The 54589-nt window shown below is 66.0% G+C and carries 58 protein-coding genes (1 of these 58 cut by a window edge); 34 read left to right on the forward strand and 24 right to left on the reverse strand.

Annotated elements, in window-relative coordinates:
• The 8 genes from ACT53T_RS23840 to ACT53T_RS23875 all read left to right on the forward strand — a co-directional run.
• Positions 1-372 (forward strand): hypothetical protein (locus tag ACT53T_RS23840; protein ID WP_476163158.1); only part of this gene is annotated, 372 nt, incomplete at its 5' end.
• Positions 373-507: 135 nt separating this feature from the next.
• Entirely contained in the window at positions 508-1530 is a 1023-nt protein-coding gene (locus ACT53T_RS23845) for a glycoside hydrolase family 19 protein (RefSeq protein ID WP_476163159.1), read from the forward strand.
• Position 1531: 1 nt separating this feature from the next.
• Complete coding sequence (locus ACT53T_RS23850; RefSeq protein WP_476163160.1) at positions 1532-2071, forward strand: P-loop NTPase family protein; 540 nt, start codon at positions 1532-1534, stop codon at positions 2069-2071.
• A gap of 9 nt (positions 2072-2080) precedes the next feature.
• Positions 2081-2209, forward strand: coding sequence for a hypothetical protein (locus ACT53T_RS23855; protein WP_476163161.1), 129 nt, complete (start codon positions 2081-2083; stop codon positions 2207-2209).
• A 10-nt stretch (positions 2210-2219) separates the two neighbouring features.
• A complete protein-coding gene (locus ACT53T_RS23860) occupies positions 2220-2606 on the forward strand; it encodes a hypothetical protein (RefSeq protein WP_476163162.1) in 387 nt (128 codons plus the stop codon).
• Positions 2596-2835, forward strand: coding sequence for a hypothetical protein (locus ACT53T_RS23865; RefSeq protein ID WP_476163163.1), 240 nt, complete (start codon positions 2596-2598; stop codon positions 2833-2835). The genes ACT53T_RS23860 and ACT53T_RS23865 overlap by 11 nt, the downstream gene beginning before the upstream one ends.
• Positions 2832-3152: a hypothetical protein gene (locus ACT53T_RS23870; protein WP_476163164.1), complete on the forward strand. Its 321-nt coding sequence runs from the start codon at positions 2832-2834 to the stop codon at positions 3150-3152. The genes ACT53T_RS23865 and ACT53T_RS23870 overlap by 4 nt, the downstream gene beginning before the upstream one ends.
• Positions 3149-3364: a hypothetical protein gene (locus tag ACT53T_RS23875; protein ID WP_476163165.1), complete on the forward strand. Its 216-nt coding sequence runs from the start codon at positions 3149-3151 to the stop codon at positions 3362-3364. The genes ACT53T_RS23870 and ACT53T_RS23875 overlap by 4 nt, the downstream gene beginning before the upstream one ends.
• A 484-nt stretch (positions 3365-3848) precedes the next feature.
• Here ACT53T_RS23875 and ACT53T_RS23880 read toward each other — a convergent pair whose 3' ends face one another.
• Positions 3849-4058: a hypothetical protein gene (locus ACT53T_RS23880; RefSeq protein ID WP_036297023.1), complete on the reverse strand. Its 210-nt coding sequence runs from the start codon at positions 4056-4058 to the stop codon at positions 3849-3851.
• Between the two features lie 265 nt (positions 4059-4323).
• On the opposite strand from ACT53T_RS23880, the gene ACT53T_RS23885 reads away from it, so the two are divergent.
• Positions 4324-4650: a polyhydroxyalkanoic acid system family protein gene (locus ACT53T_RS23885; protein WP_476163166.1), complete on the forward strand. Its 327-nt coding sequence runs from the start codon at positions 4324-4326 to the stop codon at positions 4648-4650.
• A 4-nt stretch (positions 4651-4654) separates the two neighbouring features.
• On the opposite strand, the gene sciP is transcribed toward ACT53T_RS23885, so the two are convergent.
• The gene (sciP, locus tag ACT53T_RS23890; RefSeq protein WP_476163167.1) at positions 4655-4954 is read right to left on the reverse strand and encodes a CtrA inhibitor SciP; all 300 of its coding nucleotides are present in this window, start codon (positions 4952-4954) and stop codon (positions 4655-4657) included.
• 214 nt (positions 4955-5168) lie between these two features.
• Between sciP and ACT53T_RS23895 the strand changes: the two genes are divergently transcribed.
• Positions 5169-5558: a hypothetical protein gene (locus tag ACT53T_RS23895; protein WP_400767502.1), complete on the forward strand. Its 390-nt coding sequence runs from the start codon at positions 5169-5171 to the stop codon at positions 5556-5558.
• On the opposite strand, the gene ACT53T_RS23900 is transcribed toward ACT53T_RS23895, so the two are convergent.
• A complete protein-coding gene (locus ACT53T_RS23900) occupies positions 5552-6013 on the reverse strand; it encodes a response regulator (protein ID WP_018265133.1) in 462 nt (153 codons plus the stop codon). The genes ACT53T_RS23895 and ACT53T_RS23900 overlap by 7 nt on opposite strands.
• A gap of 121 nt (positions 6014-6134) precedes the next feature.
• Between ACT53T_RS23900 and ACT53T_RS23905 the strand changes: the two genes are divergently transcribed.
• Both ACT53T_RS23905 and ACT53T_RS23910 read left to right on the forward strand, forming a co-directional pair.
• Entirely contained in the window at positions 6135-7259 is a 1125-nt protein-coding gene (locus ACT53T_RS23905) for a sensor histidine kinase (protein WP_476163168.1), read from the forward strand.
• 36 nt (positions 7260-7295) lie between these two features.
• A complete protein-coding gene (locus ACT53T_RS23910) occupies positions 7296-8003 on the forward strand; it encodes a glutathione binding-like protein (RefSeq protein WP_476163169.1) in 708 nt (235 codons plus the stop codon).
• 6 nt (positions 8004-8009) lie between these two features.
• Here ACT53T_RS23910 and ACT53T_RS23915 read toward each other — a convergent pair whose 3' ends face one another.
• From ACT53T_RS23915 to ACT53T_RS23925, 3 genes are all read right to left on the reverse strand, one after another.
• Entirely contained in the window at positions 8010-8144 is a 135-nt protein-coding gene (locus tag ACT53T_RS23915; RefSeq protein ID WP_400767498.1) for a hypothetical protein, read from the reverse strand.
• Positions 8145-8254: 110 nt separating this feature from the next.
• Positions 8255-10357 carry an ATP-dependent DNA helicase RecG gene (recG, locus tag ACT53T_RS23920; protein ID WP_476163170.1) on the reverse strand — a complete coding sequence of 701 codons (2103 nt, stop codon included), beginning with the start codon at positions 10355-10357 and terminating at the stop codon, positions 8255-8257.
• A gap of 65 nt (positions 10358-10422) precedes the next feature.
• The gene (locus tag ACT53T_RS23925; RefSeq protein ID WP_476163171.1) at positions 10423-11196 is read right to left on the reverse strand and encodes an SDR family oxidoreductase; all 774 of its coding nucleotides are present in this window, start codon (positions 11194-11196) and stop codon (positions 10423-10425) included.
• Positions 11197-11587: 391 nt separating this feature from the next.
• Here ACT53T_RS23925 and ACT53T_RS23930 point away from each other — a divergent pair, with 391 nt between their 5' ends.
• Positions 11588-12271, forward strand: a complete 684-nt coding sequence (locus ACT53T_RS23930) for an outer membrane protein (RefSeq protein ID WP_476163172.1) — start codon at positions 11588-11590, stop codon at positions 12269-12271.
• Between the two features lie 58 nt (positions 12272-12329).
• On the opposite strand, the gene ACT53T_RS23935 is transcribed toward ACT53T_RS23930, so the two are convergent.
• On the reverse strand, positions 12330-12473 hold the full coding sequence (locus tag ACT53T_RS23935; RefSeq protein ID WP_018265126.1) for a hypothetical protein: 144 nt from the start codon (positions 12471-12473) through the stop codon (positions 12330-12332).
• A 267-nt stretch (positions 12474-12740) separates the two neighbouring features.
• Here ACT53T_RS23935 and ACT53T_RS23940 point away from each other — a divergent pair, with 267 nt between their 5' ends.
• Together ACT53T_RS23940 and ACT53T_RS23945 are read left to right on the forward strand one after the other, a co-directional pair.
• Positions 12741-13097, forward strand: coding sequence for a hypothetical protein (locus ACT53T_RS23940; RefSeq protein WP_476163173.1), 357 nt, complete (start codon positions 12741-12743; stop codon positions 13095-13097).
• Positions 13098-13149: 52 nt separating this feature from the next.
• Complete coding sequence (locus ACT53T_RS23945; protein ID WP_476163174.1) at positions 13150-13671, forward strand: hypothetical protein; 522 nt, start codon at positions 13150-13152, stop codon at positions 13669-13671.
• A gap of 18 nt (positions 13672-13689) precedes the next feature.
• On the opposite strand, the gene ACT53T_RS23950 is transcribed toward ACT53T_RS23945, so the two are convergent.
• The 3 genes from ACT53T_RS23950 to ACT53T_RS23960 are packed head-to-tail and all read right to left on the reverse strand — an operon-like array spanning position 13690 to position 18207.
• Positions 13690-15501 carry a serine/threonine-protein kinase gene (locus ACT53T_RS23950; RefSeq protein WP_476163175.1) on the reverse strand — a complete coding sequence of 604 codons (1812 nt, stop codon included), beginning with the start codon at positions 15499-15501 and terminating at the stop codon, positions 13690-13692.
• A gap of 12 nt (positions 15502-15513) precedes the next feature.
• Positions 15514-16383: a protein phosphatase 2C domain-containing protein gene (locus ACT53T_RS23955; protein WP_476163176.1), complete on the reverse strand. Its 870-nt coding sequence runs from the start codon at positions 16381-16383 to the stop codon at positions 15514-15516.
• A gap of 15 nt (positions 16384-16398) precedes the next feature.
• A complete protein-coding gene (locus ACT53T_RS23960; RefSeq protein ID WP_476163177.1) occupies positions 16399-18207 on the reverse strand; it encodes a trypsin-like peptidase domain-containing protein in 1809 nt (602 codons plus the stop codon).
• Positions 18208-18414: 207 nt separating this feature from the next.
• Here ACT53T_RS23960 and ACT53T_RS23965 point away from each other — a divergent pair, with 207 nt between their 5' ends.
• Both ACT53T_RS23965 and ACT53T_RS23970 read left to right on the forward strand, forming a co-directional pair.
• Positions 18415-18645 (forward strand): hypothetical protein, encoded by a 231-nt coding sequence (locus ACT53T_RS23965; protein WP_018265121.1) that lies wholly within the window; start codon positions 18415-18417, stop codon positions 18643-18645.
• A 54-nt stretch (positions 18646-18699) separates the two neighbouring features.
• Positions 18700-20280 (forward strand): OpgD/OpgG family glucan biosynthesis protein, encoded by a 1581-nt coding sequence (locus ACT53T_RS23970; RefSeq protein WP_400767482.1) that lies wholly within the window; start codon positions 18700-18702, stop codon positions 20278-20280.
• 6 nt (positions 20281-20286) lie between these two features.
• Here the strand turns inward: ACT53T_RS23970 and ACT53T_RS23975 are convergent, their stop codons facing one another.
• The 3 genes from ACT53T_RS23975 to ACT53T_RS23985 form a co-directional block, all read right to left on the reverse strand.
• Entirely contained in the window at positions 20287-21669 is a 1383-nt protein-coding gene (locus ACT53T_RS23975; RefSeq protein ID WP_476163178.1) for a glycosyltransferase family 4 protein, read from the reverse strand.
• A 414-nt stretch (positions 21670-22083) separates the two neighbouring features.
• Positions 22084-22692: a copper chaperone PCu(A)C gene (locus tag ACT53T_RS23980; protein ID WP_476163179.1), complete on the reverse strand. Its 609-nt coding sequence runs from the start codon at positions 22690-22692 to the stop codon at positions 22084-22086.
• Between the two features lie 70 nt (positions 22693-22762).
• Positions 22763-23326, reverse strand: a complete 564-nt coding sequence (locus tag ACT53T_RS23985; protein WP_476163180.1) for a hypothetical protein — start codon at positions 23324-23326, stop codon at positions 22763-22765.
• Positions 23327-23555: 229 nt separating this feature from the next.
• On the opposite strand from ACT53T_RS23985, the gene ACT53T_RS23990 reads away from it, so the two are divergent.
• Positions 23556-24032, forward strand: coding sequence for a MarR family winged helix-turn-helix transcriptional regulator (locus ACT53T_RS23990; protein WP_476163181.1), 477 nt, complete (start codon positions 23556-23558; stop codon positions 24030-24032).
• A 78-nt stretch (positions 24033-24110) separates the two neighbouring features.
• On the opposite strand, the gene ACT53T_RS23995 is transcribed toward ACT53T_RS23990, so the two are convergent.
• Entirely contained in the window at positions 24111-24809 is a 699-nt protein-coding gene (locus ACT53T_RS23995; RefSeq protein WP_400767476.1) for a hypothetical protein, read from the reverse strand.
• A 217-nt stretch (positions 24810-25026) separates the two neighbouring features.
• On the opposite strand from ACT53T_RS23995, the gene ACT53T_RS24000 reads away from it, so the two are divergent.
• A complete protein-coding gene (locus ACT53T_RS24000) occupies positions 25027-25473 on the forward strand; it encodes a hypothetical protein (protein ID WP_245278158.1) in 447 nt (148 codons plus the stop codon).
• Between the two features lie 31 nt (positions 25474-25504).
• Here the strand turns inward: ACT53T_RS24000 and ACT53T_RS24005 are convergent, their stop codons facing one another.
• Complete coding sequence (locus tag ACT53T_RS24005; protein WP_476163182.1) at positions 25505-26542, reverse strand: polysaccharide deacetylase family protein; 1038 nt, start codon at positions 26540-26542, stop codon at positions 25505-25507.
• Between the two features lie 172 nt (positions 26543-26714).
• Here ACT53T_RS24005 and ACT53T_RS24010 point away from each other — a divergent pair, with 172 nt between their 5' ends.
• A complete protein-coding gene (locus tag ACT53T_RS24010) occupies positions 26715-27839 on the forward strand; it encodes a GNAT family N-acetyltransferase (protein ID WP_476163183.1) in 1125 nt (374 codons plus the stop codon).
• 2 nt (positions 27840-27841) lie between these two features.
• Here the strand turns inward: ACT53T_RS24010 and ACT53T_RS24015 are convergent, their stop codons facing one another.
• Positions 27842-30097: a Wzz/FepE/Etk N-terminal domain-containing protein gene (locus ACT53T_RS24015; protein ID WP_476163184.1), complete on the reverse strand. Its 2256-nt coding sequence runs from the start codon at positions 30095-30097 to the stop codon at positions 27842-27844.
• Positions 30098-30286: 189 nt separating this feature from the next.
• On the opposite strand from ACT53T_RS24015, the gene ACT53T_RS24020 reads away from it, so the two are divergent.
• The 8 genes from ACT53T_RS24020 (at position 30287) to ACT53T_RS24055 (ending at position 37807) form a co-directional block, all read left to right on the forward strand.
• Positions 30287-30853: a polysaccharide biosynthesis/export family protein gene (locus tag ACT53T_RS24020; RefSeq protein WP_018265108.1), complete on the forward strand. Its 567-nt coding sequence runs from the start codon at positions 30287-30289 to the stop codon at positions 30851-30853.
• A gap of 8 nt (positions 30854-30861) precedes the next feature.
• Positions 30862-32091 (forward strand): glycosyltransferase family 4 protein, encoded by a 1230-nt coding sequence (locus ACT53T_RS24025; RefSeq protein ID WP_476163185.1) that lies wholly within the window; start codon positions 30862-30864, stop codon positions 32089-32091.
• A 16-nt stretch (positions 32092-32107) separates the two neighbouring features.
• Positions 32108-33625: an undecaprenyl-phosphate glucose phosphotransferase gene (locus ACT53T_RS24030; RefSeq protein ID WP_018265106.1), complete on the forward strand. Its 1518-nt coding sequence runs from the start codon at positions 32108-32110 to the stop codon at positions 33623-33625.
• Positions 33626-33825: 200 nt separating this feature from the next.
• Positions 33826-34200, forward strand: coding sequence for a DUF423 domain-containing protein (locus ACT53T_RS24035; RefSeq protein WP_018265105.1), 375 nt, complete (start codon positions 33826-33828; stop codon positions 34198-34200).
• A 69-nt stretch (positions 34201-34269) separates the two neighbouring features.
• The gene (locus ACT53T_RS24040) at positions 34270-34668 is read left to right on the forward strand and encodes a response regulator (RefSeq protein WP_476163186.1); all 399 of its coding nucleotides are present in this window, start codon (positions 34270-34272) and stop codon (positions 34666-34668) included.
• A 93-nt stretch (positions 34669-34761) separates the two neighbouring features.
• A complete protein-coding gene (locus tag ACT53T_RS24045; protein WP_476163187.1) occupies positions 34762-35670 on the forward strand; it encodes a DUF2865 domain-containing protein in 909 nt (302 codons plus the stop codon).
• A 210-nt stretch (positions 35671-35880) separates the two neighbouring features.
• The gene (locus ACT53T_RS24050) at positions 35881-36927 is read left to right on the forward strand and encodes a GSCFA domain-containing protein (protein ID WP_476163188.1); all 1047 of its coding nucleotides are present in this window, start codon (positions 35881-35883) and stop codon (positions 36925-36927) included.
• 1 nt (position 36928) lies between these two features.
• Positions 36929-37807 carry a WcbI family polysaccharide biosynthesis putative acetyltransferase gene (locus ACT53T_RS24055; RefSeq protein ID WP_476163189.1) on the forward strand — a complete coding sequence of 293 codons (879 nt, stop codon included), beginning with the start codon at positions 36929-36931 and terminating at the stop codon, positions 37805-37807.
• Between the two features lies 1 nt (position 37808).
• Here the strand turns inward: ACT53T_RS24055 and ACT53T_RS24060 are convergent, their stop codons facing one another.
• The 4 genes from ACT53T_RS24060 to ACT53T_RS24075 form a co-directional block, all read right to left on the reverse strand.
• A complete protein-coding gene (locus ACT53T_RS24060; protein ID WP_476163190.1) occupies positions 37809-40055 on the reverse strand; it encodes a ComEC/Rec2 family competence protein in 2247 nt (748 codons plus the stop codon).
• Between the two features lie 80 nt (positions 40056-40135).
• A complete protein-coding gene (locus tag ACT53T_RS24065; RefSeq protein WP_476163191.1) occupies positions 40136-40864 on the reverse strand; it encodes a cytochrome c biogenesis CcdA family protein in 729 nt (242 codons plus the stop codon).
• Positions 40864-41247 carry a thioredoxin family protein gene (locus tag ACT53T_RS24070; RefSeq protein WP_018265098.1) on the reverse strand — a complete coding sequence of 128 codons (384 nt, stop codon included), beginning with the start codon at positions 41245-41247 and terminating at the stop codon, positions 40864-40866. Before ACT53T_RS24070 ends, ACT53T_RS24065 begins: the two co-directional genes overlap by 1 nt.
• Positions 41248-41350: 103 nt before the next feature.
• Complete coding sequence (locus ACT53T_RS24075; protein ID WP_476163192.1) at positions 41351-43348, reverse strand: SPFH domain-containing protein; 1998 nt, start codon at positions 43346-43348, stop codon at positions 41351-41353.
• A gap of 70 nt (positions 43349-43418) precedes the next feature.
• On the opposite strand from ACT53T_RS24075, the gene ACT53T_RS24080 reads away from it, so the two are divergent.
• From ACT53T_RS24080 to ACT53T_RS24105, 6 genes are all read left to right on the forward strand, one after another.
• The gene (locus ACT53T_RS24080; protein WP_400767451.1) at positions 43419-45365 is read left to right on the forward strand and encodes a hypothetical protein; all 1947 of its coding nucleotides are present in this window, start codon (positions 43419-43421) and stop codon (positions 45363-45365) included.
• A 346-nt stretch (positions 45366-45711) separates the two neighbouring features.
• Positions 45712-47139 (forward strand): glutamate--tRNA ligase, encoded by a 1428-nt coding sequence (gltX, locus tag ACT53T_RS24085; protein ID WP_476163193.1) that lies wholly within the window; start codon positions 45712-45714, stop codon positions 47137-47139.
• 332 nt (positions 47140-47471) lie between these two features.
• The gene (locus ACT53T_RS24090) at positions 47472-48758 is read left to right on the forward strand and encodes a citrate synthase (RefSeq protein WP_018265095.1); all 1287 of its coding nucleotides are present in this window, start codon (positions 47472-47474) and stop codon (positions 48756-48758) included.
• Between the two features lie 137 nt (positions 48759-48895).
• Positions 48896-49543: a hypothetical protein gene (locus tag ACT53T_RS24095; protein WP_476163194.1), complete on the forward strand. Its 648-nt coding sequence runs from the start codon at positions 48896-48898 to the stop codon at positions 49541-49543.
• Positions 49544-49610: 67 nt separating this feature from the next.
• Positions 49611-49754 carry a hypothetical protein gene (locus ACT53T_RS24100; RefSeq protein ID WP_476163195.1) on the forward strand — a complete coding sequence of 48 codons (144 nt, stop codon included), beginning with the start codon at positions 49611-49613 and terminating at the stop codon, positions 49752-49754.
• A 199-nt stretch (positions 49755-49953) separates the two neighbouring features.
• Positions 49954-51378 carry a PAN domain-containing protein gene (locus tag ACT53T_RS24105; protein WP_476163196.1) on the forward strand — a complete coding sequence of 475 codons (1425 nt, stop codon included), beginning with the start codon at positions 49954-49956 and terminating at the stop codon, positions 51376-51378.
• A 170-nt stretch (positions 51379-51548) separates the two neighbouring features.
• On the opposite strand, the gene lpxB is transcribed toward ACT53T_RS24105, so the two are convergent.
• The 4 genes from lpxB to lpxD form a co-directional block, all read right to left on the reverse strand.
• Entirely contained in the window at positions 51549-52706 is a 1158-nt protein-coding gene (gene lpxB / locus ACT53T_RS24110; protein ID WP_476163197.1) for a lipid-A-disaccharide synthase, read from the reverse strand.
• 4 nt (positions 52707-52710) lie between these two features.
• On the reverse strand, positions 52711-53526 hold the full coding sequence (gene lpxA, locus ACT53T_RS24115) for an acyl-ACP--UDP-N-acetylglucosamine O-acyltransferase (protein WP_476163198.1): 816 nt from the start codon (positions 53524-53526) through the stop codon (positions 52711-52713).
• A gap of 28 nt (positions 53527-53554) precedes the next feature.
• Positions 53555-54016 carry a 3-hydroxyacyl-ACP dehydratase FabZ gene (gene fabZ, locus ACT53T_RS24120; RefSeq protein ID WP_476163199.1) on the reverse strand — a complete coding sequence of 154 codons (462 nt, stop codon included), beginning with the start codon at positions 54014-54016 and terminating at the stop codon, positions 53555-53557.
• 81 nt (positions 54017-54097) lie between these two features.
• Positions 54098-54589, reverse strand: the 3' end of a protein-coding gene (gene lpxD / locus ACT53T_RS24125; RefSeq protein WP_476163200.1) for a UDP-3-O-(3-hydroxymyristoyl)glucosamine N-acyltransferase. Its footprint extends 552 nt past the window's final position; the window shows 492 of its 1044 coding nt (coding positions 553-1044); the start codon falls outside the window, past its right edge — the gene reads right to left on this strand; the stop codon is at positions 54098-54100.

A 54589-nucleotide genomic window follows, 5' to 3' on the forward strand; every position in this document is an offset into this window, starting at 1 on the left:
GACGCCCAATGGATCTTCGACATGGGCTCGGACGGCAAGTCGCCGCGCGGCTCGGTCGCAACGACGACGGGCGGCGCTGGCGCCATCACCGTGACCGGCTCCTCCGGCGTGATGCTCGGCGCCGTCACACAGTTGGGGCTCGCTTGGACGCCGGGCACGATATCGATGTTCGTGAATGGCGTGCTGATCGGCTCCGCCTCGAGCGCGCAGATCAACACGGTCAAATCGGGCGGCGCCGCCACGCCATACATCAATGGCGCGTTCAAGGGGACGATCTACCGCGTTTATGAAGAAGACTTGACTGTTTCCGGCAATGCAGCGGCCGCAGTGGCGGCAAGCAGCTATGCGCTCAACAGCGGACGCTTCGTCTAGCGCTCGTCATTCCAAAGGCGCGCGGCTGAAATAGCGCGCGCTCCAACATTCATCAAAGCACATCGAAGCCCCATTCGCTCGCCGATCGCGCGAGCGCTTTCGCGCGCCTATGCGCGCCATCCTCAAAGGTGAGAAATGACCGATTGGAACGCAGTAATTCGCGCGACCGCAGACTCGCGCGGCAAGACGCCCGACCCGAAGATCATCGCCATGATCGCGGATCATGCGGACGATCAATTCCCGACGTGGGACGTCACGACGATCCGTCGGCAGGCCGCGCTGCTCGCGCATATTTGCGTCGAGACCGCGAATTTCACGGCGCTCGAGGAAAATCTGAATTACTCGGCCGAGCGGCTGCATGAGGTCTGGCGGAAGCGCTTTCCGACCGTCGAAAGCGCGACGCCTTTCGCGCACAATCCGAGAGCGCTTGCGAACAAGGTCTACGGCGGCAGGATGGGCAATCGTGCCGGCACGGATGATGGATGGCTCAATCGCGGAAAGGGCCTGTTGCAGTCGACGGGCCACGACAACGCCGCCGAGCTGGGAAATAAGCTCGGCGTCTCGCCCGAAGTCGCGAGCGCCTGGCTGATCCATCCAGATCACGCGCTCGAATGCGCGTGCGCTCTCTTTGTGCTGCTCGGCGCCATGCCGGCGGCGGATAGCGGAGATGTCGTCGTGCAAACGAAGCGCATCAATGGCGGCAAGAACGGCCTCGCGGAGCGTCACGCGGCTTATGCGCGGGCGATGCGCGCGCTCTCCCGAGAAGCGGCGAAGGCGCGCGTCGAGGCGTCGCAGGATAGCGTTGAGCCAACGGAACCACCGGCTTCGGTGCGCGAACTCCGCGCCGCCGGCTCGCGCACGATCAAGGGCGCCGATCAGGCGCAACAGGGCGTCGCCGGCGCGATGGTTTCCGTCGCCGGCGCATCGGCTGCGCTGTCGCAGATCAAGGACGCCGCCGACCAGGCGCAGGAAGCGGCGACGGCCCTGCAGAGCGGCGTCTCGACGCTCGAGGCGCTGCGCGATTATTGGCCACTGCTCGCCGTGGCCGCGCTCAGCGCCGGCGCCGCCTATTTCGTCTGGCGCGCCTGGCGCGGCGCGGCGCTGGTCAAGGCGGCCCGCGTCGATGACGCCGCCTCTGGCCTCAATATCGGGCGGTGACATGGCGCCGCTCATCATCGGCATTTCGGGGCCGTCCGGCTCCGGCAAGAGCTTCGCGGCGCGTCACCTTGTCGAGCGCCATGGCTTCCAGCGGACACGCTTCGCCGAGCCGCTGAAGGCGATGCTACGCGCCCTCGGCTGCTCGGAAGAGGAGATCGAAGGCGCGCGGAAGGAATCGCCGAGCGCCGTCCTCTGCGGCCGCACGCCTCGCGAGGCAATGCAGCTGCTCGGCACAGAATGGGGGCGCGATCTCATCGCTCCCGATCTCTGGGTAGAGGCATGGCGGCGCACTGTCGCCGACCTTCGCGAGCGCGAGCCGCGTGTCCGCATCGTGGTCGACGATGTGCGCTTTCTCAATGAGCGCGCGGCGATCTGGTGGCTCGGCGGCGCGACATGGCGGATCGATCGCGCCGCCGCGCGGACGCCGAGCGCGCCAACGCATGTCAGTGAGACGCAGCCATTCGGCTGCGATCTCCACGTCGGCAATGACGGCGACGAAGAGGCCTTCCGCGCCGCGCTCGATGCAGCGCTGCTGAAATAGGAGATAACGATGGTCGAGATGATCAAAGAGCTTACGGAAGCGCTGGGCGCCGTGGCGGCGCTCGGCCTCGCCGTCGGCATAGGCCGCCCGCTGCTCTATGTCGGATGGCTCGCCCTGATACGCGGGCGGATCGGCTGAGGGCGCGCTCATGTCGATCCTCGCCCTCCTCCCCATGCTGCTCAAAGGCGCGCTCGACGCACTCTCGGCGGCGGTCCGCACGCCGATCGGCGCGGCGGCGCTCGCCGCCGGCCTCACCTGGCTCGTCGTCGGCCACAATGAGCGCGCCGCCTGCTCGGCGCGCGCGGAGGCGCTGCGCCTCGAGCTCCAACGCGCGGCCGACGCCGAGCATGCGCGGCGTGAATCCGCGATCGGCGTGGCCGACGCCGCCGGCCGCGCCGAAGCCGACGCCCTCGCCCGCAAAAACCTCGATCTCGAAATCCGACTGAAGGAAGCCGCCGATGCGTCCGCCGCTCTCGATCGCAGCCCTTGCCTTACTCGCGACAGCGTCATGCGCCTCGAAAGACTTGCCCGATAGCAGCCGGACCGAGCCGGTGCGCGAGCTGGCGCACGCCGAGGCGCCCGACGATCTCGACAAGCCTTGCGAACGGCCGATCAGGCTGCCTCCGCGCGCGCTCGCCGCCGGCGAGGTCGAGCGGCTGTGGGGCCGCGACCGCGTCGCACTTACGAGCTGCGGCGATCGGCACGCCGCGAATGTGAAATGGCGTGAGCGTCGGGATTTGGGGCTGGCCGGGGAAGCGAAATGACCGAGCTGACGAAAGAGGACGTGAAGGCCGCTGTGCGCGAGGTGATGGCGGAAAAATTCGAGACGACGCTCGGCATAGATTGCCGCAAGCCGGAGGAGCGGGTGGAGACGCGCAAGGATATGGAATTTCTGCGCAGCGCCCGGCTCGAGGATCTGCGGGAGGGCGACGAGATCCTCGAGGATCGAAAATTCGTGCGGGCGCTCCGCTCCGGCGCGCGCAAGGGCGGCGAGAAAATATTCTGGTGGGCGATCGGCATTCTGGGGACGTCGGCCCTCGCCGTGTTCTGGCCCGACATTTCCAAGCATATCGGCAAATGAGCGACGTGCGACCGCCGCTCGCGGCGGAGCTGGCACTGGTGACGGCGGCGCTCGACGCGCTGCTCGAGCGTGAACCGCCGCTTTCGCCCGCCGTGCGGCAGTTGGTCGCGCCATGGCGAGAGGTTGCCGCGAGGGCCAGAGACTACGCGTTTAGAGAGCCGCCACGGCCGCCGCCCGATGGCGATCCTCGCGACCTCGACCATATCGTGTAAGCAAGAGCCCCGCCGTTCCATCGGCGGGGCTTTTTGCGTTTCAGGGCGCGCGGCGGCTGCGAAAGAGTGGGACACGGCCATTGACGCCGCGCTGATATCATTCGATTATTTCGCTGGCTGGAATGCGTCGCGTTTCTGTCCAACCAGTTGAAACACAACAGAATGGCCAGTCCCTCCACTCCTGCCTCGGCTTGAGGTCGCGTTGAAGGTCGCACCTCACCAATGAAGTCGCCTCACGGATGGCTGCGACCGCGCATCAAGGGGCAAATGTTGGTATGGCGTTGGTATATCTCGGATGCTATGTAGTTATTTCAACTAGTTAGGCAATAAATAGAGTCCTGCTCGGGGAGCCAACCGCATCTTTCCTCTCGAGGCCGACTTTATTCTGCCGAAACATCCTTCGGCGGACCGAAGTGGATGCCCTACTCGGACATGCCTTCTTCCGCCGCCCGCTCTCCACGACGGAAGCTCGGCGCCTCGGTCTTCAGAAATCGTCTATGTCCGAGAGCACCGCGTGAACTTGGCCCATAATGGCCGAGAGCATGTAAAGCGCCGCATGCTGCGGATTGCCGTGACACGCCTTGGCGGCCACGATGATAACCGACGATATATTGACCGACATTGCGAGAAGAATGTCGTCTACCGTCTGCCTTTCCCGCTCGACTTCAATAAAATCCTTGATATCACGGAACATGACAGCGTCTAGCTCCTCACATATCTCGGATATATTTCCACTTATATTCATAATCATACTGGCCTCCAGCTTGGATTTTTAGTTCTGCAGCTTATTGCTGCTGCAATAATTTAGATTCGAAATCCATTTCATTACAATTAGATTTAATGATCGCTTTATAATGGCCTACGCTGTCCTTATGTAAGGATTCGGCGCACGGCCGCCGCGGTCGCCCCCTGTGAAATCCGTCTCTCGGCGCCTAGATTGGCGGCACGGGAGCCTCGCTATGCAAAAATCCATCGTCATCACCGTGAGCCATGATCTCGGCGTCGAGACGGCGCGGGCGCGCGTCGCCGCTGGGCTCGAGCAGCTGCGGCGGGACTATGTGGACAAGCTCGCCCATTCCGAGGTCGTCTGGGCCGGGAACGCCGCCGATCTGAAGGTCGGCGCCTTCGGCCACAATATGCAGGCGCGCATAGACGTGCTCGCCGATTCGCTGCGCATAGAGGTCTGGCTGCCCTGGCTGCTGGCGGCTCTGGCGGGGCCGATTCAGACCGCGCTCGCCCACCGCGCCGGCGAGGCGCTGCGGATCGAGCACAAGCCGCAGGGCTGACGGCTCAGCGCTTGCCCGCGGCGAGGCGCGCGGCGCGGCGGCGATAATATTGCAAGCGAGTCGTGCGCAAGCTGTCGACGCCATGGCGGTCGATGCAGCTCGCCCACGCCTCGAACTCGTCCTGCGTCAGCGAATAGCGCCGGCAGACATCGTCCAGCGAGACGACGCCGCTGCGCACCGCCGCCACCACTTCGGCCTTGCGACGCACCACCCAGCGCGTCGTGGGCGGCGGCAGACAGGCATAGGCGATTCGATTCGCGGCCTCGTCGCCGGGGCCGAACGTCGTCGGATCAAGCGTCATCATGGCGCCGCTCCACAAAGAAGCTTTCGCATCACAATCGCGAAAAACGACCCGCCGCCTCGAGCGGCGAGATTTGTGACATTTCCAGCAAAGGCTGAAGAAAGTGTTGCCGCGCGCGCAAGCGCGAGAGACGAGCTTAACCACATCCGCTCGCGCCGCCGGCCAGCGGCCGCGCCATGGTCTAGACTAGGCTTTCATTCGCTATCGGAGGCGTCCCATGTCGAAAGCCCTGCTCGTCGCATCGATCGTCTTCGCAGGCGTCGCAATCGCGGCCTCGGCGCGCGCGGAGCCATTCGCGCGGGACCGCCAGCGCGAGGGCGGCGCGGGGCCTTCGCGCGCGCAGGCCGCCGAGCAGCGACGCGATCTGTGGGAGGCGCGCGAGCAGGCCTATGAGCAGCGCCGGCGTCAGCGCGAGCGGCAGAGACACGCCCCTCCCCCCGGCCAGAACGCCGGCGGCCCTGCGCCCTACGGCTACGGAGCGCCATATGGCGGCGGCTATGGCGCGCCCTACGGCGGCGGCTACTACGGAGATTACGTCAATCCGCCGCCGCGCCAGGCGCCGCCGCCCTCGCCGCGCGGGCTGCACGACGGCCTCTGGTATTACTGACGCGTCGCCGGCTCGCCGCGCCGCTCCAGCGCCGAGCTCACGATCTCCAGCGCGATGGCGAGCAGCGCCTCGGCGTCATTGGGCTTGACGAACACCTTATCGGCGCCGGCCCGCATCGCCTCCTCATGGATCGACGGCGCGGTGGAGGTCGTCAGCACGAAAACCGGAAGCTCCTTCAGCAGCAGCGAGCGGCGCAGCGACTTCAGGAACTTCACGCCGTCGAGCCGCGGCATGTTGAGGTCCAGCACCAGCACATCCGGGAGCTTGTCGGTGATCTCCTCGCGCGAGACGAGAAAGATCGCGTCCAGCCCATTGTCGACCTGCTCGCATTCTATGTCGCGCTCCAGCAAGGAGCGCACGGAATCGAGGGCGCGCTTGAACAGGAAGACGTCGTCCTGATCGTCCTCGATGATCAATACGCGGCAGGCCCGATTCTTCGTCTCGACAGCGGACATCACAATCCCCATCTTCTCGACTTGCGCTCGTTTCTCAGACGCTGTCTCCTATCAGATAGGATGCGGTCGCCCCGCGCGCAGCAACGAGCGCTGACAGATGCGCGCGACGAGGGGTGCGAGGATGAGCTTCGACAGCATAGGCGACGATCATTTTCGCCTCGCGGTAGAGTCGGCGCCTGCCGCCATGATCGTCAGCAGCGCCGATGGACTCATTCAATTCGTCAACGCGGAGACCGAGCGTATGTTCGGTTATCGTAGCGACGAACTGGTTGGAAAGTCCATCGATATTCTCGTCCCCGCGCGCATGCGGGCGGCGCATTCCTCCTTGCGTCAGAGCTTCCTCGCGCATCCGAGCAAGCGGCCGATGGGCGCCGGCCGCGATTTGAAGGCGACGCGGCGCGACGGCAGCGAGTTTCCGGTCGAGATCGGCCTGACGCCGATCGAGAGCGAGAGCGGCGCGGTCGTGCTGGCCACCGTGCTCGACATCACCGCGCGGCGCGAGGCGGAGAACGCGCTGTCGCAGCGCGCGGCGGAGCTGGAGCGCGCCAATGAGCGTCTGGCGCAATTCGCCTATGTCGCCTCGCATGATCTGCAGGAGCCGCTGCGCAAGATCGCCGCATTCGCGGATATTCTCGAGCAGGCGATCTCCAGCGCCAATGAGAACGACATGAGCTACGCCAATAGCGTGATGCGCTCCTCGGCGCTGCGCGCGCGCGAGCTGGTCGACGATCTCCTCACCTATTCGCGCGCGATCAATGATGCGCAGAATGTGCAGGACCTCGATCTGCGCGACGAGCTGGACCTCGCCGTCGACGATCTCTCCGAGGCGATCGCGGAGAGCGGCGCGCGCCTGCGCATAGACGCGCCGCATGTCGCCTTTCGCGCCGACCGCTCGCAATTCGCGCGGCTGACGCATAATATCGTCTCCAACGCGCTCAAATATCGCAAGCCCGATCGCGCGCCGGAGATCGTCATCCAAGCGACGCAGAACGAGCGCGAGATCGTCGTCGCCTTCGCCGACAATGGCATCGGCTTCGAGAGCAAATATGCGCAGCTCGTCTTCGAGCCGTTCAAGCGGCTGCATCCGAAAGGCAAATATCCCGGCACCGGCATAGGACTCGCGATTTGCAAATCCATCGCCGATCGTCATGGCTGGCGGCTGTCCGTGACATCGCAGCCGGGACAAGGATCGACTTTCTTTGTCACGATTCCGGCGGGAAGAACGAATAATGGGAAAAGCGAATAGCGAGCAGCGCGCCCTCGCGCGACACGGAGACCTCATATGATCGACCTCCATTTTTGGCCCACGCCCAATGGCCACAAGATCACGATCTTTCTCGAGGAGGCGGGGCTCGCCTATAAAATCGTCCCCGTCGACATTTCGAAAGGCGAGCAATTTTCTCCGGCCTTTCTCGCTATCTCGCCGAATAATCGCATGCCGGCCATCGTCGACCATGCGCCGGCGGATGGCGGCGCCGCTGTCTCGCTGTTCGAATCCGGCGCGATCCTCGTCTATCTCGCCGAGAAGACGGGGCGCTTTCTGCCGAGCGATCTGCGTGGACGCGCGCGCGTGCTCGAATGGCTGTTCTGGCAGGTCGGCGGGCTCGGCCCCATGGCCGGGCAGAACCATCATTTCCGCAATTATGCGCCGGAGAAGATTCCTTACGCGATCGATCGCTATGTGAACGAGACCAATCGCCTCTATGGCGTTCTGGACAAGCGCCTCGCGGGACGAGACTACATCGCCGATGACTATTCCATCGCGGATATGGCCGCCTATCCCTGGATCGTCCCATATGAGCGGCAGGGACAGTCTCTCGATGACTTTCCCAATGTGCGGCGCTGGCTCGAGACGATGCGCGCGCGGCCGGCGGTCGAGCGCGCCTATGCGAAAGGCGAGATCCTCTCCCGCCCGCGCGACGGCTTCACGGAAGAGGAGCGCAAAATCCTCTTCGGCCAGACGGCCGCGAGCCTGCGCGGCGCCGGCTGAGCGCGCTCATTCGCCCTGCTTCTGGCGGCGCTTCTTGTTCCGCCAGGAGGCGAAGAAAACGACGGCGAGAAAGACGTTTATGCCGAGGACCCATTTGTCGCTCCACGCCAATTGGCTCCAGATCGTGTGCAGATAGGACAATTCGCTCTCCCTTTGCGGGCGCTCGCCGCCCGCTTTTTTTCATTTTCGCCGCGCCGCGGCTCGGGTCTGGAATTTACGCGCAATGGCGCGCCCGATAAAGGCCCCGGCGATCATCCCGCCCGCAGCAGCTTCACCGCCTCGTCGCGCTCGAAGAGATAGAGCAGAACCCTCAGCGCCTCGCCGCGCGGGCCGGAGAGGTCCGGGTCACGGCGCAGGGTCAGCTCGACATCGTCGCGCGCTATGGCCAGCAGCCGCGCATGAGCCGTGAGATCGACCAGGCGGAAGCCCGGCAGGCCGGATTGCCGCGCGCCGAGAATTTCTCCTTCCCCGCGCAGGCGCAAATCCTCCTCCGCTATGCGGAAGCCGTCCTCGGTCTGGCGCAGCATCACCAGCCGCGCCTTGGCCGTCTCGCCGAGCGGGCCTTTGTAGAGCAGAAGGCAGGAGGATTTGCCGGAGCCGCGGCCGACGCGCCCGCGCAGCTGATGCAATTGCGCGAGGCCGAAGCGTTCGGCGTGCTCGATCACCATGACCGTCGCCTCGGGCACGTCGACGCCGACCTCTATGACGGTGGTGGCGACGAGAATGCGCGTTTCGCCCTGCTTGAACGCCTCCATTGCGGCGTCGCGCTCGGGCGCTTTCATGCGGCCGTGAACAAGGCCGACGATCTCGCCGAAAATGCGCGTCAGATCCTCGTGACGATCCTGCGCGGCGGCGAGATCGAGGTCCTCATTCTCCTCCACCAGCGGGCACACCCAATAGACGCGCGCGCCGCAAGCGAGAGCGCGGCGCACGCCCTCCACCACATCGCCGATGCGCGACACCGGCAGCGCGCGCGTGTCGATGGGCGAGCGGCCGGGCGGCTTCTCGTCGAGGATGGAGCTGTCCATATCGCCGAAATAGGTGAGCGCTAGCGAGCGCGGGATCGGCGTCGCCGTCATCACCAGAACATCGACGCTCTCGCCCTTGGCGCCGAGCGCCAGACGCTGCTGCACGCCGAAACGATGCTGCTCATCGACGACGGCGAGGCCGAGATCGGCGAAGGTGAGCTCGCTCTGCACCAGAGCGTGCGTGCCGATGACGATATCGACGCTTCCGGCCGCAATGGTCTCGTAGAGACGCGCGCGCTCGGAGGGCTTGGCTCGTCCAGTGAGCAGGCAGAGGCGCAGGCCCGCCGCTTCGGCGAGCGGCAGCAGGCGCTCATAATGCTGGCGCGCGAGAATTTCCGTCGGCGCCATCAATGCCGCCTGCCGGCCGCATTCGACGACGCTCGCCATCGCCAGCAGCGCGACAATGGTCTTGCCGGCCCCGACATCGCCCTGCAGCAGCCGCAACATGCGTCGCGAAGACGCCAAATCCTCGCGTATCTCGACGAGCGCGCGCTGCTGCGCGCCGGTGAGCGCATAAGGCAGCGCGGCTTCTATGATGCGCGTGATGCGTCCGTCGCCGGCGTTCTCGCGGCCCGGCTCGCGCCGCATCTTCGAGCGGATGAGGCGCAACGCAAGTTGCTGCGACAGCAGCTCGTCCAGCGCGAGGCGCTGGCGCGCCTTGCTGGCCGGCTCTATGTCGGCCGGCGATTTGGGGTTTTGCGCCGCGGCGAGCGCGCTCGCGAAATCGGGAAGGCCGTTGGCCTCGAGCACCGAGGCGTCCTGCCACTCCGGCAGCTTGGGCAAGCGCTCCAGCGCTCCGGCGACGGCGCGCTGCACGAAGCGCTCTTGCAGCCCTTCCGTGAGGCCATGCACCGCCTCCGCCGGCGGCAGCTTGGCGAGGCCCGCCTCGTCCAGCACGCGATCGGGATGCACGATCTGCCGGCGCCCGTCATAGAGCTCGATCTTGCCGGAGACCCAGCGCGTCGCGCCTATGGGCAGGCTCCGCTCGATCCAATCGGCGTTGGAGAGGAAGAAGACCAGCTCGGCGTCGCCGGTGTCGTCCTCGACATGGACTTTGAACGGCGCCTTGGCGTAGCGCCCCTGCGGCTTGCGATGCTCGGTGACGCGCACCTTCAGCACGACGACGCGATCCGTCGGCGCCTCGGCGATGGCGGGGCGCAGGCTGCGGTCGACGAGATTGATCGGCAGATGAAACAGCACGTCAATGAGGCGCGTCTCCTTGCCCGGCCGGGCGAGCAGCCGGTCGAAATGCTTGGCCGTCTTGGGGCCTATGCCCGGAAGGGCGGCGGCGCGGCCGAACAGCGGATCGAGGATCGAGGGACGCATTCGCGCCTTTTCCCTTATCGGCGCGGATTTGTCATGCCCGGCGACGTCGATTGCCCGGCGACGCGCTAATCCGGCAGCACGTCCGGCGTCTCCCAGGCGAGATGCTGGCCGCCGTCCACGGCGATCATCTGCCCGGTGACGCTGCGCGCCTCGGCGAGGAACACCACCGCGTCGACGACGCCGGACACATCCGCCGGCCGGCGCAATGGCACGCCGCGCGCTTCCGTCTCGAAGCCCTTCTGACCATGGACGGCGTTGGGAAACACGGGCCCCGGCCCCACGGCGTTGACGCGAATGCGCGGCGCGAAAGCCTGCGCCATTGTGCGCGTCGCCGTCCAAAGCGCGGACTTTGCGAGCGTATAGGTGAAGTAGCGCGGCGTCAGGCGAAACACACGCTGATCGACGATGTTGACGATCGCGCCTTCCGCCTCCTGCGGCAATTGCGCGGCCATGTCGCGCGCCAGCAGCAGCGGCGCGCGCAGATCGACCGCGAATTGCCGATCGAACACCTCGACCGAGAAATCCTGCGCCGCGTCGAGCTCGAACAAGGAGGCGTTGTTGACGAGCAGCGTCACCGGACCGAAAAAGCGCGCGGCGAGCCCCATCAGCGCCTCTGTCTCGCGCGCGTCGGAGAGATCGGCGCCGACCACCGCCGCACGGCCGCCCTTGGCGCGGATCGCCTGGGCGGCGAGCTCCGCCTCCTCTATGGAGCGATGCGAGGCGTGCAGCACCACAGGGCGCCCGCAATGCGCCAGCCGCGCGGCGATCGCCAAGCCGATGCGCCGCGCCGCGCCCGTCACCAGAACCGGCCCCGAACCGCCTGCGCCGCCAGCGCTCATCGCCCGAATCCCCATCATGCCGCCGTGAAAGGCAATTCTCACGCCGCGCCGGCGCGGTCAATGCGCCCTCGAGACGTAACCGCGGCTGAATTTACCGATTATTAGGCAATCTCAACGCCTCTATGCGACGTGATGATCCAATTCAAAATGGATAATGGCCAGAATGGCTCGGTTAATGCTAAATATAACATGGTTTCGACACAATCAATACATTCCAGCGCATCGTGGTTTTGCTTCGCCCGCAGCGCGGGCTCGGGCGCGGAAAGGTTCCGTTAACGTGAACGATTTTAATTCGACTGAGCTCTGGCTGGGCCTTGCCCCTCGCCTGCGCCGAGTTTTGTGACCGCGAGCCGAAGGCCCTTTAAGGCGCGCGAATGTGGAGTCGAGTTCGATGAGACCTATGCTGCTTCCTGCGCTGCTGGCGCCCGCTCTGCTCTGCGCCGGCGCCTCCGCCCTCGCCGCCGATCTGCCGCGGCGCTCCGCCCCCGCCACCGATTATTACAGCCCGCCGCCCGCCTTCACCTGGCAGGGCTTCTATATCGGCATCAACGGCGGCTATGCGCTGGGCTCGTTCCAGAACGGCAGCAGCAATCTGCTCGGCCAGCCCAACGGGTGGGTCGTCGGCGGCACCGCCGGCTATAATCTCACCTTCGCGCCCAACTTCCTCGTCGGCGTCGAAGGCGACTTCGATTTCAACAGCTCGAAGGATGGACGCTCGCCTTTCGTCGGCGTCTCCGGCAATGGCTCCGTCGACAACACATTCACCATTCGCGCGCGCGCCGGCGTCACCATCGATCGCGCTCTGCTGTTCGTCACCGGCGGCTTCGCCGGCAGCAACACGACGGCGAGCGTGAACAACGCCTTCCAAGGCTTCTACGGCCAGCAGTCGAAATTCCTCGCCGGCTGGGCGCTCGGCGCCGGCATCGAATTCGGCCTCGCGCCCAATCTCTCCGCCAAGGCGGAATATCTCTTCACCTCCGTCGGCGGCGATCGCTATTTCGATTTCTCGGCCAATTCGCTGCAGACGAATATCGACACGTCGACGATCCGCGGCGGCCTCAATTATCACTTCTAGTCCATGACAGCGCCGATCCCGTCGAAAGACGGGGTCGGCTCGTTTCGCGTTCGACTCGTCAATGCGCGTGCGGCTTGCTCAAGGCGCGCGCGCTCGCTTTGAAAAGCAGATAGCCGACAATCGACACGGCGACGACGGCGATCACCACGGCTTCGGCGAGCAAAGCGAAAACGATCGGGTCATTGGCTCCGTAAGTGGACATTGCCGATTCCTCCAGTCGCCTGTGCGATAATTCGAGACGCCAGGCTTGCATGAGAGATTAGGCTTCGCGGCTCTGCGCGACGAGCGCGCGCGGGGCCGCAGCGTCAATCGACCGCAATCACGAAAATCTCAGACAAAACGCGACGAATTTGATTTTCGTCAAAAGGCGTCGCAACGAAGAAACGCACTCGCCGCTGTGGATCGGCGACATAGGTTCAACCGCGTTCGCGCATATTCGTTCCAAGCGCAGACGAAGGAGAACCGCATCATGAGCACAGTCGTCAGATTATCGATCGTCGGCGCCGCGGCGCTCGTCATCGGCATGCTCGGCGTCGACGCCGCCGTGGCCAAGGAGAAGCGCTGTCGGCAAATCTGCGAAGAGAAAACCGAGTATGAGCCGCCGAAATCGGAACAGCCGAACTGCGAGCACAGAACGAGCTATGTGCGCCGCATCGTCGAGCGCCGGACCGTCTATGTGTCGCAGCCCGAGGTGGTGGCGACGCCGGTGATCGCCTATCCCGCCTACTCCTATGGCTACGCCTACCCGTACGGCTACGCCGGCTATGGCGGCTATGGCGCCGGCTATGGCCTCGTCGGCGCCAGCTTCGGCGGCTGGGGCTGGTGAGGCTCTCCCCACCGCGCGGCGCGTGAAGAGCCGCTGACGACAGTATGGCGCGATGGGCGAAAAAACGTCGCGCCATACGTCTTTGGATGATGCGCCGCCTCGCGCGAATGCTCGTTTGACAATGTCGAGACCGCGCCCGATAGTTCAGCCGGGGATTTTTTTCAGGCTGACGAAGATGATCGACGAACATAAGGGCGATTTAATCGGCGACGCATCCGATACTGCGGCTTCGCCGAAGCTCTCCCGCCGCGCTCTATTATTGGGGCTTTTCGCTTTGCCGATCGCCGCGCTCGATGCCGGGCCCGCTCGCGCTCAAGCCGAGTTTTTCGGAATGGCGGCCGAGCTGGCGCGCAGGGCAATGCGTGGCGGCGGCAATGGCGGCGGCTATCCCTATCGCACGCGTCGGCCTCCGCCGCGCCAGCACGTCCATCACAGTGGCGGCGGCTCGCGACACGCATCGCGACGCAGCCATCGAGATGATGGCGGCGGCCATGCGAACGGCGGCGGCGACAAGAGTGGAAACGGCGGAAGCGCCGATAGCAGCGCGACGGGGCTCGGCAAGGCGGATTACTGATCCGGCCGTGCCGCGGCGTCAATATTTGCCCGATTTGCGGAGCGCCTCCAGCGCCTCCGCGGCGCCCGGAAAATCCTGCGCCTTGGCGAGGCGAAACAGATCGCCCGCTTTTTTCGCATCTTTCTTCAGCACATTGGGCACGCCCTTCTCATAGGCCCTGCCCAGCCAGAACTGGCCGCGCGGATTATTCTGCTCCGCCGCTTTCATATACAAGCGCACGGCCTCCTCGACATTCTCGCCGCCCTCCACGTCGCCATTCTGATACATATTGCCGAGCACCGCCTGCGCTTCGGGGAAATCTTTATCGGCGGCCTTCTTGATCCATTTGAAGGCGGTCGGAAGATGCTGCGGCCGTCCCTGCCCTTTCAGCGCGATCATGCCGAGGATGAATTGCGCCTCGCGCTCGCCTGAGCTGGCGAGCGCCTCGCCGATCGACGCGGCGCGGTCGAACTCTTTCTCCTTCACCGCTCTGCGCAGATCGGCGATTGTCGAGGAGGCGCCGAGGGACGCCTGCTCGACGGTCGCGGTCTTCTGGCCGGGGACAGTCGAGGGCTGGCAATCGGCGATGCTGAAGCCCTCATTGCATTTGGGCTTGGCCGGCGGCGCATCATTCGTCAGAACGGCCGGACGGTCGATCTCGCTCCGCGCCGGCTTGATCTCGCCGGTCTGACCATAATCCAAAGTCTTCGTCGTCGGACGACGCTCGCTCTCCAGCTCGACGGCCGCGCGCCGCTCGCGTTCGGCCTTGTCGAGCTCGCGCTTCTTATTGACGCTGTCGCCGTCGCCGCCGAACAGCAGCGGCGCGACGGCTGCAAAGGCGACGACAGCCACCGACACGCCCTGCACGGCCGGGTGCAGCGATTTGAAGCGCCGGACCAACGAGGTCGAACGGCTCTTGGCGACCGCCAAAGCGACGGATGGCAAGGAAGCGGCGGAGCCGGCGCTCGCGCTCGTCTGCGTCGCTTTGTCGAGAAGATGGGCGGGGCTCTGCACGATGGATGTGGCGTCGACGCGCAGCACAGTCGCGCCTATGGCGTCGCTGAAGGCGCGGATCGACGGATAGCGCTGCTCCGGCCGTTTCGAGAGCGCCTTCATGATCGCGGCTTCCAGCTCCGGCGTCACGCCGGGAATGCGCGGCACCAGCGGCGGCGGATCTCTGCCGATCTGCGCTTGCAGCAGCTCCACCTCGTCGAGCCCGGCGAAGGGCGCCGCGCCGGAGAGAATCTCATAGAGAACGACGGCGAGCGCATAGAGATCGCTGCGCTCGTCGCCCTCGCTGCCGCGTCGCTGCTCCGGCGCCATATAGAGCGGCGTGCCGATCGCCGTGCCGGCGCGCGTCATGCGCACGCTGCCCTGCACGCGGGCGATGCCGAAATCCATGATCTTCACGCGGCCATCATTGCCGATCATCAGATTGGACGGCTTTATGTCGCGATGGATCACGCCCATCTGATGCGCATAGGCGACGCCGTCGGCGGCCTGCGAGACGATGGCGAGACATTCCTTCACGCCGATCGGCCCGCCGCGCTCGCGCAGAACGTCGTCGAGCGCGCGTCCGCGCACCAGCTCCATCACCATATAGAGGTCGCGGCCATCGGGCAGCAGCGAGTAGAGCGTGGTGATATTGGGGTGATTCAAGCGCGCGAGGCTCTGCGCCTCGGCCTTGAAGCGCCCGACGAATTCAGGATCCTGCGTCAGCTCGGGGCGCAGCGATTTGATCGCCACCTCGCGCTCGATGAATGTGTCGAAGGCGACATGCACCTTGCCCATGGCCCCGGCGCCGAGCAGCTCGACGATGCGGTAATGGCCGATCATTTTCTGGTCGCTCATGACCTCATGCCTCTATCGAACGACGATGACGCGCGTCGGCGGCGCGACATCCGCGACGACGGAAATCTTCTGCGTCGCGGCCTGATCGCGCGCGCCCGGCGGCGGCGCGACGATCTGAAACACGCCGACGGAAATATTGTCGTGGCCGCCCGCCGCGAGAGCGGCCTCCACCAGCAAATGGCAGGAGTCCTGCGGCGAGCGATCGGAGATCGCGGCAACGAGCTGCGCCTTCGAAACGAGATTGGAGAGCCCGTCCGAGCACAGAATGATCGTGTCGCCGATCGCGAGCGGCAATCCTTCCGACCAAATGGTCGGCGCGACCTCCTTGCGTGTTCCGACCGCCTGCAGAATGACATTGCCGCCGGGGCTGCGCTCGGCCTCCTCCTGCGTCATCACGCCCTCACGCACCAATTGCGCATGCAGCGTCTGATCGTCGGAGAGCTGCGTCGCCTCGCCGCCGCGCAAGATATAAGCGCGGCTGTCGCCGACATGGGCGAGCCAAAGTCTGCCATCGCGAATGACGACGGCGGTGCAGGTCGTGCCCATGCCCTTGCATTCGGGCTCGCGCGCGCTCTGCTCGAAAATGGCGCGATTGGCGGCCTCGAAGGCCGCTTTCAGCGCGCGCGGCGGCTCGACGTCGAGCGAGTAGAACACGCGGCGCACGACTTCCGTCGCGAGAGCGCTCGCCACCTCGCCGGCGGCGTGGCCGCCCATGCCATCGGCGACGATGGCGAGATAGCCCATTCTCGCCTCCGGCGCATCTTGCGCCGGCGCGACATAGGCGACGCTGTCCTCATTGGAGGAGCGCACGCGGCCGACATCGGTCCGCATCGCGCCGACCACGCGGAAAGCGCCCAATGGAGCCTCGCGCTCCGTCGCCATTTCCCCGACCTTCGATCAGTTGCGCTGCGCGCGCAGCAGGTCGCGCCCGAATTTGATCGGCACGGCGAGCGTCACGCGCGCGTCGCCGCGGCTGCGGCTGTAGGTGAACAGGCCGATGACCTTGCCATTGGCGTTGAACACCGGCCCGCCGCTATTGCCGGAGCCCGTGGCCAGCACGCTGAGCTGAATGCGCTCGCCGGCGCTGGTCAGCGTGACGCCGTCCTTCTCCTTATAGCCGGTGGAGAGCTTGGAGACGATGCCATCCGTCACCGTCGCCTCGGGAATGACCTCGTTCTGAACGCGCGTCAGGCCGTTCTCCACCGTCACCTGACGCTGGACATTCTCCACCGAAATGCCGGGATAGCCGAGCACGATGACCTTCTCGCCGATCGTCACCTGATCGTCGTCGGCGAGCTCGACCTTCTCGAGGAGCTGCGGCGAGTCGATCTTGATGAGCGCGGCGTCGGAATCCGCCGAAGCGCGCACCAGCGAGGCGTTGACGCCGAGCCGCGCGCCGGGAAAACGCACCTCGAGCTGCTCATTGCGGCCCTCGAAAGTGCGCTGCTCATTGCGCGTCATGTCGGGGATGTTGTTGCGGCCGATCGGAATGGCGACGCTCGACGGAAAAATGACGCCGCCCGCTTCCGGCACCCACATGTTGAGATCGGCGTAATCCTCAGATTCGAGATCGATGACGCCGATAGGCTTCCGCAGCTTCGCGTTTTTGGCGCCGGGGCCGCCGCCGAGATCGAACACATAGCCGAGGCGCGGAGAATCGTAAGTCACCTTCCAGCCGGCGGCGACATGCTTGTTGGTGAGCAGATAGCCCTGCTCGCTGATGACGAAGCCGGAGCCGCGCCCGGCGCCGGCGATCTGCAGATTGGAGCGCTGATCGTCCTCGAGCGTCAGCCAGCGCACGACCTTGCCATTGGGCAGGCGCACATAGGCGGGCAGCGTGTCCTTTCCGAACCGGAAGGTCTGATGGAAGATCGGCTTGCCGGTCTGCGTGTCGAAGAGACGCCAGCGCAGATCGACGCGCGCGGTGGCGTTGGAATATTTATTGTAGATGTCGAGCGGCGTCATGCCGATGAGATTGGTCTTCACCTCGCCCTGCAGCGCGGCGCTGCGCTGATCGGCGTGCTTGGCGTCCGCCTTCACATCGGCGAGCTCGGCCTGATGGCGCTCGTCGTCCTTGATCTGCTTCCAATAGACGGCGCCGCCGCCGAGCGCGATGAAGGCGAGCAGACCGGCCGCCACGGCGCCCCAGGTGCGGCCCGCCGATCGGCGCTCCTCGACGATCAGCCGCTGCACCGTCTCCTGCCCGACGCCGGCCTTGTGCGGAGGCGCCTGGGTCGAGGTCGAGCCGATCTCGGCGACAGCGGTGGAGGCCGCCGTCTGCGCCGTTTCGATCAGCCGGGTCGCGGCGGAATCGTCTATGCCGATGACGCGCGTGCGCGCCGCGAAGCTGGCCGGCCGGGGCTGCAGATCGAAGGTGAATTTCGGCCCCTTGGCGCCGCCGAGCTCGATCTTGTCCTCGGGCAGCAGCTCGGCGTCTTGCGAGATGCGCTGGCCGTTGAGGAAAGTGCCATTGCTGGAGCCGAGGTCGATCAGCTTGAACTTCAGATCGTCGCCTTCGCCCTCGATGCGGATGACGGCGTGCTGCCGGCTGACGACGCCGTCTATGGTGGGATCGAAAGCGATTTTCGATGTCGGATCGCGGCCGATGGTGATCTCTTTCAGATCGCCGATCGGAAGCTGCTCGATCTGATTGGCCTTCGACCCCGACAAATGTCGAATGACGACGCGCTCGACGACTCCACCCATAGCCCTGCCCCTGAAAAAACAGCGACTTTGCTTCAGCGCACGAAAAAAACAAAAAAAAGCGCCCGCGTCGCCCCCAATTACAGAATACCAGCGGCGCGCGGCGCATCGCAAGAGGCGTTCCGCGGCCTTTGGGGGCGCCGACTTGCGCCGGGCCGGCCGATCGTATAGCAGGTTCCTCTGGACGATGAGCGCGGAGTCCTTCGCCCGATGAGCAAGAAGCCGTTGAACCTGGTGCATTTGTCGACTCTGGTCGCCGTCGCGATCCTGGTCGGCACGGAGCTCGTCGCGACCTCCTGGGCCGCCGGCTGGGCGCTCGGCGGCCTGTTTCAGCTCGATCCGGCCATCAGCCGCATTTTCGAGATCGTCTTCGCGCTGGCCGGTCTGGTCGGCCTGTATTTCTTCATGCGCACAGCCGTCCGCCACGAGCCTATCCGCTGATTTTTCGACCCTAGGCCGACGACAGGCGCTTCCCCGCCCCGCGAGGTTCCCTGCATGATCGACGACACGGATCGCCGCTCCTTCCTCAAGGCCGCGGCCGCTACAGGCGCGCTCGGCGCAATGAGCGCGAATGAGGCCGACGCCCAGCCCGTCCCCGGCCGTCTCGACCTCGGCCCAGCCGAGCCCTTCTCATTCGAGCGGCTGAAGGAGACCGCCCGCCGCCGCATAGCGGAGCCCTTCCGCCCGCCGAGCCAGCCCGATCCGCAGATCACCTCCAAGATCGACTATGAGGCCTGGGGCAAGATCAGCTACGACACGAATTATGCGCTCACCACGGGCGCCGGCCGTTTCCCGGTCGAATTCTTCCACCTCGGCATGTTCTTCAAAAAGGCCGTCCGCTTCTATGCGGTCGAGAACGGCCAGGCGCGCGAGGTGCTCTACAACTCCAAATATTTCGACATGCCGGACGATTCGATCGCCCGCCAGCTGCCGCCGGGCGCGGGCTTTGCCGGCTTCCGCATTCAGGAGCCCAAGGACGGGCCGCTCGACTGGCGCAAGAATGACTGGGCGGCTTTTCTCGGCGCCTCCTATTTCCGCGCCATCGGCGAATTGCGCCAATATGGGCTCTCGGCGCGCGGCGTCGCGCTCGACACTTGGGTCTCCGGCCGGCCGGAGGAGTTTCCAGATTTCACCAATGTCTATATCGGGCCGGAGACGGAAGACGGGCTGCCGCTGCATCTCCTGCTCGAAGGTCCCTCCATTGTCGGCGCGTTTCGCATCTTGGCGAAGCGCGGCAAGGGAGTCGTGATGGACGTCGACTGCTCGCTGCATTTGCGCGGCGCCTTCGAGCGTTTCGGCATCGCGCCGCTCACCTCCATGTATTGGTTCTCCGAGACCAAGAAGCCGACCGCCGTCGACTGGCGGCCGGAGGTGCATGATTCCGATGGTCTCGCAATGTGGACCGGCCGCGGCGAGCGTCTGTGGCGTCCGCTCAACAATCCAGATCGCGTGATGGCTTCCGCTTTCGGAGACGAAAATCCGAAAGGCTTCGGCCTGCTGCAGCGCGACCGCAATTTCGATCATTATCTCGACGGCGTTTTCTATGATCGCCGCCCGAGCGTGTGGATCGAGCCCAAGGGCGATTGGGGCAAGGGAACGATTCAGCTCGTCGAGATTCCGACCGACGACGAGATCCACGACAATATCGTCGCAATGTGGGTTCCGGCGAAGCCCGCCGTTCCCGGCGCGTCTTTCGACTTCTCCTATCGCCTGCATTGGCTCGCCGACGAGCCCGATCCGACGCCGCTCGCGCGCTGCGTCGCGACGCGGCTCGGCAATGGCGGCCAGCCCGGCAAGCCGCGCCCCAAAGGCGTGCGCAAGTTCATGGTGGAGTTTCTCGGCGGACCGCTCGAGCGTCTGCCCTTCGGCGTGAAGCCGGAGCCGGTGCTGTGGTCCTCGCGCGGAAGCTTCTCCTACATCTACACGGAAGCTGTGTTCGACGGCGTGCCGGGACATTGGCGCGCGCAATTCGATCTCACCGTCGACGGACATGACCCCGTCGAGATGCGGCTCTTCCTCGCGCATAAGAACGAAGCGTTGTCGGAGAACTGGCTCTTCCAATATCACCCGTTCTGAGGCGCCTCAGCGCGCCTCCAGGGCGACGTTTTCCGAAAGCCGGGCGGGATAGTCGCCCTCGCGCAGAAGGCGCGCCAGCGCCTCTGCGGAGCGCCCCCAGGACAATATGTCGCAGGCCGGCGCGGCGGGCGGAGCGGCCAGCGCCTCCTTCAGCCGGGCCAGCAGAGCGTCGCTGTCGCCCGGATCGAAATAGGACGCCCAGTCGCCGCCCACCTCGCGAAACACCGGAATGTCGCTCGCTATGGCGCGCGCGCCGAAATGCGCCGCCTCGACGAGCGGCAGGCCGAAGCCTTCGGCGATAGAGGGAAACACGAGCGCATGCGTGCGCTCGTAGAGATAGCGCAGATCGGCGTCGCTCGCGCCGCGCAGCCAGAACAGGCGACGGCCGAATTGGGGATGCTCCAGAATGCGCCGCTCGAGCGCCCGCACATTCCAGCCTTTCGCGCCGACGATGACATAGCGGACATCGGCGCCCTGCTCCCACCAGCGATCGAAGGCGCCGAGCGCGACTGCATGGCCTTTGCGCGGCTCCAGCGTGCCGACGCTGAGAAAGAGCGGCCGCCCGCCCGCCGCGGCCTCGACGGCGTTCGGCGACGGCGCCGCGTCGCCGGGCGCGCGAAAATCTGCGCCGAGCGGCCACCAGCCGAGGCGGAGGCCCGGCTTGCACGGCAGGCCGCGCTCCCGCGCATAGGCCTCGAGATCGTCGATGACGGACTTGGAGATGCCGACGATCGCGTCGCTCTTTCGAATGAGGAGATCGAACCATTCCACAAAGGCGCGATGCGCGGAATTCGTCACCACGGACGGATACAGGAGCGGAATGAGATCATAGAGGCAGCCGACCGTCTCGCCGCCGGCCTGCGCGACGATATCGATCATTCGCGAATATTCCGCCGTGAGGTGCCAGCCGGCGTCGAGCAGAAGAAATTTATCGCCCGCGGCCGGCGCCACCTCGTCGGGAAGATTATCGTGCAGAAAATGGGAAAAGAGCCTCCCATCCTCCATGAAGACGGGAATTCCGGCGCCGCTCTCGACCATGGCGCGCGCGATCTCGCGAACGACGCGCTGAATGCCGGTGCGGCCTATGGTGCGATGTGTCGCCGTCATATCGACGAGCAGCCGCGCATGCGCGGCGGGAGGCGGAATGTCGCCCGCGAGCGCCGTGCGCCACGCGCTCGCCTTATCGTCGCTCGGCTTTCGCCATACGCCGTCATGCAGCCGGCCGAGGCCGAGCAGACGCGTCACCGTCCAATAGAACTCGCGGGCTCGCGCATAGAAAAATTTCGTGGCGTCATCGACCTCGCTGCGCGCGAGCTCGTCGATCTCCGCCTTCATCTCCTGCAGAAGATAGGCCTCGATACGGCCCTCTCCCGACCTTTTTTCGACCATTTGCGCGCGACCTCGTCTGTGACGTCGCGGACAATAGCGGCCCGGTCGGGCAATTCCAAACGCGCATTCGGCGCGCATAGGCCGCCGAATGCGAGGACGCCGGCCGTGACCGCTGACGGATCGCGACCGGCGTAGCGCCAGCGAGAGTGCCCCGCTCAGCCCCCGTGGGAAATGATGGGGGCGAAATGAACCAGGGTGATGATCAGCGCGATCGCGCCGATGAACCACGCCAGAGACTTGACGATGTCCTTCCCAGAGGTCTGCAGAGCCATTTTCTTCTCCATTGGTGCGCCGCCGCTCGTTGTTTCGAATTGGCTGCGTGCAGAGGCGTCAGGGGTCGCAGCTTGACCTATCGAATGGCGACATATTGCGTCGCGCGCAAGTTAATTTTTCGAGCAGCGTGGGGAAAAGCGCTCACTGCGCCGGTTGCGGCTCGCCGACGCCCGGCAGCGCCTCGCCCTGCCCCTTCTGCTCCTCATGGCCCGAACGATGATCCTCGACCGGCGCATCGCCGGCCTGCGGCGTCCGATGCGCCTTCTCCCATCTCTCCATCGCCTCCGCATCATGCGCATGCGCGGCGTCCGGCGCGTCGATCGCCGCGTCGATGAGCAGTTCGCCGGCCTTCTCGAACACCAGCGTGAGCTCGAAGCCCCAGCCGACGGGGTTGATTTTCTTTATGCCGGAGAGATGGACGAAGGAGCCGCCGGGCGCGAGCGTCACCTTCGATCCATTGGGAAAGAAGATCGCATCTGTCGCGACCGCGAAGTGTGGAGCGACATGCAGATCGAAGCCGCCGATCTCGGGAGATTTTACTCCGATGAGACGATCGGCGGAATCGCTGCGGTTATACACGGCCATGAACAGATTGGCGTCGCTCTCGCCGTCGCGCGGCGCACGCAGCCAAGGATGCTCCACCTTGATCCCGCCTTTTTCATATTCATGCGCGCTCACGCGAGAAAGGCCGCTCGCAGCCAGCGCAGCGCCTCCGGTCAAAAACAGAACGCGCCGTCGATCGATAGACATGCTCGCCTCCCTTTCGGCGCGCCGCAGGAATCGCAGCGTCGCACACGCAATGACGGCGAAGCCGCCGCGATCACGCTCGCGGCGGCTTCGCCTTGAAGGAGTTTTTGTACCAGATAACGAATCCGACCAGTCCCAGCGCCGCAAAAAATGTCGCGATGGTGATGTTGCGGCTTTCGGTCTCGCCGACGGAGAAGGGAAAGCGCGACACATATTCTTTCGTCCCGTCGTCGCTCCTCGCCTTCACCAGGCCGATGAATTTGCCCTTGTTCTTGAAGTCGTATTCGAAATTGAGCGTGCCGGCGCGATATTTCTTCGCCGGCACATAGGTCTCCGTGTTCTGCTCGAGGTTCTCGTCGTCGCTCGCCTGACCGACGTCGCGCAGAACGCGGATCTCCAAATTCATGTCGCGCAGCTCTTCCTGAACGGCGTCCAGCACGATGATGGTGGGACCGACATCGGGAATGTCGTCGCAGAACTGCTCGCGCGATTTCAGCGGCTGATAGCCGGTGAAATTCATCTGATCGGGGCCGATCTTCATCTTGCACTGGCCTTCGTCGATGCTGACTCCGCCATGCGCCTGCGCCTGCGTCGCCACGCCGACCAAAACCGCGGCGGCCAAAAATCGAACGATCATGCTTCTCTCCCGATCGCGCGTCTTTAAAGGGGCGCGCTTTTCCCCGAGCGCCGCCGCCGCATCGGCCGCTCATCGTGACACGATGAATATACATCGTATAGCGATATAAATGCAAGAGCGCGCTTCCCTTGCGCCCGCCGCGGCGGGCGCTTGACCCCGCGCGGGGCGAAGGCCATCATGGGCGCTTGGCCGAAGATCGCGGGCAGCGAATCCGAGGAGAACGAGAAAAATGTCGACGGCGCTCGAGAGCCGACCTCAGGAAAGCGATGACGCCGGCCGCCCCTCCGACGAGGAGCTTCGCGCGCTCGCCGATTTCCGCTACGCGCTGCGGCAATTCCTCGCCTTCAGCGAGCAGGCCGCCGCCGATGTCGGCCTCACCATGCAGCGCTATCAGGCGCTGCTCGCCATCAAGACCTTTCGCGCCGGGGCGCATATCAGCGTCGGCGAGCTCGCCGAGCAGCTGCTGATCCGCGATCACAGCGCCGCGGAGCTGGTCTCGCGCCTCGAGCAAGCCAAGCTCGTCAAGCGCAAGAGCGATCCGCTCGATCGCCGCCGATCGCTCATCGTGCTGACGACGCTCGGCGACCGTCGGCTGGCGCAGCTCGCTTTCGTGCATTTGCGCAAGCTGCGCGCCGACAAGAGCGCCTTTCTGCATCTCTTCGACACGCCGTCGGACAGCGAGTCGCAGGATCAGACGCCGCGCTGAAGCGCGGCGCGACTCGCTCGCGCGCTCGACGACCCCCGGAGCCGTTTTCGTCACGGCTCCGAGAGACGAGCGGCCCGATCAGGATTGCGACGACGACCACGGACGCATGAAGCTCAGCACCGTCGCGCTCAGCGTGCTGCCGGTGAGCACGACAGTCGCGCCGAGCGCCAGCAGCGCGACGAGATTGAGCACGAGATCATTGCTGTTGCCCGCGACGGCGAGAACGCCGAGCACGATCGCGGCCAAGCCCGCCAGCGCCTGAATGCCCGCCGAGCCAGAGGCCATCTCGCTCGCCAGAAACTCGCCGCCGACATTCTGCGATTGCGCGGCTTCGCTCTTCGCCTGCGCATGACGCAGCGTGTAGAGATGCCAAACGGCGTTGCTGCTGAGCACGAGCGCCGTGCCGAAAGCGATGGTCGCGATCGGAGTCAGCACGCCGGAATTGATTCCGAGCAGCGAGAGAACGCCGAGCACAATTCCCGCCGCTCCCACGAGGAAGACGGCCGAGAGGCTGCCGCCTCCGAAATGCTCGAAATTCGCAGCCTTCGCGCCCGCGGGAAAAATGATCTGCGCATATTCCGACAGCATTGCGCCGCCTTGAATGAGCAGAGCGACGCCGAACACGATCGTCGCTATGCCCGCCATGAGCGGCGGATTGATTCCGGCGAGCCCGCACACGGCGAGGACGATCGTTGCGATGCCTCCCACCGCATCGACGAGACCGCCATAGACTGCGGCGTTTTCTTGCGCTGTCGCCTCTCGGAAGGTCATGGACATGAGGATCTCCGTTCCTGCAGCCCGTCCTGCAACCCCGCGAAGCATCTAGTCGCGCTGTCCGAGCCGGCAAGAGCGACGATCGCGCCCGTCGACGCGAGCGTCGCCGTGCCGGCGCCGACCGCGGAAAGCCGCCGGAACCAATCTTCGTCGAATGTGTTCAGTCGAGTCGGGGATTTGTTTTGTCGGGCGAAAGGCCCCATTGGCGACGGAGGGCGTGATGAAATACCGGACTCTCGAAGAAATAACCAAGCTCGCGGGCGTCGAGCCGATCGAGGCGAAGCGCGACCAGGCGTCTCTGCGTCGCGCGCGCTTGGAGCGGCTCGCGGCTCTCATCGAAGCGCATGTCGGGCGCATCCGCCTTTTCTCGATGATGGAATATGTGCCGGTGAAGGAACGCGTGAAGCTGCGTCAGGACGAGTCGCCCTTGTCGATCGCCTTTCGCGACGCCGCGTTTCGCGAGGAAGGCCTGAAGGGCGACAAGCTCGGCGATGCGATCGACTTTTTCCAGCTCTCCATGCGCGAGGCGCATCACATTTTCTGCGATTGCAATTATTCCGGCGCGATCACGCCCGGCGCCGTCGCCGCTCGCGCTCGTTCCGTCGCGGAGAAGAAATCGCTCGGCGAGCTGTGGCGCAGCTTCACGCAGCGTCTCGGCTTCGCCTGATCGGATATTGGACCGACTGGATAAAGCTGGATCAGGCCGCCGCAACGCGGCGGCCTCCGTTCATCAGAACGAAAGGCGCGCCGGACAGGAGAATGTCCAGCGCGGCGAGCGACTGGTGCCGTCCATTCACCGAGAGCCGCGGCAGCGACATGAGACGCCCGCGATGCTCGGGAAAGATCATGCCCGCACGCGTCGTCACGGCGCTGGCGAAGCCGAGCCGCGCCGCCAGCTCGAATTCCCGTCGCGCCGCCGAGGTCGGATCGCCGACCGGATAGCAAAAATGCGGGACCGGCCGTTGCAGCTCGGACTCAAGACGCAGCCGGCTCTCGGCCATCTCATAGATCGCGGCCGCGCAATCCACCTTGGCCAATCGCGCATGCGTCACCGAATGCGCGCCGATCGTCGCCAGCGGATGATCGGCCAGCGCGCGCAGCTCGCTCCATCCGAGGCAGAGACGCCGCGTGAGCGCATGAGGCTCGATCCGCGCCTCGGCGGAAAGAGCGGTGACGACGCGCAGCAGCTCCGCCTCGTCGCCCGCGCGCAGCTGCGCATAGACCTCGGCGAACGCGAGGCGCTTTTGCGCCGCCGTCGCCGCCGCGCAGCAAATGTGCTTGCCGCCGGCGATGACGTCGAGACGATCGAGGCGCCGGATCGCCTCCTCCAGCTCCACCCACCACAGCCGCGCGGAAGCGTCGGCGTAACCTGCGGTGAGATAGAGCGTGAATGGCGCATTGTGGCGCTCCAGCGCCGGAAGCGCATGCTCGACGAAATCGCGATAGCCGTCGTCGAAGGTGAGGACCGCGAAGGCCGCTCCCGTCTCACTCTCGCGCAGCCGCGCGAGCGCGGTCTCCAGCGAGACGATCTCGACGCCGCGCTGACGCAGCCGCGCGATCAGCGCGTTCAAAAACTCCGGCGTGATCTCGAGCGGCTGATTGGGCTCGAAGGCCTGCTCGAGCCGCGGACGCACGCGATGGAACATCAATATCGCGCCCAGCCCGCGCGTATAAGGCTCGGCCAGACGGTGCACGCCGCTCGCGCGGAAGAACTCCATGCCCGCCTCTATAGCCATTCGACGCCATTTCGTCACAACCCCGCGCCTCCCGCGCATTTCTTTTTCTGCGCCCACCATCTCGAGGTCTCGTTGACCTTTCCTTGCTAGTGTCGCGAAGAAGCGCAAACATCAGCAATGCGGCGACGATATGGTTAATGCAAGGGCAGAGAATCTCACAGAAGAAAGCCTCATGGATCTGTCGCGACCAGAGACGTCCGTGGACGCAATCTCGCTCGACGTCTTCGCCTCCTTCGAGGCGGCGCGCGCGGATTGGGAGGTTCTGTTCGCCAATGCGCCGGCCAGCGCCTATCAATCTTTCGGATTCGCGCGCGATTGGTTCGAGACATTCGGACGCGCGCGCGGCCTCACGCCGATGATCGTCGTCGCGAGGCATGGCGAGAACGCGCGCCCTCTCGCGCTGCTCGCGCTCGCAACATCGCGTCTCGGCCCGCTGCGGATCGCGCAATTTCTCGGCGGCAAGGAGAGCAATTTCAATCTCGGCCTCTTCGCCGCCGATGCGCGTCTCGACGCCGCCGCGCTTCGCGCTCTGCTGCGCCGCGCCGCGCGCGCCGGCGGCGTCGATCTCTATCGTCTCGCCAATCAGCCGCAGACTTTCGAGGGCGTCGCCAATCCGCTCGCCCTGCCCGGCTCGAGCGCGAGCCCGAGCTTCGCCTATGGGACGAGCCTTCCTGCGACAGCGAGCGAGCTCGACGCGCGCTTCTCCGCCGATACGCGCAAGAAGCTGCGCAAGAAGCAGGCGCGGCTCGAGAAGATGGGCGCGCTCGTCTTCGAGCATGACGCGACGGGCGCGCGCGCGACAGAAATTCTCGAGGCGCTGCTCGCGCAAAAGGCCGAGCGCTTGCAGGATCCCTCCTTTGCGAGCGGCGCCATGCGCGATTTCGTGCTCGGCCTCTGCGGCGGCGCGCTCGAGGTCCATGCGCTGACGCTGGACGCGCGCATCATCGCGACCTATGCGGGCTTCACCCATCGCGGGCGCTTTTCGGCGATGCTCAATTCCTTCGTGGCGGATGAGGAGATCGCACGCTCCTCGCCCGGCGATCTGCTGCTGCATTCGCTGCTGCGCGATCTTCTCTCACGCGGCGTCACGCGCTTCGATCTCGGCGTCGGCGAGGCGCGCTACAAGAACGCCGTCTGCGACGAGACGATCGCGCTCGTCGACACGCTCATTCCGGCGACAACGCTCGGCGCGCTCGCGGCGCCCGTGCTGTCCGCGCTCACCCGCGCCAAGCGCGCGGTGAAGCAGAATCCGCGTCTTCTCGCCAAGCTCACCGAGCTGCGCCGACTCGCGCGCTGACTTTACGCGGCCGAAGCGTCGGCGGGAGCGGTCTCGTCCTCGAGCAGGAAGGCGTCGCTGACGCCCGCTTGCGCCAGTTCGTCGATGACCGCCTCGGCCGCGCGCTCGGAGCCGCTCACCAGAACGATGTCGAAGGACGGCGCGAGGAACATGGCGCGATCATAATCGCGCGTGGCGAAGACGATGAAATCATAGGTCTGCGCCAGCGCTTCCAGCACGGGCTCGGCGTCCTGATCATATTCCGCCGCGGCGCGGCCGCCCGGCATCACATGCAAACGCGAATCCGCGTCGCGATGAATGGCCTCGGCGAAGGTCGCGGCGCCGCTCGAAAGATCGGCGAGGCCGAGCGGCCGGGCGCGATCGACATCGGGGATCAGCCGATCATAGAGCTCGCCGCGCTCCTGCGCATCGGCGGCGACGATAATGGCGAGGCCGCGCCGCGCCAGCGCGCGCGACAATGTCACCGCGCTGTCGAAACTATGCTCGGCGTCGGCGCAGCCGACCAGCAGAACTTTCACCGAGAGCGTCGCCATGCGCGCCGCGTCGATCTTTCCGACGACGCTCGATCGATAGGCGCGCGTCGATCTGCTTTCGAGCTTGGGCGTGCGCGAGGGCGACAGGCGCGTCCGCGGCTCGGCGGCGAGGCTCGCCATCTTCGGAGGCGGCGCCTGCTCCTCTTCTTCTTCGGGCTCCACAAAGGTCGGCTCGCGCCGATCGGCGGCGATGCGCGCCTTGGGCGGCGCCTCCAGCTCCGCGTCGTCGCGCTCCTCGAGGCGCGGCACCGGAAGCGGCGCCGCGGCGCGCGCGCGGCCGCTCAGCAGCTCGATCGCGACGATCGATCCCGCGGAGAGAACAAAGGCGGCGATCGTCGCAAAGGCGGTGATCGGAACCTTTTTCGGGAAGGAGGGAATCGGCGGCGCGACGGCGCGCTGAATGACGCGCGCGTCGGCGGGCGAAGCTTTCGGACCCTCGCGCGCCAGTGCTTCCTGATATTTGGCCGAATCCGCCTCGAGCTGATCCTTGAGCACGCGCGCGGCGCGCTCGAGCTCACGCAGCTGCACCTCATCCGCGCCCGCGGCGCCGGCGACGCGCTTCTGCTCGTCCATCGCGCGAGAAAGATTCTCGACGCGGGAGGAGGCGATATGCGCCTCATTCTCCAATGTGCGCGCGGTGCGCTCGGCGGCGCGGCGCCAATCGGCGTCGAGATCGGCGAGCTGCGCCTGCAGCTCCTTTATGCGCGGATGGCCGGGCAGCAGCGTGCGCGATTCGAGCGCGAGCTGAGCGCGCAGCGACACGCGCTGCTCGCCGATGCGGCGGATCATCTCATTATTGGCGACGTCGGGAATTTCTCCCACGCGATTTTGCCGCAGCATGTCGCGCACCAGCTTCGCTTTCGCCTCGGCGTCGGCCTGCGCCGTGCGCGAAATGGAGAGCTGATTGGTGAGGTCGCCGAGCTGCTGCGTGGCGATCGTCATATTATTCGTGCCGGCGAAGAGGCCGGAACGCGAGCGGAAGGCCTCCACCTTGGCCTCGGCCCGGCCGAGCCGCTCGCGCAGATCGGCGACCAGCGGACTCAGCGATTGCGCGGCGTCGCGAGCGTTCTCGCGCTTCGCCTCACGCTGAATGTCTATATAGAAGGAAGCGATGGCGTTGGCGGCGCGCGCCGCGAGATCGGGATCGCGCGCGGAAAATTCGATCTGCAGCACGCGCGTCTTGGTCGGAGACAGCACGAGCAGCTTGTCGAAATAGGCGTCCAGCATGCGCTCTTCCGGCGCGAGCTTGGAAGGATCGCGCGTCAGTCCCAGCATCACGCCGATCTTCGTGCCGAGCCCGAGACCGTTGGCAATCGGATCGAATTCGGAATTGCCTTGCAGATCGAGCGATTTCAGCACGCGCCGCGCGAGATCGCGCGAGGTGAGCATTTGAATCTGACTCTGCACGGCTTCGGCGTCGGGCGCCGCGGTGGGGTCGGAGCGCTCCTTGTCGGCGCGGGTCAGATAGCTCTCTTGATTCTCGAGCAGCACGCGCGCCTCGGCCGTGTAGCGCGGCTTGACGACATTGACGAAGACGAGCGAGCCGAGAAAAGCGGCGAGCGTCACGCCGATCACGATGCGGCGGCGACGCGACAAGGCGCCGGCGATCTGCCCGAGATCGATCTCGCCGGTCGAGACGTCTGTCTGCGGGACCTCGCGCGAAATCGCGCGTCCCGTCTCGCCCCGGGGGCTCCCCGCGTCATCGTGAGGGTGGCCGAAACTCATCTCGCGAACTCCAATTGGCGCTCGGACCTTGTACCGAGATTATGGTTTCCGCGGGGTTAACCGCGGCGAGACGGCGCCATTCGAGAGGCGACGAAGCGGCCCGCGGCGATCAGGCTTTGTTAACCATGAACCGTTAAAAAATTTCCCCGGGACACGTTCTTTAGCTGTTCCTCGAGCCCGAGATTCTAAATGCCGAGATATGGCTTTCTCCTGTTCTGGCTGATGATGTGCGCGACATTGTCGGGATGCGCCCTGCCGGGCGCCTATGTTCCAGAGCTTTTGACCTCCTCGACCGAGGAGCCCTACACGCTCGCGGCAGGCGATCGGCTTCGCGTGATCGTCTTCGGCCAGGATGCGATCTCCAACAGCTACACGGTCGACGGCTCCGGCCATATTTCGATGCCGCTCATCGGCATCGTTCCGGCGGCCGGCCTCACGACCCAGGCGCTGCAACATGAAATCGCCGCACGTTTGCGCAACGGATTCGTCCGCGATCCTCGCGTCTCGGTGGAAGTCGAGGCGTATCGTCCCTTCTTCGTGCTCGGAGAAGTGATGAGCGCCGGACAATATCCTTTCGTCGAGGGTCTCACCGTGCAGAAGGCGATCGCCATAGCCGGCGGCTTCAACCCGCGCGGCTATCAAGGCGAGGTCGATTTGACGCGCGACTACGGCGGCGTTCCAGTCACCGGCCGCGTGCCTTTGCTGCAGGCGGTCCGGCCAGGAGACACGATCACTGTTCGCGAACGGATTTTCTAAGAAGAAAGATGCGCGAGAACCGGCAGAGCCAGACGAGCGACGACGAGAGCCCCGGACGGCTGCGCATCGTGCATGTGATGCGCGCGCCGATCGGCGGGCTCTTTCGTCATGTCGTCGATCTCGCCGGCGCCCAGGCGGCGCGCGGACATGCGGTCGGCGTCATCGCCGATTCCTCCACCGGCGGCGAGCGCGCGGAGGCGACGCTGCGAATGCTCGAGCCCTCGCTGGAGCTCGGCGTCACGCGTCTGTGCATGCGCCGGCTGCCGAGCTGGAGCGATCCGATCGTCGCCTTTCGCATCGCCATGGCGCTGAAGCGGCTCGCGCCCGATGTCGTGCATGGCCACGGCGCCAAAGGCGGGCTCTATGCGCGCCTGCCGGCGCTGCTGCCCTTGTTTCCGACGCTGCCGCATCCGCATATTCGCGTCTACACGCCGCATGGCGGCAGCCTCCATTACGATCCCGACGCGCTCGTCAATCGTCTCTATCTCTCGGTGGAGAAGGCGCTGGAGCGCGTCACCGATTTCATTCCCTTCGAGAGCGCCTATGCGCAAGAGCGCTTCGCGAGAGCGATCGGCTTCTCCCGCGCTGCGACCCGCGTCGTGCCCAATGGGCTGCGGCCGGAGGAGCTCGAGCCGATCACCCCGATCGCCGGAGCGGCGGATTTTCTCTATGTCGGCGAATGGCGCCGCTTCAAAGGCGTGGACACGCTGATCGAGGCGCTGTCGCTCATTCGCGACGCGACCGGAGAAGCGCCGCGGCTCGCCCTCGTCGGCTCCGGGCCGGACGAAGCGGCTCTGCGCGCCTGCGCCGAAAGGCTCGGCGTGAGCGAGCGTCTCTCCTTCGCGCCGCCCATGCCGGCGCGCGAGGCGCTGCGGCTGGGGCGCATATTGGTGGTGCCGAGCCGGGCCGAGTCGCTTCCCTATATCGTGCTCGAGGCCATCGCCGCGCGCACGCCGCTGATCGCCACCAATGTCGGCGGCATTCCAGAGATTTTCGGCGAGCATGCGAATCGTCTCGTCGAGAGCGACGATCCGGCGGCGCTGGCGCGCGCGATGATCGCCGCGAGCGGCATGGACGAGGAGGCGCGGAGGCGCGCCGCCGGCCAGCTCGCTGAACGAGTAGCAGAAAATTTCTCTTTGACTGCAATGGTCGAGGCCGTGCTGCGCGGATATCGCGAAGCGCTGGAGGCCGCCGGACATCGCAGCGCCGCGGAGGCCGTTCTGCCGCAGCGGGCCTGATGAGTGGAGTGACGTCATGTGTGCTTTCGCCCTACGCGACATCAAAGCGGCCGCGCCGGCCAATGACGATAGTCGCGCCGCCTCGCGGCTGGCGGAAATCTCCGCCGACGCGCGGCCGATTCCCGCCTATTCGCCGGTCGTGCTGGCGGGCCTCGTCCGCATTCTCGAATTCGCGCTGATCACCGCGACCGGCTTCGCCGTGCATCGGCTGCACGTCGCGCCGGGCTATGGCTATGGCTTCGAATATTTCATCGTCATCCCCGGAATGGCGCTGCTCGCGGTCGTCGCCTGGCAGGCGCTCGATCTCTACACGCCCGCCGCTTTTCGCACGCCCATCGGCCAGGGGCTCAAGCTCGCCGGCGGCTGGACCCTCGTCTTTCTCGCGGCGCTCGCGGCGATCTTCTTCCTGAAGCTCGACAACGCTCTGTCGCGCGTCTGGCTGCTCGGCTGGTACGCGGGCGGTCTCGCCGTGCTGGCGGCGGAGCGCTTCGCGGTCGCCGCCGTGGTGCGCTCGCTGACGCAGCAGGGCAAGCTCGACCGTCGCACCGTCGTCGTGGGCGGCGGCCCGGCGGCCGAGCCCGTGCTGCGCGCGCTCGCCGCCTCGCAGCAGGACAGCGATCTGCGCATATTGGGCGTGTTCGACGATCGCCGCGACGATCGCTCGCCGGACGTCGTCGCCGGCTATCCCAAGCTCGGCACGATCGACGATCTCGTCGAATTCGCGCGCCACACGCGGCTCGATCTCGTGATTTTCACCCTACCCATCTCGGCCGAGACGCGCCTATTGCAAATGTTGCGCAAGCTCTGGGTGCTGCCGATCGACATTCGGCTCGCCGCGCACACCAATAAGTTGCGCTTTCGCCCGCGCTCCTACTCCTACATCGGCAATGTTCCGGTTCTCGACGTCTTTGACAAGCCGATCGCCGATTGGGACGTGCTCATCAAATCCGCCTTCGACAAGATCGTCGGCGCGTTGTGCCTTTTGCTCTTCGCGCCCGTGATGGCGGCGGTGGCGCTCGCCATCAAGCTCGATTCGCGCGGCCCGGTGCTGTTCCGCCAGACGCGCTACGGCTTCAACAATGAGAAGATCGAGGTCTATAAATTCCGCTCCATGTATGCGGACAAGCTCGATCCCGCCGCGGCCAAGCTCGTCACCAAGGGCGATCCGCGCGTGACCCGCGTCGGCCGCTTCATCCGCAAGACCTCGTTGGACGAGCTGCCGCAGCTGTTCAATGTCGTGTTCCAGGGCAATCTGTCGCTGGTCGGACCCCGTCCCCACGCCATGCATGCGCGCGCCGCCGAGCATCTCTACGACGAGGTCGTCGACGGCTATTTCGCACGCCATCGCGTCAAGCCCGGCCTCACCGGCTGGGCGCAGATCAATGGCTGGCGCGGCGAGACCGACACGCCCGAGAAGATCCAGAAGCGCGTCGAATGCGATCTCTACTACATAGAGAACTGGTCGATCCTGCTCGATATCTATATTCTCGCGCTGACGCCGATCGCGCTGCTGAAGACCGAGAACGCCTACTGAGAGGCCGCGCCGAGCGAGATATGCGAGCCTGAAGGCTCGCGGTCCGAAACGCTTCCTGGACCGCGAGCCTTCAGGCTCGCTCTCCAAAGCCTATCCTGGCCTTCGCCGCGAAGCGCGAGCCCTGCGGCCAAAGACCTCATCCAGAACATCAACATGAGCAGGATTATCGTTGTTCTGCTTGCATTTATAACGAGTATCTAATGCAGCGCCCGAGCCTTCTCATCGTCTTTCTCGCTGCGCTCTCGGGCGCTGCGGGCGTCGCGCTCGCGGCCGCGAGCGCGCATATTTCCAACGCCGCCAATCTCGAGACGGCGAGCCGCTTCCTGATGATCCATGCGGCGGCGGCGCTCGGCCTCGGCGCGCTGCTGGCGACAAAGCCCCCGCTCGCGCGCTGGCTCGGCGGCGCGAGCTTCGCCCTCATCGCCGGCGTCGCGCTGTTTTCCGGCGACCTCGCCGCCCGCAGCTTCACGGGCGATCGGCTGTTTCCTTACGCGGCGCCCATCGGCGGCTCGCTGACGATCGGAAGCTGGCTGGCGCTGGCGATCTGGGCGCTCGCCGCGCTGCGGGCGCGATAGCGGCCCGCGCTTTCCCGCTCTGGACAGAGGCCCGGAATCGACCCCACCCTCGCGAGCGTGGGGGCCGAGATGGGGACAGAACATTGGAGCGCGGAGGCGGCGCTCGGTCGGCGCGTGCTCGTCGTCGAGGATGAGCCGCTGATCGCGCTCGCGCTCGAGGAGACGCTCGTCGAGCATGGATTCCGCGTCGTGGCCTCGGCCCAGACCGTCGCCGTCGCGTTGCGGGACATCGCCGACGTGCAATTCGACGTCGCCCTGCTCGATCTGCGCATCGGCGCCGAGAGCGTGGAGCCGGTCGCCGATCGCCTCGCGGCTATGGGCGTCCCTTTCGTCTTCGCGACCGGCTATGGGCGTTCGGCCCTGCCTTCGGCCCACGCCGCGCGCCCGATCGTCGAAAAGCCCTTCCGCACCGAGGCGCTGATCGCCGCTCTGCTCACGGCGTCGCGCCGCGCCGCGCAGGACGCCTGAGACGCAGACGGCGAGATACCGAGGACCGGACGGCTTGTCTCTTGCGATCACGCTCCATCTAAGGGGGAGTTGCGTCAAAACAGGTGCCGCGTCATGTCTTCGCGTAAAAGCGGCGAGCGGGAGTGCTCCCGACGTCGCCTCGCCGCTGTCGGCGGCCTGATCCTCGCCTTTCTCATAGCGGCGCTAGAGCCTTCTTCCGCATTCGCCCAGGATTTCTTCCAGCAATTGTTCGGCGGCGGAGGCGGCGGCTACTCGGACTATGGCGCCGGCGCCTATCCGAGCTATCGCCGCCACGGCCACGCCCGGCGCCATGGCGCCGCCCAGCAGGAGCGTCGCGTCTATGTCCCGAGAGAGCGCCGGGGCGAGCCCACGCGCAGAGCCTCCCGCGGCGGCGGCGGCGAGCCGGAGCGCTCCGTCTATACGGAGACCGCGGCCGGCGGACGCTCCTACTGCGTGCGCGAATGCGACGGCTATTTCTTCCCCGTCGGCCTCTATTCGAGCGCCAATGACACGGCGAGCCACCAGCGCGCCTGCGGGCGCCTCTGCCCCGGCGCGCGCACGACGCTCTATGTGATGCGCGGCGGCTCCGACAAGATGGAGGACGCCGTGGCGGCGCGCGGCGGCGCGACCTATGCGCGGCTGATGGCGTCCCTGCAGCGCAAGAACGAGGGCGAGAAGGACAAGGAATGCTCCTGCCACGCCGGCCAGACCAATGAGAGCTCGATCGAGGCGATCTATCTCGACCCGACGCTGCGGCGAGGCGACGCCGTGATGACGACTCACGGCGTCGAGATCTTCCACGGCGCCAGCCGCTATCCCTATTCGAAGAACGACTTCCGTCCCCTCGCCCGTTCTCCCGATCTCGATGAGCCCATCCGACGCCGCCTCGCGGCGCTGGAGCGCGCCAGCAAGCACGGCCGGCCGAGCGTCGAGCGCCGCGCCGCGCGGCCGGTGAGCGAGCGCCGCAGCCAGTCCTCCGGCGGACGCGAGCCGCACGACTGATCCCTCCCCCGGCCGACCAGCGACGATCGGAATGAAAAAAGGCGAGCCCTACGGCGGGCTTGCCTTCGTCCTCCGCTGTCGATATGCCCATTGCACCGCACAAGTCGGGACGATGCGCAGCGGCGGCCCTCGCCTTCATCTCTTTCGAACGTCGGCTATTCGCGGCGCCGAAGGACGACCGGGTCGCCACGACTTTCATGAGGTGATCCGATGGGCAATCCATATGCGACGAAGGGGCCTTCCCAATTCTGGCGCACGGCTGTCGCCGACCTCCCTCCCGAGGATGTCAGCCCGATCCCGCACAAGAAATTTCTCATCGGCGAGGAAGACCGCATAGCGACCGCGGGCAGCTGCTTCGCGCAGCACGTGTCCCGCTACATAGAGGCGATGCCGGGCGTCCGCTTCCTGCAGACCGAGGCGAGCCCCGCCGATCAGCCGGTGTTCTCGGCGCGCTACGGCAATATCTATACGGTCGCCCAGCTTCGCCAGCTTCTGCTCGAGGCCACCGGCCAGCTGAGCCTACCGCCGCTGGCGCTGCCGCGTCCCGACGGACGCCTGGTCGACGCTTTTCGTCCAACGACCTATACGGAAGGCTTCACGAGCGCGGAGGAAGTCGCCGCCGCGCGGCGCGCGCATCTCGAGGCTGTGCGCCGCGTGTTTACCGATTGCACCGTGTTCGTCTTCACGCTCGGGCTCATCGAGGGCTGGACGACGCCGGACGGCCAGTTCGTTCTGCCCATTCATCCCGGCGTCACGACGGATGATCCACAGGCCTCCGCCGCCGTCTTCCATCGCTATTCCTATGAGGAGGTGAAGGCCGATCTCGAGGAGTTCCTGGCCGGGCTGCGCAAGATCAATCCAGGCGCGCGCGTCATTCTGACCGTCTCGCCAGTGCCGCTCACGGCGACCTACACCGATGAGCATGTGCTGTCGGCGACCGTCTACAGCAAGTCGGTGCTGCGCGCCGTCTGCGGCAGCGTCGAGAACTCTGTCGAGAATGTCTATTATTTCCCGTCCTACGAGATTATCTCCAGCCATTTCAACAATGGAAAATATTACGACAGCAATAAGCGCACTGTGCCCGAAATCGGCGTCTCCCATGTCATGCGCGTCTTCAAGGCCGCCTATTTCGGCCAGACGTCAGAGCCAGTCGTCCCGCCGACGAAGCCGGCCGCCGCGAGCGGCGTGCTGGACCAGTCCTATGCGGGCCGCATCATCTGCGACGAAGAGAAATACGGCACGAACATAGGGTTCTGAGATGAAGGTCATCATTATTTCGAATTGCGCGACCTCCACCTATTACGAGGTGGTCCAGACGCTGTTCCCCGATTGGACGATCAAGGCCGCCGGATTCAACGAGGCGGAGCGATGGCTCGAGACCGGCGAGAAGCCCGAGTTCGAGAAATATCTCAAAGAGTGCGATCTCTATATCGGCTGGCCGCTCGACGGGCTCCGCCTGGCGAGCGCGCTCAATCCCAACGCCGAACGCGTGATCATTCCAGAGCTGTATTTCCGCGGCCTGCATCCAGACGTCGCCATCCTGGATGGCTTCTGGGGACCGTTCAGCGAGGGCGCGCCGCACACGCAGACCTCTCTGATCGCGCTGGGCGCGCGGGCGATCGGTAAGACCGCGGAGGAGACGCAGGCGCTCTTCCGCGAAGACGTCTATGAGAAGCTCGGCTATTTCGACCTGTATAAGACCGACAGAAGCCGCCTCGTCGCCGAATTCGGCAAATATGGAATTGGGCTACAAGATGCGTTCGATTATTGGGAAACGCAGCGCGATTTCTTCTATATCTGCCACCACCCTCGCAGCTTCGTTCTGGTCGACATTGCTCGGAACGCGCTGAAGGGGCGCTTTCTCGACGAAGAGGCCTTCGCTCGCTCCGAGTCGCTGCGCCGGACACAGCCCGATAGGCTCGCTATCTCGGAAGTATGGCCCGTCTATCCCGAGATCGCGCGTCGTTTCGGCTTCGAGGGCGGCTTCACTTGGCTCAAGCAGCCCCAATACGCGCCCCGCGAAATGTCCTTGTCCCGCGTGATCGACATCATCTTCGAATCTCTCGGCAGAATGGACGACGCCTGGAAGTCAGTGCCCTTCATCGCCGAATGCGCCAAGACGCTGGAGAGCGTCTGATTCAGTTCAGCCGCTCCTCCTCCTCGAGGGGCGGCTCCGCGCCGGAAGGCGACGCGCTCGCCGCCCTCCGCCTCGGCGCGCGCGACCAGGGGCGGTCCTCGCCCGGGGCGCGGGCGGTTCGCCATTCCACTCGCTCGCCGACAAAGCGCAGCGTCGCCGCGCCTGTCTCGGCGAGCTTGCGGCGATCGAGCAGGATCGGCGCGCCGCAGCCCTCCGGCGCATAGAAGGGCGCGATGACGATCGCCGCGCGGGCGCAATCCTCGATCAGCGCCTTGCGGTCCGTCGCCAGCGCGACGGCGCGGCCGTCGATCGCCTTGGCCACGCAGCCGAGATCGTCACAGGAGACGCGGGCGTCGGCCGGCGCTCTGGCGTCGGCGTCGGCGCGCAGCCATTGCTCGCCGACGAAGGAGAGCTTTCCGCGGCCGAGCAGCGCCAGCTCACCCGAGGGCAGGCGTAGCGCCGCGGCGTCGCCGCCGGGCGCGACGGCGAGATCGAAGCCCTCTCCGCTGGCGGCGCCGAAGAGGCCGAGCATGGCGAAGGGAATGGCCGTCGCCCGGAACAGCCATGTCCGCCACAGCACGAGCGAGAGAACCGCGAGCGACAGGAAAATAATCGCGAAAGGCGCGAAGCTCTTCACCGGCAGGCTGGCGCCGGGCGCGGCGCCGATGAGCCGCGCTATGGCGGTGACGAGATCGATGCCGAAGCCGACATAGCGCCAGACCGGACCGTCGAGGCCGAGAGGATAGAGAAAGGCGCCGAGCAGCGCCCCCGGCACGGCGAAGAATTCGATGATGGCGAGCGTCAGCGGATTGCCGATCAGCACATAGGGGCTCAATTCGTGAAAATCGTCCGCCATGAAGGAGGCCGTCGCCGATGTGGCGCAGAGAGTCGCGAAGATCGGCGCCGCCGGCCCGCGCAGCAATAGCTCGCCCATATTCTCGCGCCAGCGCATGAAGCGCGTCGGCGTTCGGCCGAAGGCGGGCGGCTCGCGCCGACGCTCGATGAGCGCGCCGCGCGCCTCATAGACGGCGACCAGCGCCGCCACCGCGGCGAAGGAGAGCTGAAAGCTGGCCCCGAGCAGCGCCTCCGGCTGGAAGGTGACGATGAAGAAAACCGCCAGCGCCAGATTGCGCATGGACAGCGACGGCCGATCGAAGAGAACGGCGATCAGCATGATCGTCGTCATGATGAGCGCGCGCTCCGTGCCGACGCGCGAGCCGGTGCCGATGTCGTAGAGAACAGCGCCGATGATGGCGACGCCGGCCGCCCATTTCTTGATCGGATAATTCAACGCCAGCGTGCGCGAGAGCGCCAGCAGCCGTCGCAGCCCGACGAAGAAAATGCCGGCGACGAGCGTCATCTGCACGCCGGATATCGTGATGATGTGGAATATGCCGGCGCGGCGGATCAGCTCTTTCGCCTCCTCGCTCAGAAAATCGCGCTTGCCCGTCACCATTGCGGCGGCGATGGCGCCGGTGTCGCCGCCGAGCGCGCGATAGACCCGCGCGGCCAGCGCATTGCGCAGCCGATCGACGGCGGCGAAGAAGCGCAGCGACATTAGCGCAGGATCGGGCGGCGGCAAGACGTCGATGCGGCCGAGCGCATTGCCGACGCCGCCGAGGCCGGCGAAATATGCGTCGCGCGAGAAATCATAGCCGCCCGGCAGAGCGGCATGGGCCGGCGGCAGCACGCGCGCCTTCAGCGCGATGAAATCGCCGGCCGAAAATTTCGCCTCGCCCCGCGTCGTCAGCCGAACGCGAAAGGGCGCGACGTCATTGGGCAGTCCTTCCGCGCTGGCGATGCGCAGAATGAAGCGCGCGCCATTGGGGCGCGGGTCCAGCTCCTCGACGAAGCCGGTGAGAAAGCCGACGCCGGCGCGTGAGACGATCGGCGCATCGACGCGCGCGGCGCGCCAGACGGCGGCGAAGAAGCCCGCCGAGAGACAGGCGAGCAGCAGAAGCAGCGCCCCCGCCCTATGCGCGCGCAAAAAGAAGGACAGCGCCGCCAGAATGACGACGCCCGCCGCCGAGGCGGCGAACGAGGGCTCGCGATCGGCCGCGAAATAGAGAAGGACGCCGGCGCCGGACGCGACGGGCAGCCACAGAAACGGCCGCCGCAGCGCGATCTCTTCTTCCAGCGCGGCGCGGGCGGCGGCGGCGAGCGACGCGAAAGCGGCCGACGAAGCGGGGCGGATGACGCCCCGCGCCCGATCGGCCGCGCCGGCGACGGCTTTCGCGCTCCAACTCACCAAAGGCCTCGAATATCGCAGCGAGCAAGGTCCAGCTCATGCTATATCCGAAACCGCCGAGCGCGCGAGCGCCGCGACGATCAAAAACGCGTCGTCAGGCCGGTCAGCCATTCCGGCGAGGCGGAGACCAGCGCCGCCTCCAGCGGCTTGTCCAGCCCGGTGGCGATCAAGAGGCCGATGGAGGCGAGCGCCGCGCCGAGCGCGCCCTTACCCCATTTGCCGCCGACGAGCAGCGAATTCCGCAGCCGCATCGAAACGCTCCGCGAGACGGCGCCGAGCGCGACCAAGGGCAGGCCCGCCCCGAGGCCGAAGAACGCCATCACCAGCCCGACCTGGCCGAGATTCTGGCCCTGCGCGGCGAGCAGCGAGGCCGCGCCGAGAGTCGGCCCGGCGCAGGGGCTCCACACCGCGCCGAGCAGCAGGCCGAGCGCCAATTGGCCGCGCAGCCCATGGGTCGAGAAGCCGGAGAAGCGGCGCTCGATCCAATCGGCGAGCGGACCGCCGGCGGCGGCGATCCTCACTTGCAGCGCCGGCGCCGCCAGCAGCACGCCCAGCGCCACCATCAGCAGCGCCGCGCCGAAGCGCAGGCTGTCGCCGTCTATGCCGGCCCCGAAGCCGAGGAGCGCCAGAAACAGGCCGATGGCGACGAAGGAGCTGGCGACGCCGAGCGCCAGCGCCGCCGGCCCGAGCTTGTGCTCGGAGCCCGCTGCGCCGAGAATGATCGGCAGCAGCGGCAGCACGCAGGGCGAGAGGGTGGAGAAGAGCCCCGCCAGAAAGGCGAGGCTCGCTCCCGCGAGATCGAGCGTCATCACAACGCTTTGTCGAGCAGAGCGGCGATGGAGGCGGCGCCGGTGTCGCCGACCGAGCGGCCGGTCTCGCTCTTGCCTTTGAAGACGATCAGCGTGCTCTGCGTCGTCGCGTGGAAATCGCGCACCGCGTCCTTCTGGCTGTCGAAATCAACATGGAAGACCTGCAGAGCGTCGAATTTGGCGTCTTTCTCGAGCTTTTCGAGGATCGGCTGCTGCGCCTTGCAGGTGGGGCACCAAGGCGCGTGAATCTCGACGAGAATAGGCTTGCCGGCGGTCTGCGCCGCCTCGAAGCCCTGCGGCGTGAAGGCGTGCTTCTCGGCGGCGAAAAGCGGCGTGGCGAGGAGCGCGGCGGAGAAAAGCACGGAAGCGAAGCGAAGCGTCATAGCGAAATCCTCTGTTTCAGAGCCCGCAAAAGCGCGGAAAGACGGGCGGCGACGCCACGGCCGCCGCCCGTCCGCAGCCTATACGCGAGCGCGCACCCGGATGTTACGCCGGGGGAAGCCCCTTTCGCGCCTCTCCCTTCTCGGCGACCAGCATGGCGAGCAGCATTTCGACGAGCCCGCCGCCATTGGCGCGGCCGTCGCCGCCGCCGACGACAATGCCGGGAACGAGCGGCAGCTTGCCATTCTCGATCGCCTCGGCGAAGCGCAGCAGCACGGTCGAGTTGAGCTGATACTCCGGCCCGCCATAGGCGGCGACCTGCTTCTCCGTCGCCTCCGCCTGCGCGAGGCCTACGGCCTTGATCTTCTCGGCGTCGGCGAAGCCGATGGCGCGAATGCGATCCGCCTCGCCCTGCCCTTCGACGCGGGCGCGCTCGGCGTTGGCTTTCGCCGTCACCTGGATCGTCTCCGCCTCCTGGCGCGTCTGCGCGAGGCGCGCCTTGCCTTCGTTCTCGCGCAATTGAATGGCGAGCGACGACGCCGTGATATTGGCCTGCTGCTCGGCGAGCGCCTGCTTCTCGCGCAGGCTCCTCTCCTGCGCCGCGGCGGCCTCCTGCAGCCGATAGGTCTCCACCTTCTCCACCGCGATCTGCCGCTCGCGCAGCTGCGCCAATATCGACTCGATCGCCGACGATCCGCGCTCCTTGTCGGCGCGCGGCGTTCCGATCAGCACCTCCTGCAGATCGAGGCTATAGCCGGCGAATTTGGCGCGCATCTCCTCGCTCGAGCGGCTCTGAATGTCGCTGCGCTCCTGCAAAAGTTGAATCAGCGTCTTGGTCTGGCCGATATTTTTGAAATAGGCCGAAACCATGGGATCGAGCGTCTGCTCGACGAGGCGCTTCACATCGCCGAAGCGCTGCACCACCAGCGGCGCTTTCATATAATCGATATGGACGACGACGGAGAGCGGCATCAACGGCTCGAAGGCGTCCTTGGTGATGAGCGCGATCTCCGAGAGATTTTCATCGAGACGATGCGGGCCGGTCGATTCCGCCGTCCATTTCAGGACGAAATTCGTCGTCGGCACCGCGATGATTTTTCCTGCATAAGTGTTGAAGGCGTATTTGCCGGGCAGCAGCGGCTTGCTCCACACGCCGCGACAGCCGGGCGCCACCAATTCGCCATGGCGATAATCGTCGCCCGAAATATCGACGCCGCTCGCGCCCGTATAGGACACGACGACGCCGACCGTGCCGACGTCGACGATCGTCTTGGGGACGAGCTCCACCGTCGCGAACAGGCGATTGATGTAATAGCTGCCGTCGACCAGCACCTGATGCTGACGCCCGCGAAAGCCGCCGGCGCGCAAGAAGGCTTCGGGATTTTGGAAATTATTGTGAAAGCTCGGATCGGAGGCCTCGCCGCCGACGGAAGGCGCGATGATCTCGCCTTCGCGCAGCGCCGGCCCGTCATGCACGGTGACGACGCCGAGCACGTCCTGCTCGTCCTTGATGACGATGGGCTCGAAGCCATGGCGCGCGCCGATGATCGCCGCCGTGCGCGCGAATAGCTCATCGTCGTTGGACGCCAGCGTCACCGCGTAATTGCGCGCCGCGGTCAGCACGACGAATTGCGCGAGATTGATGGCGTAGACGCCCTCGCGCAAAATCTTGCGCTGCGGCCCCTTCTGCCCGCCCTGCACGAGAAAGCCGCGCACATCCTCGAAATCGGACGCCTTCTCATTGGACGCGAGCGTCTGCTCCGGCGCGAGCGCGGCGCCGTCGCGCGCATAGACATAGCCGATCTGTCCCTGCGGAATAGAAACCAGCGGCACGCGATGCACGCGATATTGGAAGGGGACGAAGAAATGAAAGCCGCCGCGCAGCGCATCGGGCTGAAAGCCCGCCTCGCCTTTGAGCGCGATGAAGCCTTCGCCGACCGAGCCGCGAAAGCTCCACAGCTTCTCCAAAACGCCGAGCCGATCATTCGGAATATAGCGAACGGCGCCGCCGACGAGCGCGAGAAGCAGCAGCGATCCGACCGCTCCGGCGACGAGAAGGCTCGTCTGCCAGAACGGCGTCAGAGGATAATCGAGGGGAAACATCTCATTTGCTCATGGTTGAGCGGAATGCGCGGTTCAAAGCCTTTTCTCCCAGGCGCATTCCGCCGGGAGCATGCGGCGCCGCGCCTTCGGCGCAGCCGCGGATCATGCGGCGCGAGACGTGGGGACGCGGCGGGGGAGTTGCAAGGAGGGGTGGGGTTGGAAGGAGCACGAATCTGAGCACAACCAGCTGAAATATATCCATAAAAAAGTTAACTATCGGAGTCTTCTCGTCCGCGCGGCGCACCTTGCTTTTTGGCTCGCGAGCATCCATCCTCGCTACGGCGCGGAGTTTTTTTTCATGTCGAATTTGGACGACGAAGAGGAACAGCCGAGGATTTCCAACTCAGGGAGCTTGAGGCGATGGTTCGAGGCACAGCCACCTGATCGGCAGGAGCCAGCAGCGGGAGTCATCGCGGCGCGCGCAGCACTCAGAGTCCTGCCACTGACGGCGCGAAGGGCTCAGGAACTGAAAGCGCTGGAATTCGGGCAAGAGGCACTGGCAATATTTTGGCCTAATGCGGTAGCGCGTGTAGCCATCAAATATCCGGCCCGAACCAATGGCCTTCGTGCCGCCGACGTCGCCAAATACGCCGCTGATCCCGCCGCCTCCTTCGCCGCCCACGCTGTCGACTTTACCGCCGTCACCGACAACATCTACGCTGCTACCGCCGCAGCCGAGGCCGCGGCCTCGGCTGCGGCCTACTACCACAACAATGGCGCCGCCATTTGGCGTTCTATTTCCGGCGACGTCACGGCGCTCGAAGCAGGTCGCTCCCCGATCGAACTCGCAGGCGATCCACTGTGGTCGCAGAGCGGCGCACCGACATGGGTAAAACAGCGTTGGTGGCTCTTGCGCGATCTCCTCGCGGAAACGCATTGGCGGCCCTGGTTCGACTGGTACGAACGCCGCCTCGACGGCGTGGAGCTCTCGGAGGAGATCGAGCTTCTCTTCGCGACGTTGCCCGTCGACCCGCGCGAGAAAGACCCCGCCGAGCAAAATGCGCTGCTCGCACAGGAAATCGCGCGCCTGACGCAGAAACAGAAGCCGCGCGAACAGCCAAAAATTCCAGAACCGAAACCTGCTGCGCTCGAGCCGATCTCGGAGGACGGAAAAATCCTCCTTCGGAAAAAGCCCGCCAGCGCAGAACTCGACGCTCGCGCTCTTAATGCAGCCTTGCTCGCATTGAAACGGCAGTTCGGCGATCTCGTCGAAAGCCTCGACGCAGAGTCGAATATCGACAAGCGCGCGGCCGCCTCTCTGCGACGCCTCGCCGACCTCATTCCGACGAAACGCCCGACGCAGGAGCAATTGTTTCGCCTCGCCCATGAGCAAGAAAAGCTCGACGCTTACGCCGCGGGCGTCGTCGAAGAATGGCCGCGCATGCTCGCCGCGGATTATCTCGCCGCTACGCGCGCCTTCGATCGTACCGTGCGACAATTCCCGAAATGGCGCGAGTTCAAGGCGAACGCCGAAAAGGACCGCCTCACCGCCGAGCAGCGCGAGGAGACGCCGCGCATCGCGGCCGAATTCGCGGAAGCGTTACGCGAAGACGAGGCGGCGCAATTCGTCGAGCAAGAAATCGCGGCGATCGTGAGTGAGATGGCGAGCCGCCTCGCTGCCCAGCGCGACGCGCAGGCCGAACGCTTTGATCCGATCGCCGCGGGCGCCGATCTTCTGGCGGAAGACCTCGTCGCCAGCATCGATAATGTGTTGAAGACGATCGCCGAAGCGGCGATCTCTACAAAGAACGGCGTGGCTGGAACAGCGAAGCGCGCCGGGAAAAACTTTGCGAGCCATGCCGAAAAGAGCATAGTGAAAGAAGCCGGCAAGCTCGGCGACGGAGTCGGCCCCGAGCTGACGAAATGGGCCAAACGCGCTTTGATCGGCGTGCCGGTCACGAGCGCGGGCTATATAGGCGTAAAAGGCGGCGCCATAGCGCTGACCATCCAAAAACTGATGCATCAGTTTCCGCAAATCGAGGAGTGGCTGCGACCCATTCTCGATTTTCTCTCGTGAGTGGGGAGTTTCCGCCCGACGCTTTCCTCGTCCTTCGAGACGCCCGCTGCGCGGGCTCCTCAGGATGAGGAAAGCTTCTGCCGAGGCGCCGGAATGCAGGGGCGATGCGGGAAAGGCCTCAACCCTCGCCCTCATGCTGAGGAGGCTCCGCAGGAGCCGTCTCGAAGCACGAGGGCGAGTTCCCGAAGGCCGCGCTCGACGCCCCTGTTCTCGGCATGAGGGCGAGGGTTGCGCCATCGGCCGGAAGCCGAGGCAGGGCGCGCCCCTCCCCCCGCAGTTCCCCCCTGGCCCGCAGCGTGCTAGACGGGCCTCCGCTCTAAATTCTCAAGGACCGTCAGCCGCGCTCATGTCTCAGGTCGTCACGCGCTTCGCCCCCTCTCCCACCGGCTTCCTCCATATCGGCAGCGCGCGCACGGCGCTGTTCAGCTGGCTCTACGCCAAGCGCCACGGCGGGCGCTTTCTGCTGCGCATAGAAGACACGGATCGCGAGCGCTCCACCCAGGCGGCCGTCGACGCTATTTTCGATGGAATGCGCTGGCTCGGGCTCGATTGGGACGGCGACGCCGTATTTCAATTCGCGCGCGCGCCGCGTCATCGCGAGATCGCCGAGGAGCTGCTCGCCAAAGGCAAGGCCTATCGCTGCTACGCCAGCGCGCAGGAGCTGGAGGAGATGCGCGAGAGGGCGCGCGCCGAGGGCCGTCCGCCGCGCTATGACGGGCGCTGGCGCGACCGCGATCCGTCCGAGGCGCCGGCGGGCGTCGCGCCGGTCATTCGGCTGAAGACTCCGCAAGAGGGCGAGACGGTGATCGAGGACGCCGTGCAGGGCCGCGTCGTCTTCCCCAACAAGGATATCGACGATTTCGTGCTGCTGCGCTCGGATGGCGCGCCGACCTATATGCTCGCCGTCGTCGTCGACGATCACGATATGGGCGTCACCCAGATCATCCGCGGCGACGATCATCTCACCAACGCCGCGCGGCAAAAGCACATCTATGAGGCGCTCGGCTGGGAGGCGCCCAAGCTCGCCCATATTCCGCTCATTCACGGGCCGGACGGCGCCAAGCTGTCGAAGCGCCATGGCGCGCTCGGCGTGGACGCCTATCGCGGCATGGGCTATCTGCCGGCGGCGCTGCGCAATTATTTGCTGCGCCTCGGCTGGAGCCAGGGCGACCGCGAGTTTTTCTCGACCGCGGAGATGATCGAGGCTTTCGATCTCGAGAGCATTCATCGCTCGCCGGCGCGCTTCGATTTCGTGAAGCTCGAGAATATGAACGGCCATTATCTGCGCAGCAGCGAGGATTCCGAGCTGCTCGAGGCGCTGATCGCCACTCTGCCCTATCTCGAGGGCGGCGCGGCGCTCGCCGCCAAGCTCGATGACACGCGCAAGGCGCAGCTCGCCGCGGCCATGCCCGGCCTCAAGGCGCGCGCCAAGACGCTCAACGAGCTGGTCGACGGCTCGGGCTTCCTCTTCGCCGAGCGGCCGCTGGCGCTGGACGCCAAGGCCGCCGCGCTGCTGTCGCCGGCGGCGAAGGCGCATCTCGCCGCGCTGACGGAAAAGCTGGCCGCGCTCGAGGAGTGGAGCGCCGCCGCGACCGAGAATATCGTGCGCGAGACGGCGGCGGCGCAGGGCGTCAAGCTCGGCGATCTGGCGCAGCCATTGCGCGCCGCGCTCACCGGGCGCACCACCTCCCCCGGCATTTTCGACGTGCTGGCGATTCTCGGCAAGGAAGAGAGCCTCGCCCGCCTGCGCGACCAGGCGGCGCAACTCGCTTGAACCGCGGGCGCGGGATGCTATAGTTTGTGCAACGCACAAAGAGGTCCTCTGCTGCGCCGCATTGCCTCCCCCTGCCCGCTGCGCATGCGCCGCAACGGCGCGGCGACCGACGCAATTCCGCCGGCCATTCGCAGGAGGGTTTGAATTTAAAGCGATTTACGTTCGATCGAGCGGGCGCGGCGGCCCATGGCGCGAAAGCGCCTGCGCTCGAACGATTTTCGCTGGCGAGATCGAGCCGCGGGGGAAGCGCGGCTCGGGCGTGGCGTAAAATATGCTGCGGCGTTTCGCCGAAGCACCGCGAAACTGCACGGATAACGCGAGAAGGTGGGGCCATGACGAAAAAAGAAGCGTCCTTTCACACCGGCGAGAAAACCGTGAGCCTGCCGATCATGGAGGGAACGATCGGCCCCAGCGTCGCCGACATCCGCAAGCTCTACGGCGATACGGGCATGTTCACCTATGACCCGGGCTTCACCTCCACGGCGAGCTGCGAGTCGAAAATCACCTATATCGACGGCGATGAGGGCATTCTCCTCTATCGCGGCTATCCGATCGACCAGCTCGCCGAGCACGGCGACTTTCTCGAGACCTGCTATCTGCTGCTCTACGGCGAATTGCCGACGGCGACGCAAAAGGCCGATTTCGACTATCGCATCACGCGCCATACGATGGTGCATGAGCAGATGGCGCGCTTCTTCCAGGGCTTCCGCCGCGACGCGCATCCGATGGCGGTGATGGTGGCGTCGGTGGGCGCGCTCTCGGCCTTCTATCACGACTCGACGAATATCGCCGATCCGGTCGAGCGCATGGTCGCCTCGACGCGCATGATCGCGAAGCTGCCGACGCTCGCGGCCATGGCCTATAAGTATTCGATCGGCCAGCCCTTCGTCTATCCGAAGAACGACCTCGACTATACGTCGAACTTCCTGCGCATGTGCTTCGCCGTTCCTTGCGAGGAATATAAGGTCAATCCGGTGATGTCGCGGGCGCTCGACCGCTTCTTCATGCTGCATGCCGATCACGAGCAGAACGCCTCCACCTCCACCGTGCGCCTCGCCGGCTCGTCCGGCGCCAATCCCTTCGCTTGCGTGGCGGCGGGCATCGCCTCGCTGTGGGGACCGGCGCATGGCGGCGCCAATGAGGCGGTGCTGAAGATGCTCGCCGAGATCGGCACGCCGGACCGCATTCCGATCTACATCGCCAAGGCCAAGGACAAGAACGACCCGTTCCGCCTGATGGGCTTCGGCCATCGCGTCTACAAGAACTACGACCCGCGCGCGAAGATCATGCAGCGCACGACGCGCGAGGTGCTGGCCGAGCTCGGCGTGAAGGACGATCTCCTCGATGTGGCGATCGAGCTGGAGCGCATCGCTCTGCACGACGAATATTTCATCGAGAAGAAGCTCTATCCGAACATCGACTTCTATTCCGGCATCACGCTGAAGGCGATGGGCCTGCCGACCACGATGTTCACCGTGCTCTTCGCTGTGGCGCGCACGGTCGGCTGGATCGCCCAGTGGAAGGAGATGATCGAGGATCCGGGCTCCAAGATCGGCCGCCCGCGCCAGCTCTACACGGGCGAGAAGCAGCGCGACTATCTGCCCATGTCGAAACGCTGATGTCGAAGCGCTGACGTCCGAACGCTGATGCCGGCCTTCGCGTTTCGAGATGCGAAGGCCGAAACGTCTTGTGCGCTCACGCACAGATTTACGGCTCCGCTCCCGCCATTGTCTCCTCACCAAACGGGGAGGCGGAAATGATCGAGACGGGGTCCTATGAATTGCTCTCTTTCGAGGAGGCGCGCCAGAAGCTGCGCTTCGATCGCGAGATCAGCCTCGGCCTCTTCGATCTCTCCACTTTCCGCATCGCCTATTGCCCAGGCGATTTCGCCTATGTCGGCGACATTGAGCTCTATCAATGGATGTGGTGCGACAAGATCGCAGGCCTCGTCGTCGATGGCGATATGACGATCGACGGCGATCTCATGGACAATTCCTTCGACGGCTCGGCGGCCTTCGTGCTGGCGCGCGGCAATCTCAGAGCGCGCACGGTCACGCTCGGCGGCGCCGAGGTGGTCGTGCGCGGCGATCTGCGCGCGGAAGGCGCGGTCTTCAACAGCTCGAGCGCCGGCCGCTGCGAGATCGGCGGCTCGCTCCATGCGAGCCATCTCGTCACCGACGATCATGCGACCGTCGTCGCCGGGCGCACGCCCGCGCTCTCTTTCGCGCTCGGCTATGTCGATCCCACGATGAGCGAGAAGCTGCGCATCGCCGAGTCCTATCTCGACATATTGACGCCCGAGGCGGCGACGGAATTCGACGCGCGCAGCCGCCGCACGGGCTCGGAGATCGTCGTTCGCATCGTCTCCGCCATTCGCTCCGGCCGCGCCGTCCTGCGCGCGTGATCGTCGAGCGGTCGGCGCCGGCTTTTCCGTAAGTTGCACGGGCGCGGGCGCGCGACTCGAAATTGACATGTTCGTCGCCGCCAATGGCGACGTCGACCTCTCGATTCACGCGAGCATTTTTCGCCCTGCGCGTGCTTTTCGTCGCTGTGTTTCAATCATCGATTTCAGCCCCGGCGAATCGCCGAATCGCATCCTGCGCGATTCGCCATGATCGGATCATTCGTCATGAGCGAAACGCCCCCGCCCCGCCCGCGGCAAAATCCCCCGTGTCCCAAGGGACCGCCCGTGAACTCCGTCGTCGCCGCCGCGACGACGGCGCATGATTTGGACGAGCGCCGCAAATCCGTATTAGAAACCGAACGTGATCGAGCGATCGCGCAGCGACCGAGAACACGAAGCGGGAGACGACGATGGGTGCTGTGAACGATGTGGCGCGGCGCGAGGCGAGCGCTCCCGACGCGCGACGTTCATGGGACGAGGTCGAGGCGCAATATCGCGAGGAATGCGCGACGATGCTGCGCGACGCGCGCCGTCACTACGAGCAGCGCGCCGCGCGTGAGCAGACGACGGTCGAGAATGTGCTCGCCGCTTTCGCCCGCGATTTCGACGCTTGGCTCGATCGCGAGCGGCGCGGAATTTCCTCGCCCAAGCCGAATCTCTCCACATTGTTCGAGATCTGGCTGGAGCGCGGCGCGCGGCGGCTGGAGCCGCCGAGCGCCGCGAGCGCGAGCCCGGAAGCCGATGCGCGATCGCAGGAGCTGGAGCAGCGTCTCGACGAAGGCGCCCGACATATTCAGCAATTGGAGGAGCGCCTCGCCGAGGCGCAGCGGCGCGCGGCGCAGCGAGCGGCGGAAACGGCCGCCGCCATCGCAGCCGCGCCGCCGCCGCCGCGCCGCCGAGGGCGCGCCCTCATCGTCACAGCGCTCGTCCTTTTCGCCGCCCTCATCGGCGCCGCGCAATGGGCGCGGCGTTCGGAGGCGGCGCCGCCCGAGCTGCGCGCCGCACTCGCGCATCTCGACGCTTCCGCGAGCGAGCTGGAGACGCGCGCCCGCGCGACGCTCGGCGATCTCGCGGCGAGCCGAGCGCGCGAGGAGGCGCTCGCGGCGCTGCTTCGTGAGGACAAGGCCTATGTGATCGCGCGCGCGATCGACGCCGATCTAGAGCTCGCGCGCGCGAAGATATCCCCCTTCCCGCCGAGCGGCCCGGCGCCTATCGCGCTAGCGCCGTCCGAGCCGCCAGCGAAAGAGGCGATCGCCACTGCGACTCAGATCGCGCCGCGAGCGGAGACGCCAGCGCCGGAGGCGACGACAGCGCTCGCGCCGGAGGAGGAGCCGGAGCGGCTTCCGCCCGCCGTCATCGGCCCGCAAAAGCCGACGGCCTTTCGCGGCTTCGACAATCGCGACCTCACGGGGCCGACGCTCGCCACTCTGCGCAAGCTCGATCAGCCCGCCTGCGTCGCCGCCTGCCGCGGCCGCGCCGATTGCCGGGCCTATGCCTTCGATCGCTGGAATCGCACCTGCCGCCTCAAATCTGCGGCCGTCGCTTTCGCGCTCAATCCGCGCATGACCAGCGGCCTGCGCGAGGACATTCGCATTCCGCGCGCGCCCTCCGGCGCGCTCGCCATGGAGCGCTACCCGTCCAAGGCCTTCCCCGGCGCCGGCTATAAGACGGCCTCCGCCGAAGGTCCCGACGCCTGCGAGGCGGCCTGCCGCGAGGAGGACGCCTGCGTCGCTTTCACCTTCCGACTCGACGAGAGCGCCTGTCATCTGTTCAAATCGACCGGAGAATATTTTTCCAATGAGCTGGCCGACAGCGGCGGCAAGCGTCAAGAATAGAGCGAGACGTGAGCCGACCTGGATGAAGGCTCTGCTCGCCGAATTTTGCGCGACCTCTCCCAAATGGGGGATGCGGCGAAGGTGAAGCCGGGCTAAGCCTCGAGTGTTGTTGCTGTTGGTTACGTTTTACATATCGCGGGGAGGTCACGCGTCCGGAAGCGCGGCCTCCCCTATTTGCTCGCGCCGTCCAGCCATATGAGCACGCGCTCGGCGGCGCGCGCGCTGGGGCTGCGCCCATCCGCCAGCATGCGCTCGCGCACGCGCGCGAGGCCGCTCGATTGCGCCGCGCGCTCGGCGCCGCCGCGCAGGAGCGGCTCCAGAGCCGCCGCGAGCGCCCTAGGCTCCGCGCGTTGCTGCAGAAATTCAGGAATGAGCCGCTCGCCGAGCACGAGATTGGGCAGCACTATGCTGTCGACGCTGATGAGCGCGCGCAGCGGCCATTCGATCGGCGCGACCTTATAGGCGACGACCATGGGAACGCCGGCGAGCGCCAGCTCCAAGGTCGCCGCGCCCGAGGCGACGAGCGCCGCGCGCGCCCGGCGGAAAGCCGCCGGCTTCTCCTCCTGCGAGAGAAGCCGCGGCCGCAGCGGCCAGCCGGCGAGGCGCGCTTCGATGTCTTCGGCGACATGGGGCACGACAGGGAGGGCCACATCCAACGGCCCGCATCGCGCGGCGAGCGTCGCCACTGTCTCGCCGAAAGCCGGCATGAGCCGCGCCACCTCGGCGCGGCGCGAGCCCGGCAGGACGAGCAGCAGTGGCCTCTCCGTCTCACGCGCCGCCAGCTCGGCGGCCGATGGCGTCAGCGCGTCGAGGCAATCGAGCAGCGGATGGCCCACATGGACGCAGGCCGGGCCGCCGAGCCGCCGATGCGCCGCCGGCTCGAAGGGCAGCACAGCCAGCACCTCGTCGATATAGGCGCGCATCGCCCGCGCGCGCCCGGGTCGCCAGGCCCAGACCGTCGGGCTCACATAATCGAGGATCGGCAGCTCCGGCCGCGCGCGCCTCACCCGCCGCGCGACGCGATGAGTGAAATCCGGCGCATCGATGAGCACGAGGCAATCGGGCTGCGCCTCCACGATCGCGCGCGCCGTTCTGTCTATGCGCTCGAGCAGCCTCGGCAGGAGACGGAGCACGGGAACGAGGCCCATGACGGCGATATCGCCTAGGGGAAAGAGGCTCGCGAGCCCTTCGCGCGCCATCGCCTCGCCGCCGACGCCGGAGAAGCGAATCTCCGGCCGCTCGGCCCGCAGCGCGCGCATCAGCAGCGCGCCGAGGAGATCGCCGGAGGCTTCCCCGGCGATGAGAAACACATGGCCGGGCCTTGCCACCGCCCTAGCCCCGCGCCGGGCGCGGCGCGCAGAGCGGCCGCTCCCGCTCGGCTCGCAGAAAGGCGATCAGCGCCTCCACATCCTCGGCCCCGGTAAAATCCGCGGCGACAGATTCGACGCGCGCGGCCAGCACATCGGCGCCCGTCTCCTGCGGGAACAAGCGACGAAAAGCCTCGCGCAAAACAGCGAGGCGCGCGTCGGAAAAGCCGCGCCGGCGCAGGCCGACGAGATTGAGGCCGAACAAATGCGCGCGATTGCCGCCCGCGAGGCCGAAGGGAATGAGATCGCCCTCGAGCCCCGAGAGGCCGGCGACAAAGCTGTGCGCGCCGATGCGCACGCGCTGATGCACGACCGTCGCGCCGCCGATCGCCGCATGATCGCCGATGCGGACATGGCCGCCGAGCAGCACATTATTGGAGAGCACCACGCCATCGCCGATCGCGCAATCGTGGCCGACATGGGAATAGGCGAGAAAGGCGCAATCGTCGCCGATGCGCGTCTCGCCGCCGCCCGCCGGCGTTCCCGCGTTGATGGTGACGCCCTCTCGCGCGAGGCAGCCGCGGCCGATGACGAGCGCGCCCGGCAGGCCGCGGGATTTCAAATCCTGCGCCGCGGCGCCGAGCGCGGCGAAAGGATGAATTTCCGCCTCCGGGCCGATACGCGTTCGCCCGGTCAAGACGACATGCGAAAGGAGACGCGCGCCGGCGCCGAGCTCGACCTCGGCGCCGATATGGCAGAACGGCCCGATGACGACGCCCTCGCCGAGGCGCGCGCCCGCCTCGACGACAGCGGAAGGATGGATGCGCGCGCTCGCGGTCATTGGCCCCGTCCGGGCGATGCGGCGGCGCTCAGGCGCCGATCATCACGCTCAGCTCCGCCTCGCAGACCAGCACGCCATCGACCAGCGCCCGGCAGGCGTACCAATAGATGTCGCGCTTGCGCGCCTTTTTGACGACGTGGAACTCGAGACGGTCGCCGGGCGTGACCGGGCGACGGAATTTCGCCTTGTCGATCGTCGTGAAGAAAACCTTGCGATTGGAGCCCTTCGGCAGCATGTGGGCGGCGATGGCGCCCGCCGTCTGCGCCATGGCCTCCACCATCAGCACGCCCGGAAACACCGGATTTTCGGGGAAATGGCCCTGAAACTGCGGCTCGTTGAAGGTGACGTTCTTCACTCCGACGCCGCTCTCGTCGCCGCGGATATCGATGATGCGATCGACCAGCAGAAACGGATAACGGTGCGGCAGCAGCTCCAAAATCTGATGGACGCCGAGGGTTTCCGGCGCATCGGCCGTTGTTTCTTCGCTCATTTTCTTTTTCCTCCCCCTCCGGGTCCCTCGCGTCTCTCCGCCGCTGGCCCGTCTCTCGTTCACCCGGCGTCCGGCGCCGGTTTACCTCGCCTCGCGGCGGGATTGGCGATCGAGCAGAAGCTCGCCGCGCAAATGGCGCCGCACGGGGCGCGCCGGCGCGCCGCTCCAGCGCGCGCCGGCCGGCACGTCACGGGTCACGCCGGATTTGGCGGCGATCTGGGCGCCTTCGCCAATGGTGATATGGCCGCCGATCGCCGATTGGCCGCCCAGAGCGACGAAGTCGCCGAGCTCGCAGGAGCCGGCGAGTCCCGATTGCGCGACGATGACGCAGCCGCGGCCGATCACCACGTTGTGGCCAATCTGGACCAGATTGTCGATCTTGGTCCCTTCTCCGATGATGGTGTCGCGCGTCGCGCCGCGGTCGATCGTCGTATTGGCTCCGATCTCCACATCGTCCTGCACGATGACGCGGCCGATCTGCGGCGCCTTCACATGCCCCTCCGTCGACAGCGCAAAGCCGAAGCCGTCCTGGCCGAGCCGCGCGCCCGGATGAAGGATGACGCGGTCGCCGAT

It is taken from the genome of Methylosinus sp. DMC45, from assembly GCF_056313885.1.

What these genes read in the sequence shown, in the direction of transcription:
- ACT53T_RS23975 (WP_476163178.1), bottom strand. Translation starts at nt 21,669, where the DNA reads ATGGTCGAAAAAAGGTCGGGAGAGGGCCGTATCGAGGCCTATCTTCTG.
- ACT53T_RS24035 (WP_018265105.1), top strand. Translation starts at nt 33,826, where the DNA reads ATGCAGCGCCCGAGCCTTCTCATCGTCTTTCTCGCTGCGCTCTCGGGC.
- ACT53T_RS24095 (WP_476163194.1), top strand. Translation starts at nt 48,896, where the DNA reads ATGATCGAGACGGGGTCCTATGAATTGCTCTCTTTCGAGGAGGCGCGC.
- ACT53T_RS23960 (WP_476163177.1), bottom strand. Translation starts at nt 18,207, where the DNA reads ATGGGTGGAGTCGTCGAGCGCGTCGTCATTCGACATTTGTCGGGGTCG.
- ACT53T_RS23990 (WP_476163181.1), top strand. Translation starts at nt 23,556, where the DNA reads ATGTCGACGGCGCTCGAGAGCCGACCTCAGGAAAGCGATGACGCCGGC.
- ACT53T_RS23980 (WP_476163179.1), bottom strand. Translation starts at nt 22,692, where the DNA reads ATGTCTATCGATCGACGGCGCGTTCTGTTTTTGACCGGAGGCGCTGCG.
- ACT53T_RS24080 (WP_400767451.1), top strand. Translation starts at nt 43,419, where the DNA reads ATGCGGCGCCGCGCCTTCGGCGCAGCCGCGGATCATGCGGCGCGAGAC.
- ACT53T_RS23955 (WP_476163176.1), bottom strand. Translation starts at nt 16,383, where the DNA reads ATGGCGACGGAGCGCGAGGCTCCATTGGGCGCTTTCCGCGTGGTCGGC.
- ACT53T_RS24010 (WP_476163183.1), top strand. Translation starts at nt 26,715, where the DNA reads ATGGATCTGTCGCGACCAGAGACGTCCGTGGACGCAATCTCGCTCGAC.
- ACT53T_RS24020 (WP_018265108.1), top strand. Translation starts at nt 30,287, where the DNA reads ATGCCGAGATATGGCTTTCTCCTGTTCTGGCTGATGATGTGCGCGACA.
- ACT53T_RS23910 (WP_476163169.1), top strand. Translation starts at nt 7,296, where the DNA reads ATGATCGACCTCCATTTTTGGCCCACGCCCAATGGCCACAAGATCACG.
- ACT53T_RS23875 (WP_476163165.1), top strand. Translation starts at nt 3,149, where the DNA reads ATGAGCGACGTGCGACCGCCGCTCGCGGCGGAGCTGGCACTGGTGACG.
- gltX (WP_476163193.1), top strand. Translation starts at nt 45,712, where the DNA reads ATGTCTCAGGTCGTCACGCGCTTCGCCCCCTCTCCCACCGGCTTCCTC.
- ACT53T_RS24040 (WP_476163186.1), top strand. Translation starts at nt 34,270, where the DNA reads ATGGGGACAGAACATTGGAGCGCGGAGGCGGCGCTCGGTCGGCGCGTG.
- ACT53T_RS24100 (WP_476163195.1), top strand. Translation starts at nt 49,611, where the DNA reads ATGTTCGTCGCCGCCAATGGCGACGTCGACCTCTCGATTCACGCGAGC.
- ACT53T_RS23880 (WP_036297023.1), bottom strand. Translation starts at nt 4,058, where the DNA reads ATGTTCCGTGATATCAAGGATTTTATTGAAGTCGAGCGGGAAAGGCAG.
- recG (WP_476163170.1), bottom strand. Translation starts at nt 10,357, where the DNA reads ATGCGTCCCTCGATCCTCGATCCGCTGTTCGGCCGCGCCGCCGCCCTT.
- ACT53T_RS23940 (WP_476163173.1), top strand. Translation starts at nt 12,741, where the DNA reads ATGAGCACAGTCGTCAGATTATCGATCGTCGGCGCCGCGGCGCTCGTC.
- ACT53T_RS24005 (WP_476163182.1), bottom strand. Translation starts at nt 26,542, where the DNA reads ATGGCTATAGAGGCGGGCATGGAGTTCTTCCGCGCGAGCGGCGTGCAC.
- ACT53T_RS23945 (WP_476163174.1), top strand. Translation starts at nt 13,150, where the DNA reads ATGGGCGAAAAAACGTCGCGCCATACGTCTTTGGATGATGCGCCGCCT.
- ACT53T_RS23925 (WP_476163171.1), bottom strand. Translation starts at nt 11,196, where the DNA reads ATGAGCGCTGGCGGCGCAGGCGGTTCGGGGCCGGTTCTGGTGACGGGC.
- ACT53T_RS24050 (WP_476163188.1), top strand. Translation starts at nt 35,881, where the DNA reads ATGGGCAATCCATATGCGACGAAGGGGCCTTCCCAATTCTGGCGCACG.
- ACT53T_RS24090 (WP_018265095.1), top strand. Translation starts at nt 47,472, where the DNA reads ATGACGAAAAAAGAAGCGTCCTTTCACACCGGCGAGAAAACCGTGAGC.
- ACT53T_RS23895 (WP_400767502.1), top strand. Translation starts at nt 5,169, where the DNA reads ATGTCGAAAGCCCTGCTCGTCGCATCGATCGTCTTCGCAGGCGTCGCA.
- ACT53T_RS23985 (WP_476163180.1), bottom strand. Translation starts at nt 23,326, where the DNA reads ATGATCGTTCGATTTTTGGCCGCCGCGGTTTTGGTCGGCGTGGCGACG.
- lpxA (WP_476163198.1), bottom strand. Translation starts at nt 53,526, where the DNA reads ATGACCGCGAGCGCGCGCATCCATCCTTCCGCTGTCGTCGAGGCGGGC.
- ACT53T_RS24015 (WP_476163184.1), bottom strand. Translation starts at nt 30,097, where the DNA reads ATGAGTTTCGGCCACCCTCACGATGACGCGGGGAGCCCCCGGGGCGAG.
- ACT53T_RS24105 (WP_476163196.1), top strand. Translation starts at nt 49,954, where the DNA reads ATGGGTGCTGTGAACGATGTGGCGCGGCGCGAGGCGAGCGCTCCCGAC.
- ACT53T_RS23850 (WP_476163160.1), top strand. Translation starts at nt 1,532, where the DNA reads ATGGCGCCGCTCATCATCGGCATTTCGGGGCCGTCCGGCTCCGGCAAG.
- ACT53T_RS23950 (WP_476163175.1), bottom strand. Translation starts at nt 15,501, where the DNA reads ATGAGCGACCAGAAAATGATCGGCCATTACCGCATCGTCGAGCTGCTC.
- ACT53T_RS24065 (WP_476163191.1), bottom strand. Translation starts at nt 40,864, where the DNA reads ATGACGCTCGATCTCGCGGGAGCGAGCCTCGCCTTTCTGGCGGGGCTC.
- ACT53T_RS24025 (WP_476163185.1), top strand. Translation starts at nt 30,862, where the DNA reads ATGCGCGAGAACCGGCAGAGCCAGACGAGCGACGACGAGAGCCCCGGA.
- ACT53T_RS23845 (WP_476163159.1), top strand. Translation starts at nt 508, where the DNA reads ATGACCGATTGGAACGCAGTAATTCGCGCGACCGCAGACTCGCGCGGC.
- ACT53T_RS23970 (WP_400767482.1), top strand. Translation starts at nt 18,700, where the DNA reads ATGATCGACGACACGGATCGCCGCTCCTTCCTCAAGGCCGCGGCCGCT.
- ACT53T_RS24045 (WP_476163187.1), top strand. Translation starts at nt 34,762, where the DNA reads ATGTCTTCGCGTAAAAGCGGCGAGCGGGAGTGCTCCCGACGTCGCCTC.
- ACT53T_RS23930 (WP_476163172.1), top strand. Translation starts at nt 11,588, where the DNA reads ATGAGACCTATGCTGCTTCCTGCGCTGCTGGCGCCCGCTCTGCTCTGC.
- ACT53T_RS23900 (WP_018265133.1), bottom strand. Translation starts at nt 6,013, where the DNA reads ATGTCCGCTGTCGAGACGAAGAATCGGGCCTGCCGCGTATTGATCATC.
- ACT53T_RS24000 (WP_245278158.1), top strand. Translation starts at nt 25,027, where the DNA reads ATGAAATACCGGACTCTCGAAGAAATAACCAAGCTCGCGGGCGTCGAG.
- ACT53T_RS23995 (WP_400767476.1), bottom strand. Translation starts at nt 24,809, where the DNA reads ATGTCCATGACCTTCCGAGAGGCGACAGCGCAAGAAAACGCCGCAGTC.
- ACT53T_RS24055 (WP_476163189.1), top strand. Translation starts at nt 36,929, where the DNA reads ATGAAGGTCATCATTATTTCGAATTGCGCGACCTCCACCTATTACGAG.
- sciP (WP_476163167.1), bottom strand. Translation starts at nt 4,954, where the DNA reads ATGATGACGCTTGATCCGACGACGTTCGGCCCCGGCGACGAGGCCGCG.
- ACT53T_RS23870 (WP_476163164.1), top strand. Translation starts at nt 2,832, where the DNA reads ATGACCGAGCTGACGAAAGAGGACGTGAAGGCCGCTGTGCGCGAGGTG.
- fabZ (WP_476163199.1), bottom strand. Translation starts at nt 54,016, where the DNA reads ATGAGCGAAGAAACAACGGCCGATGCGCCGGAAACCCTCGGCGTCCAT.
- ACT53T_RS23965 (WP_018265121.1), top strand. Translation starts at nt 18,415, where the DNA reads ATGAGCAAGAAGCCGTTGAACCTGGTGCATTTGTCGACTCTGGTCGCC.
- ACT53T_RS24075 (WP_476163192.1), bottom strand. Translation starts at nt 43,348, where the DNA reads ATGTTTCCCCTCGATTATCCTCTGACGCCGTTCTGGCAGACGAGCCTT.
- ACT53T_RS23860 (WP_476163162.1), top strand. Translation starts at nt 2,220, where the DNA reads ATGTCGATCCTCGCCCTCCTCCCCATGCTGCTCAAAGGCGCGCTCGAC.
- ACT53T_RS24070 (WP_018265098.1), bottom strand. Translation starts at nt 41,247, where the DNA reads ATGACGCTTCGCTTCGCTTCCGTGCTTTTCTCCGCCGCGCTCCTCGCC.
- ACT53T_RS23855 (WP_476163161.1), top strand. Translation starts at nt 2,081, where the DNA reads ATGGTCGAGATGATCAAAGAGCTTACGGAAGCGCTGGGCGCCGTGGCG.
- ACT53T_RS23885 (WP_476163166.1), top strand. Translation starts at nt 4,324, where the DNA reads ATGCAAAAATCCATCGTCATCACCGTGAGCCATGATCTCGGCGTCGAG.
- ACT53T_RS24030 (WP_018265106.1), top strand. Translation starts at nt 32,108, where the DNA reads ATGTGTGCTTTCGCCCTACGCGACATCAAAGCGGCCGCGCCGGCCAAT.
- ACT53T_RS23905 (WP_476163168.1), top strand. Translation starts at nt 6,135, where the DNA reads ATGAGCTTCGACAGCATAGGCGACGATCATTTTCGCCTCGCGGTAGAG.
- ACT53T_RS23935 (WP_018265126.1), bottom strand. Translation starts at nt 12,473, where the DNA reads ATGTCCACTTACGGAGCCAATGACCCGATCGTTTTCGCTTTGCTCGCC.